At 43.0% G+C, this 57,671-nt stretch carries 51 protein-coding genes and 5 tRNA genes (1 of these 56 running past the window's edge); 36 read left to right on the forward strand and 20 right to left on the reverse strand.

Going from position 1 to position 57,671, the window contains the following annotated elements:
* The 7 genes from N483_RS22560 to purF form a co-directional block, all read left to right on the forward strand.
* Positions 1 to 1,533: FimV/HubP family polar landmark protein (locus N483_RS22560; protein ID WP_331245867.1), on the forward strand; the 1,533-nt coding region annotated here is incomplete at its 5' end.
* A 105-nt stretch (positions 1,534 to 1,638) separates the two neighbouring features.
* A complete protein-coding gene (gene truA, locus N483_RS22565) occupies positions 1,639 to 2,439 on the forward strand; it encodes a tRNA pseudouridine(38-40) synthase TruA (protein WP_023397193.1) in 801 nt (266 codons plus the stop codon).
* 219 nt (positions 2,440 to 2,658) lie between these two features.
* Entirely contained in the window at positions 2,659 to 3,534 is an 876-nt protein-coding gene (accD, locus tag N483_RS22570) for an acetyl-CoA carboxylase, carboxyltransferase subunit beta (RefSeq protein WP_023397192.1), read from the forward strand.
* 22 nt (positions 3,535 to 3,556) lie between these two features.
* A complete protein-coding gene (gene folC, locus N483_RS22575; protein WP_023397191.1) occupies positions 3,557 to 4,825 on the forward strand; it encodes a bifunctional tetrahydrofolate synthase/dihydrofolate synthase in 1,269 nt (422 codons plus the stop codon).
* A 3-nt stretch (positions 4,826 to 4,828) separates the two neighbouring features.
* The gene (locus N483_RS22580) at positions 4,829 to 5,557 is read left to right on the forward strand and encodes an SPOR domain-containing protein (RefSeq protein ID WP_023397190.1); all 729 of its coding nucleotides are present in this window, start codon (positions 4,829 to 4,831) and stop codon (positions 5,555 to 5,557) included.
* A 61-nt stretch (positions 5,558 to 5,618) separates the two neighbouring features.
* Positions 5,619 to 6,113 (forward strand): CvpA family protein, encoded by a 495-nt coding sequence (locus N483_RS22585; RefSeq protein WP_023397189.1) that lies wholly within the window; start codon positions 5,619 to 5,621, stop codon positions 6,111 to 6,113.
* An 18-nt stretch (positions 6,114 to 6,131) separates the two neighbouring features.
* Entirely contained in the window at positions 6,132 to 7,658 is a 1,527-nt protein-coding gene (gene purF / locus N483_RS22590) for an amidophosphoribosyltransferase (protein ID WP_023397188.1), read from the forward strand.
* 112 nt (positions 7,659 to 7,770) lie between these two features.
* Here the strand turns inward: purF and N483_RS22595 are convergent, their stop codons facing one another.
* Complete coding sequence (locus N483_RS22595) at positions 7,771 to 8,370, reverse strand: Yip1 family protein (protein ID WP_023397187.1); 600 nt, start codon at positions 8,368 to 8,370, stop codon at positions 7,771 to 7,773.
* Between the two features lie 208 nt (positions 8,371 to 8,578).
* Between N483_RS22595 and miaE the strand changes: the two genes are divergently transcribed.
* Entirely contained in the window at positions 8,579 to 9,379 is an 801-nt protein-coding gene (gene miaE, locus N483_RS22600) for a tRNA isopentenyl-2-thiomethyl-A-37 hydroxylase MiaE (protein ID WP_036974862.1), read from the forward strand.
* A 6-nt stretch (positions 9,380 to 9,385) separates the two neighbouring features.
* On the opposite strand, the gene N483_RS22605 is transcribed toward miaE, so the two are convergent.
* From N483_RS22605 to N483_RS22640, 8 genes are all read right to left on the reverse strand, one after another.
* Complete coding sequence (locus N483_RS22605; RefSeq protein ID WP_023397185.1) at positions 9,386 to 10,723, reverse strand: O-antigen ligase family protein; 1,338 nt, start codon at positions 10,721 to 10,723, stop codon at positions 9,386 to 9,388.
* Between the two features lie 3 nt (positions 10,724 to 10,726).
* Complete coding sequence (locus tag N483_RS22610) at positions 10,727 to 12,127, reverse strand: GumC family protein (RefSeq protein ID WP_023397184.1); 1,401 nt, start codon at positions 12,125 to 12,127, stop codon at positions 10,727 to 10,729.
* A gap of 10 nt (positions 12,128 to 12,137) precedes the next feature.
* The gene (locus N483_RS22615; RefSeq protein WP_023397183.1) at positions 12,138 to 13,409 is read right to left on the reverse strand and encodes a polysaccharide biosynthesis/export family protein; all 1,272 of its coding nucleotides are present in this window, start codon (positions 13,407 to 13,409) and stop codon (positions 12,138 to 12,140) included.
* A gap of 208 nt (positions 13,410 to 13,617) precedes the next feature.
* Positions 13,618 to 14,625, reverse strand: coding sequence for a glycosyltransferase family 2 protein (locus N483_RS22620; RefSeq protein ID WP_023397182.1), 1,008 nt, complete (start codon positions 14,623 to 14,625; stop codon positions 13,618 to 13,620).
* 10 nt (positions 14,626 to 14,635) lie between these two features.
* Entirely contained in the window at positions 14,636 to 15,877 is a 1,242-nt protein-coding gene (locus N483_RS22625; RefSeq protein WP_023397181.1) for an oligosaccharide flippase family protein, read from the reverse strand.
* A gap of 168 nt (positions 15,878 to 16,045) precedes the next feature.
* Positions 16,046 to 17,506, reverse strand: coding sequence for a sigma-54-dependent transcriptional regulator (locus N483_RS22630; protein ID WP_023397180.1), 1,461 nt, complete (start codon positions 17,504 to 17,506; stop codon positions 16,046 to 16,048).
* 270 nt (positions 17,507 to 17,776) lie between these two features.
* Positions 17,777 to 18,391, reverse strand: a complete 615-nt coding sequence (locus N483_RS22635) for a hypothetical protein (protein WP_023397179.1) — start codon at positions 18,389 to 18,391, stop codon at positions 17,777 to 17,779.
* Between the two features lie 13 nt (positions 18,392 to 18,404).
* Positions 18,405 to 20,033 carry an LruC domain-containing protein gene (locus tag N483_RS22640; protein WP_023397178.1) on the reverse strand — a complete coding sequence of 543 codons (1,629 nt, stop codon included), beginning with the start codon at positions 20,031 to 20,033 and terminating at the stop codon, positions 18,405 to 18,407.
* Between the two features lie 239 nt (positions 20,034 to 20,272).
* On the opposite strand from N483_RS22640, the gene N483_RS22645 reads away from it, so the two are divergent.
* The 5 genes from N483_RS22645 (at position 20,273) to N483_RS22665 (ending at position 25,412) form a co-directional block, all read left to right on the forward strand.
* A complete protein-coding gene (locus N483_RS22645; protein WP_023397177.1) occupies positions 20,273 to 21,016 on the forward strand; it encodes a putative nucleotide-diphospho-sugar transferase in 744 nt (247 codons plus the stop codon).
* A 202-nt stretch (positions 21,017 to 21,218) separates the two neighbouring features.
* Positions 21,219 to 22,475 carry a WecB/TagA/CpsF family glycosyltransferase gene (locus N483_RS26710; RefSeq protein WP_023397176.1) on the forward strand — a complete coding sequence of 419 codons (1,257 nt, stop codon included), beginning with the start codon at positions 21,219 to 21,221 and terminating at the stop codon, positions 22,473 to 22,475.
* Between the two features lie 2 nt (positions 22,476 to 22,477).
* Entirely contained in the window at positions 22,478 to 23,167 is a 690-nt protein-coding gene (locus tag N483_RS22655; RefSeq protein ID WP_023397175.1) for a sugar transferase, read from the forward strand.
* Positions 23,168 to 23,392: 225 nt separating this feature from the next.
* The gene (locus N483_RS22660) at positions 23,393 to 24,532 is read left to right on the forward strand and encodes a polysaccharide pyruvyl transferase family protein (protein WP_023397174.1); all 1,140 of its coding nucleotides are present in this window, start codon (positions 23,393 to 23,395) and stop codon (positions 24,530 to 24,532) included.
* Positions 24,489 to 25,412 (forward strand): glycosyltransferase family 2 protein, encoded by a 924-nt coding sequence (locus N483_RS22665; RefSeq protein WP_023397173.1) that lies wholly within the window; start codon positions 24,489 to 24,491, stop codon positions 25,410 to 25,412. The genes N483_RS22660 and N483_RS22665 overlap by 44 nt, the downstream gene beginning before the upstream one ends.
* 35 nt (positions 25,413 to 25,447) lie before the next feature.
* On the opposite strand, the gene N483_RS22670 is transcribed toward N483_RS22665, so the two are convergent.
* Positions 25,448 to 26,170, reverse strand: a complete 723-nt coding sequence (locus tag N483_RS22670) for a UDP-2,3-diacylglucosamine diphosphatase (RefSeq protein ID WP_023397172.1) — start codon at positions 26,168 to 26,170, stop codon at positions 25,448 to 25,450.
* Between the two features lie 53 nt (positions 26,171 to 26,223).
* Entirely contained in the window at positions 26,224 to 26,718 is a 495-nt protein-coding gene (locus tag N483_RS22675; RefSeq protein ID WP_023397171.1) for a peptidylprolyl isomerase, read from the reverse strand.
* A gap of 207 nt (positions 26,719 to 26,925) precedes the next feature.
* Here N483_RS22675 and cysS point away from each other — a divergent pair, with 207 nt between their 5' ends.
* A complete protein-coding gene (cysS, locus tag N483_RS22680) occupies positions 26,926 to 28,305 on the forward strand; it encodes a cysteine--tRNA ligase (RefSeq protein WP_023397170.1) in 1,380 nt (459 codons plus the stop codon).
* A gap of 46 nt (positions 28,306 to 28,351) precedes the next feature.
* Here cysS and N483_RS27155 read toward each other — a convergent pair whose 3' ends face one another.
* A complete protein-coding gene (locus tag N483_RS27155) occupies positions 28,352 to 28,522 on the reverse strand; it encodes a hypothetical protein (RefSeq protein ID WP_023397169.1) in 171 nt (56 codons plus the stop codon).
* A 229-nt stretch (positions 28,523 to 28,751) separates the two neighbouring features.
* Here N483_RS27155 and N483_RS22685 point away from each other — a divergent pair, with 229 nt between their 5' ends.
* Positions 28,752 to 29,216 carry a RidA family protein gene (locus N483_RS22685; protein ID WP_023397168.1) on the forward strand — a complete coding sequence of 155 codons (465 nt, stop codon included), beginning with the start codon at positions 28,752 to 28,754 and terminating at the stop codon, positions 29,214 to 29,216.
* A 111-nt stretch (positions 29,217 to 29,327) separates the two neighbouring features.
* Positions 29,328 to 29,750 carry a hypothetical protein gene (locus N483_RS22690; RefSeq protein WP_023397167.1) on the forward strand — a complete coding sequence of 141 codons (423 nt, stop codon included), beginning with the start codon at positions 29,328 to 29,330 and terminating at the stop codon, positions 29,748 to 29,750.
* 28 nt (positions 29,751 to 29,778) lie between these two features.
* Here N483_RS22690 and folD read toward each other — a convergent pair whose 3' ends face one another.
* Positions 29,779 to 30,633 carry a bifunctional methylenetetrahydrofolate dehydrogenase/methenyltetrahydrofolate cyclohydrolase FolD gene (gene folD / locus N483_RS22695; protein WP_023397166.1) on the reverse strand — a complete coding sequence of 285 codons (855 nt, stop codon included), beginning with the start codon at positions 30,631 to 30,633 and terminating at the stop codon, positions 29,779 to 29,781.
* 390 nt (positions 30,634 to 31,023) lie between these two features.
* Between folD and N483_RS22700 the strand changes: the two genes are divergently transcribed.
* From N483_RS22700 to ppiD, 11 genes are all read left to right on the forward strand, one after another.
* Positions 31,024 to 31,100: transfer RNA gene (locus N483_RS22700), tRNA-Pro, on the forward strand.
* Between the two features lie 49 nt (positions 31,101 to 31,149).
* A tRNA-Arg gene (locus N483_RS22705) sits at positions 31,150 to 31,226 on the forward strand.
* Between the two features lie 28 nt (positions 31,227 to 31,254).
* Positions 31,255 to 31,330, forward strand: a tRNA-His gene (locus N483_RS22710).
* Between the two features lie 21 nt (positions 31,331 to 31,351).
* A tRNA-Pro gene (locus tag N483_RS22715) sits at positions 31,352 to 31,428 on the forward strand.
* Between the two features lie 23 nt (positions 31,429 to 31,451).
* Positions 31,452 to 31,528 (forward strand) — tRNA-Pro (locus tag N483_RS22720).
* Between the two features lie 275 nt (positions 31,529 to 31,803).
* The gene (tig, locus tag N483_RS22725) at positions 31,804 to 33,111 is read left to right on the forward strand and encodes a trigger factor (protein ID WP_023397165.1); all 1,308 of its coding nucleotides are present in this window, start codon (positions 31,804 to 31,806) and stop codon (positions 33,109 to 33,111) included.
* A gap of 188 nt (positions 33,112 to 33,299) precedes the next feature.
* On the forward strand, positions 33,300 to 33,908 hold the full coding sequence (gene clpP, locus N483_RS22730; protein ID WP_023397164.1) for an ATP-dependent Clp endopeptidase proteolytic subunit ClpP: 609 nt from the start codon (positions 33,300 to 33,302) through the stop codon (positions 33,906 to 33,908).
* A 233-nt stretch (positions 33,909 to 34,141) separates the two neighbouring features.
* On the forward strand, positions 34,142 to 35,425 hold the full coding sequence (gene clpX, locus N483_RS22735; protein ID WP_023397163.1) for an ATP-dependent protease ATP-binding subunit ClpX: 1,284 nt from the start codon (positions 34,142 to 34,144) through the stop codon (positions 35,423 to 35,425).
* 123 nt (positions 35,426 to 35,548) lie between these two features.
* On the forward strand, positions 35,549 to 37,918 hold the full coding sequence (gene lon / locus N483_RS22740; RefSeq protein ID WP_023397162.1) for an endopeptidase La: 2,370 nt from the start codon (positions 35,549 to 35,551) through the stop codon (positions 37,916 to 37,918).
* 209 nt (positions 37,919 to 38,127) lie between these two features.
* Positions 38,128 to 38,400: a nucleoid-associated protein HU-beta gene (gene hupB, locus N483_RS22745; RefSeq protein WP_023397161.1), complete on the forward strand. Its 273-nt coding sequence runs from the start codon at positions 38,128 to 38,130 to the stop codon at positions 38,398 to 38,400.
* A 159-nt stretch (positions 38,401 to 38,559) separates the two neighbouring features.
* Positions 38,560 to 40,473 carry a peptidylprolyl isomerase gene (ppiD, locus tag N483_RS22750; protein ID WP_023397160.1) on the forward strand — a complete coding sequence of 638 codons (1,914 nt, stop codon included), beginning with the start codon at positions 38,560 to 38,562 and terminating at the stop codon, positions 40,471 to 40,473.
* A gap of 76 nt (positions 40,474 to 40,549) precedes the next feature.
* Here ppiD and N483_RS22755 read toward each other — a convergent pair whose 3' ends face one another.
* From N483_RS22755 to pspF, 6 genes are read right to left on the reverse strand one after another with little or no spacing between them, the layout of a single operon-like run.
* Positions 40,550 to 41,311 carry an ATP-binding cassette domain-containing protein gene (locus N483_RS22755; RefSeq protein ID WP_023397159.1) on the reverse strand — a complete coding sequence of 254 codons (762 nt, stop codon included), beginning with the start codon at positions 41,309 to 41,311 and terminating at the stop codon, positions 40,550 to 40,552.
* A complete protein-coding gene (locus N483_RS22760; RefSeq protein ID WP_023397158.1) occupies positions 41,296 to 42,303 on the reverse strand; it encodes an oligopeptide/dipeptide ABC transporter ATP-binding protein in 1,008 nt (335 codons plus the stop codon). The genes N483_RS22755 and N483_RS22760 overlap by 16 nt, the downstream gene beginning before the upstream one ends.
* On the reverse strand, positions 42,303 to 43,196 hold the full coding sequence (locus N483_RS22765; protein ID WP_023397157.1) for an ABC transporter permease subunit: 894 nt from the start codon (positions 43,194 to 43,196) through the stop codon (positions 42,303 to 42,305). The genes N483_RS22760 and N483_RS22765 overlap by 1 nt, the downstream gene beginning before the upstream one ends.
* Complete coding sequence (locus N483_RS22770) at positions 43,183 to 44,217, reverse strand: ABC transporter permease (RefSeq protein WP_036974792.1); 1,035 nt, start codon at positions 44,215 to 44,217, stop codon at positions 43,183 to 43,185. The genes N483_RS22765 and N483_RS22770 overlap by 14 nt, the downstream gene beginning before the upstream one ends.
* The gene (locus N483_RS22775) at positions 44,214 to 45,857 is read right to left on the reverse strand and encodes an ABC transporter substrate-binding protein (protein ID WP_080672529.1); all 1,644 of its coding nucleotides are present in this window, start codon (positions 45,855 to 45,857) and stop codon (positions 44,214 to 44,216) included. The genes N483_RS22770 and N483_RS22775 overlap by 4 nt, the downstream gene beginning before the upstream one ends.
* 14 nt (positions 45,858 to 45,871) lie before the next feature.
* The gene (pspF, locus tag N483_RS22780; RefSeq protein ID WP_023397154.1) at positions 45,872 to 46,957 is read right to left on the reverse strand and encodes a phage shock protein operon transcriptional activator; all 1,086 of its coding nucleotides are present in this window, start codon (positions 46,955 to 46,957) and stop codon (positions 45,872 to 45,874) included.
* A gap of 183 nt (positions 46,958 to 47,140) precedes the next feature.
* Here pspF and pspA point away from each other — a divergent pair, with 183 nt between their 5' ends.
* The 8 genes from pspA (at position 47,141) to N483_RS22820 (ending at position 53,714) form a co-directional block, all read left to right on the forward strand.
* Entirely contained in the window at positions 47,141 to 47,800 is a 660-nt protein-coding gene (pspA, locus tag N483_RS22785) for a phage shock protein PspA (protein ID WP_023397153.1), read from the forward strand.
* Between the two features lie 78 nt (positions 47,801 to 47,878).
* Positions 47,879 to 48,112: an envelope stress response membrane protein PspB gene (gene pspB, locus N483_RS22790; protein ID WP_023397152.1), complete on the forward strand. Its 234-nt coding sequence runs from the start codon at positions 47,879 to 47,881 to the stop codon at positions 48,110 to 48,112.
* Complete coding sequence (pspC, locus tag N483_RS22795) at positions 48,109 to 48,510, forward strand: envelope stress response membrane protein PspC (RefSeq protein WP_023397151.1); 402 nt, start codon at positions 48,109 to 48,111, stop codon at positions 48,508 to 48,510. Before pspB ends, pspC begins: the two co-directional genes overlap by 4 nt.
* A gap of 55 nt (positions 48,511 to 48,565) precedes the next feature.
* Complete coding sequence (locus N483_RS22800) at positions 48,566 to 49,972, forward strand: YcjX family protein (protein WP_023397150.1); 1,407 nt, start codon at positions 48,566 to 48,568, stop codon at positions 49,970 to 49,972.
* Positions 49,969 to 50,994 (forward strand): TIGR01620 family protein, encoded by a 1,026-nt coding sequence (locus N483_RS22805; protein ID WP_023397149.1) that lies wholly within the window; start codon positions 49,969 to 49,971, stop codon positions 50,992 to 50,994. The genes N483_RS22800 and N483_RS22805 overlap by 4 nt, the downstream gene beginning before the upstream one ends.
* Positions 50,995 to 51,170: 176 nt before the next feature.
* Positions 51,171 to 52,349, forward strand: a complete 1,179-nt coding sequence (locus tag N483_RS22810) for a trans-sulfuration enzyme family protein (RefSeq protein WP_023397148.1) — start codon at positions 51,171 to 51,173, stop codon at positions 52,347 to 52,349.
* 212 nt (positions 52,350 to 52,561) lie between these two features.
* Complete coding sequence (gene phhA / locus N483_RS22815) at positions 52,562 to 53,359, forward strand: phenylalanine 4-monooxygenase (protein WP_023397147.1); 798 nt, start codon at positions 52,562 to 52,564, stop codon at positions 53,357 to 53,359.
* A 10-nt stretch (positions 53,360 to 53,369) separates the two neighbouring features.
* Positions 53,370 to 53,714, forward strand: a complete 345-nt coding sequence (locus N483_RS22820) for a 4a-hydroxytetrahydrobiopterin dehydratase (protein ID WP_023397146.1) — start codon at positions 53,370 to 53,372, stop codon at positions 53,712 to 53,714.
* 98 nt (positions 53,715 to 53,812) lie between these two features.
* On the opposite strand, the gene barA is transcribed toward N483_RS22820, so the two are convergent.
* Positions 53,813 to 56,581 (reverse strand): two-component sensor histidine kinase BarA, encoded by a 2,769-nt coding sequence (barA, locus tag N483_RS22825; protein WP_023397145.1) that lies wholly within the window; start codon positions 56,579 to 56,581, stop codon positions 53,813 to 53,815.
* Positions 56,582 to 56,663: 82 nt separating this feature from the next.
* Here barA and rlmD point away from each other — a divergent pair, with 82 nt between their 5' ends.
* Positions 56,664 to 57,671 carry the 5' portion of a 23S rRNA (uracil(1939)-C(5))-methyltransferase RlmD gene (rlmD, locus tag N483_RS22830; RefSeq protein ID WP_023397144.1) on the forward strand. The gene runs 306 nt beyond the window's last position, so only the first 1,008 of its 1,314 coding nucleotides appear in the window; its start codon is at positions 56,664 to 56,666; its stop codon lies beyond the right edge, outside the window.

Below are 57,671 nucleotides of genomic sequence, written 5' to 3' on the forward strand. Positions count from 1 at the left end.
GAACTAGAAGCAGAGCCAGAGCTAGAAGCAGAACCAGAGCTAGAAGCTGAACCAGAACTAGAAGCTGAACCAGAACTCGAAGCAGAGCCAGAACTAGAAGCAGAGCCAGAACTAGAAGCAGAGCCAGAGCTGGAAATCGAGCCGCACGAGCTTTTACAAGACATCGAAAGCACTGAACCACAAAATGTCGATGATATGTTGGATGCATTGGAGGCTGAAGAGGAGCTTGCTTCTCTCGATGACGAGCTGATGGCTGAAGATGTTGAGATCGACTTAGGTGATGATCCTCTTGGTGATGAGGTAGATTTGCTTGCGGAGGAGTCTCTTCCAGAAGAAGACTTTGTTACACCAAGTGCGCAGCTAGAAAGTTACCCCGAGCTTGAATTAGAAGAGGTTGATGAGCCTGAAATTTCATTGGATGATGAGCCTCAATCAGAGGGCATGAGTGAAACTGAGCGCCAATTAGCTCAGAGCTTAGATAGCCAACGCGATTTAAATGCAGACATTGAAGGCGATTTAGAAGAGTCATTTGGTGATGAATTAGATGATTTATTCGATGATTTTGATGAAGCACCAAATGCTATCTCTGAGAGTAATATTAGTGATGATGTGACACAGCCTCCTTTTATGGAGACTGAAGAGAGTGAGCTACCTTCAGAAGTTGAAGATGAGCTGGGCGACTTGGGCATTGATTTAGATACGCCATTTGATGAAGATGCTGCGCTGGCTGCTATGGATGAGGAATTACCGAGTAGCGAAGCCCCTCAAAATACAGAGCTTCCGATATCTGAACAAGAGTTGGAAATCGATCTCGATACGCCTTTTGATGAGTCTGCTGCATTGGCCTCTTTAGAGGCTGAAAGCTCAGAAACGTATTCGTCGAATGAAAATGATGAAATAGCAACCTCAGAATTGGCAGTCGATCAAGAAACCAGTATTGACCCAGAAGCATTTTTAGCGGAGTTAGAAGAGGTTGCAGAGGCGGGCAGCGATGAGCAAGAAAGTTCAATAGATATCGATGAAAGTGCCATCGAAGATGAATTTATGGCAGATTTAGAAGGTACGGATTTTGATGCTTTATTGGATGAATATGCTGAGCCAGAAGAGCTGACAGGAAACGTACAAGAACCTGAATTGGAAGTCGACTTCGATGCATTGTTAAGTGAAGACCTAGATGAACAGTTCGAGATTGAAGATGATTTAGAGCAGAGTCATGAAGAATCAATGCCGGAAGACTTTGTGGAAATTGAAGACTTGATTGCACAAAGCGATGATGTTCTTACCACAGAGGAGCCTTACCAAGAGCCAAATATGGATGTCGGTCTTGATGACTTCGAAGATTTGCTAGCAGGAGATAACCCTAAGGATGTTGATTTAGAAGAAGATGGTTTCTCAGCAAAACTAGATTTGGCACGGGCGTATCTGGAAATAGAAGACTTTGACTCGGCAGTTTCAGCCTTGGAGGAAGTCATGGAAAATGGCCCTGAATCGGTACAAGCTGAAGCCCGGTTGCTAAAAGAGCAAATAAAATAGTGTGGGATAATTAACAAAGGGGGCGATATCGCCCCCTTTGCTTTTCTTCCCTTTGCCAATAGCATAAAATGCCCGACTATAATTTAGTGAAGAGTTTGCAAGTGTATGCGTGTAGTACTAGGTATCGAGTATAACGGTGGCAACTACTCAGGTTGGCAACGTCAAAGTCATGTAAGTAGTGTCCAAGAAGAAATTGAAACAGCGCTTTCGCGGATCTGTAACCACCCCGTCGAAATTGTGTGCGCAGGTCGAACTGATGCCGGTGTGCATGCGACTGGGCAATTAGTACATTTTGATACCGATGCCGAGCGCGAAATGAGTGCATTTACACTTGGTATGAACTCGCAATTACCGGACGACATTGCGGTACGATTTGCCCAACAGGTTGATGATGAATTTCATGCTCGCTTTAGTGCCACAGCAAGGCGCTATCGTTATGTGATATATAACCATACTTATCGCCCTGGCATTTTAAGAAATGGAGTAACGCACTTTCACTACCCTTTAGATGTTGAAAGAATGCAGGCTGCATGTCCACATATGCTCGGTGAACAAGACTTTACTTCTTTCAGAGCCGTGCATTGCCAGTCTAATACACCGTTTCGAAATATTCACCACCTTCAGGTCAACAGGTTTGGTGACTATGTCGTAATAGACATCAAAGCGAATGCATTTTTGCACCATATGGTTAGAAATATCACAGGGTGCTTACTAGATATTGGAATTGGTGATCAGTCTCCAGAGTGGATGGCTGAATTGTTGGCGGTAAAGGATAGAACACAGGCTAGTGCAACAGCAAAACCTAATGGCCTATACCTAGTAGATGTTGATTACCCAGAAAAGTGGGGGATCCCGAAAATGTCTGTGGGTCCGCTATTTTTGCCGGAAGTCGAGATTAAACAATAAAAATTACAGAGAAGCTGGTAGCCATGCATAAGCTATTTAATTTTAGCAAGTAGCTGTCTATGTTGTGTGCATTAAAATATCAGTTCCTCATACGTCTATTACTTGTTAAGACTACTAAGACCAGTTTTTTATACCGCTGTTGCCTTAAACATGTTTTAATTGGGAAAATCTGTCTGTGTGCACAGACTAATATACAGAATAAAGACAAGAGAGTTGCCAATGAGTTGGTTAGAAAAAATCTTGCCTAAAGCTGCTAAATCGGCAGGTAAGAAAGAGGTACCGGAAGGTGTCTGGGCAAAGTGTACGGCCTGTGATTCAATCTTATATAAAGCTGAACTAGAAAAGTCGCTATATGTATGTCCTAAGTGTGATCATCATATGCGAATTTCAGCTCGTGAGCGCCTAACACGTTTCCTGGATGATGGTGAACTAGTTGAATTAGGCACACAATTTGAGCCTCAAGATGTTCTCAAGTTTAAAGACTCTAAAAAGTACTCAGATCGTATCACCGCAGCACAAAAGGTCAGTGGTGAAAAAGATGCTCTGATCGCGATGAAAGGTCGCTTGAAAGGCATGCCAGTTGCTGCTGTTGCATTTGAATTCTCATTCATGGGCGGTTCTATGGCGTCTGTTGTAGGTGCGCGTTTTGTAGCAGCCGTCAATGAGTGTCTTGAGCATAATATGCCATTAATTTGTTTCTCTGCATCAGGCGGTGCACGAATGCAAGAAGCGTTATTCTCACTAATGCAAATGGCTAAAACCAGTGCTGCACTTGCAAAAATGAGCGAGCAGGGCCTACCGTTTATCTCTGTGTTAACTAACCCAACGATGGGTGGTGTATCAGCTTCATTAGCAATGCTTGGTGACATCAACGTGGGTGAACCAAAAGCATTGATCGGTTTTGCTGGCCCTCGTGTTATCGAGCAAACAGTACGTGAAACCTTACCTGAAGGGTTCCAGCGCAGTGAGTTTTTACTAGAGCACGGTGCTATTGATGTGATTATTGACCGTCGTGAAATGCGTGACTCTCTAGCACGTATGATTTCTAAGTTTATGGACTTGCCTTCTACAGAACAAGAGCATAGAGTAGCGTAAATTTTTCGAAATTGAGCTAGCTATGTCACACATCAAACCTAGCCAATCATCGAGTTTAGATGATTGGCTTTGTTATTTAGAGCAACTACACCCTGCCAACATTGAGATGGGGTTAGAACGTGTTGCTCAAGTCGCCAATAATATTCACTTACTCGACACACCCAGTAAAATCATCTTGATAGGTGGAACCAACGGCAAAGGCACAACCGCGCGCTGTATGGAAGCGATGCTGTTAGCTCAAGGCTACTCGGTTGGTACATATGCATCTCCTCATCTTATTCGTTATAACGAGCGAGTTCGTATCAATGGCCAAGAATTAGAGGACCAAGATCACGTTGACGCTTTCTATCAGCTAGAGCAGGGTAGAGGCGAGACGCAGTTGACGTACTTTGAATATGGTACATTAGGCGCGCTTGCACTTTTTAAGCGCTACGAAGTGGACTATGTGTTACTTGAAGTCGGTCTGGGCGGTCGATACGACGCAACCAATATTGTCACTCCGTATGCTAGTATTATCACGACGATAGATCTTGATCATAAAGAGTACTTGGGCGATACACGCGAACTGGTTGGCTATGATAAAGCCGGTATTTTCAGAACCAACACACCTGCAATTGTGGGCGATTTGAATATTCCCCATACAGTGACGGATTACGGTTTAGAAATTGAGGCTGAAATGGTTTTATCCAAGCGCGATTTCTATTTTACTCCTCTTGAAAGAGGCCTGCGTTGGCAGTATCTAGATTATGATTTTACGCTTTCTCAACCTGCAATCCCTGCACAAAATGTTGCCACTGCTCTGACTGCCTTAGCACACTTGAATTTATTACCTGCTGAGCAAAAGGTACGTGATGTACTGGACAGTTTGCAAGTGGAAGGCCGTTTTCAGAAATTAAGTACCACGCCTTTGGTATACACCGATGTCGCGCACAACCCTGAATCTGCACGTTATTTACGTTCAAAGCTGCTTAACCTCAAAAATCAGGGCTTTAAAATTAACGCCTTAGTCGCTATGCTTGCTGATAAAGACAAAGCCGCGGTGATCGATGAACTAGGTGATGCCGTCGATAATTGGACATGTGCAGCCCTCAGTGGACCTCGTGCAGAAAGCGCAGAAAATATGCGCCAGGCATTGGTTAATACGCAACAAGAAGAGATCCATGCGTTTGAAAGTGTCTGTGAGGCACTAGATGCAATGCTTCCTGCGCAAGATAACATCTCAGCGCTGATTATTTTTGGCTCGTTCTTTACCGTTGCAGACGCAATACAGTATTGGAAAAATAGAGAGTAAAACGTGAACTCAGGATTTGTAAACCGCCTTGTAGGCACCAGCATCATAGTTATTGCTGCGATCGTTTTTATTCCAAATATTTTGGACGGCGAAAAAGTGCATTATAAAGAAGGGTTTCAACAAATTCCTGAGCGTCCAGAATTCAAATCTATTGATCTGCAAAAGCCTATTGACGCACGAGCTCAGATGGCTCCTGAGCCAAAAGCTGAAGTTGTTGAAGAGATCACCGCAGATGATGTCGACACACAACTGCCTGTCGACAGCACTGCTGACTCAGAATCAGAAGATAGTGCATTAGAAAGTCAGACTGTTGCGCAGTTAAAAGAGACTGATTCAAATGCTGAGGCTAAACCAAGTGGTATTGAGCAATCACCCACACCAAAAGCTGAGCAGCCAATTACTGAACAAGTGAGCAAGCCAAAGCAAGTAGTCACAGCGCAGACAAAAGAGCCAAAACTGGCACGAACTGAAGATTCTAATTTTTCAAAAATGGCCTATGTGATTCAATTAGGTAGTTTTTCACATAAAGCTAATGTGGATGCACTGATCGCTAAACTGAAACTAAATGGTTTTAAAACTTTTACGCGCCCTGTCAAAACGCCTAATGGTACCCTGACCAAGGTGTTTGTCGGACCAGATTTAAATAAGCAAAAACTTGAAGCTAAGTTACCAGAACTAAAGAAGTTAACCAAGCTTAATGGTAGGCTTACCCAGTTCAAGGTTGCAAATTGATCTGGCAATTCTAGGGCGTGTCTTATAAAATGCGCCCAAAATTAACGACTTGTTGGTTATTATGATTTGGGTTGATTACGCCATATTTACAGTTGTCGGTATTTCTACCTTTTTTGGCCTAATACGCGGCTTTGTAAAAGAAGCTATGTCCCTTGTAGTTTGGGTTGGCGCATTCTTTATATCCAGTCTATTTTATCAATATCTATCCACTTTCCTTACCTTTGTTTCAGAACCCCTTTTGAGAAACGCAGCAGCAATAGCCATACTATTTGTCGCAACGCTGGTATTAGGTGGATTGGTTAATTTTATATTGGGCGAGCTGGTACAGCGTACCGGATTGTCTGGCACAGATCGTATTGTTGGCATCTTATTTGGTGCGATGCGTGGCGTGCTAGTGGTCAGCGCCCTGTTGTTTTTTCTCGATGCTTTCACTAAAGCCCCAGATACAGATTGGTGGAAGTCATCGGTAGTAATCCCTGAATTTGGATTTGTTATTGAATGGTTTTTTTCATATTTGGAAAATAATTCGAGCTTTTTAAATTCAGCAAACCGTTAATCGGCGAGGAATTTTTTAATGTGTGGTATCGTTGGGATAGTCGGAACATCACCTGTTAATCAGGCATTGTATGACGGCTTAACTGTTTTGCAACACCGCGGTCAAGATGCAGCTGGCATCATTACCATTGACAACAATACGTTTAGCCTTCGCAAAGCGAACGGCTTGGTTAAGGACGTGTTCCATACGCGTCACATGAAACGACTACAGGGCAATATTGGCATAGGTCATGTGCGCTATCCAACGGCTGGTTCTTCTAGCTCAGCAGAAGCGCAGCCTTTTTACGTAAACTCTCCTTTTGGTATTTCTTTAGCACACAATGGTAACCTAACCAATGCAGCTGAGTTGAAAGAGCGTTTATTTACCAAGGCTAGACGACATGTAAATACGACATCGGATTCAGAGATCCTGTTAAATATCCTTGCCTATGAGCTGGGTCGCAGCGATAAAATGAAGCTTGATGCAGACGATATGTTCACAGCTATTGCAGCTGTAAATGAGCAGAGCTCAGGTGGTTATGCAAGCATCGCGATGATCATTGGTCATGGCATGTTGGCATTTCGTGACCCACACGGTATTCGTCCGTTGGTATTCGGCAAACGTGATACTGATAATGGCACAGAGTATATGTTCGCTTCTGAAAGTGTTGCACTTGCGATAGATGGTTTCGACTTTGTACGTGATGTTGCACCAGGCGAAGCAATTTACGTGACAGAAGATGGGCAGTTCTTCTCAAAGATGTGCGCTGATAAAACAATGTTAGCACCATGTATATTTGAGTTTGTATATTTTGCGCGTCCAGATTCTACCATCGACAATATGTCGGTATACGCGTCACGTGTAAACATGGGTACTAAGTTAGGTGAAAAGATCCAGCGCGAATGGGCGGATAAAGACATCGATGTGGTTATCCCAATTCCTGAAACGTCATGTGATATTGCTCTGGAAATTGCATCCGTACTAGAGCTGCCATATCGCCAAGGTTTCGTGAAAAACCGCTATATCGGCCGTACCTTCATCATGCCAGGGCAGGAGCAGCGCAAAAAGTCTGTACGTCGAAAGTTAAATGCAATCGACCGAGAATTCGTCGGTAAGAATGTACTGCTTGTTGATGATTCGATTGTACGTGGTACAACTTCTGCGCAAATCGTAGAAATGGCCAGAGAAGCTGGGGCAAAGAATGTGTACTTTGCATCTGCGGCGCCAGAGGTGCGTTTCCCGAATGTATATGGTATCGATATGCCATCGGCATCTGAGCTAATTGCACATGGTCGAGAGTTAGAAGACATCAATGCGAGCATTGGCTCTGACGGTTTGATTTACCAATCAATCGAAGATTTGATCGCAGCGGTTCGCATTGAAAACCCAGAGATCAGTCAATTTGAGACTTCAGTATTTGATGGCCAATATATTACTGGTGATGTTGACCAAGAATACTTGAATCGTGTTGATGCGTTGAGAAATGACTCAGCTAAGTCGACGCGAGAAAAGGCAATGTCTGCAAGTCTTGAGCTACATAATCAAGAGACGGGCGAAGGCGAATAGTCTTAGCGTCACACTGAAGATGTAAAAAAGGGCGATGGTTAATACCATCGCCCTTTTAGTTTGATTTCGTTTTTAGGATAAAAGCAAAGGAAGCGTCAATCACAACGCTCCCCTAAGTAAATGTAGGGCTAATTATGCCATTCGTCCATAAAATCGCTGTGGCAGCCAAAATGATAACTAATAAAATAAGCCCACATGTCACCATTGAGCTTGCATAGATAAAACCGCGTTCCTCAGGTATATGCATTAGAATTGGCACGCCTGTATAAAGCAAGTAGACAGAGTAGGCTACAGAGGCAATGCCAATACTGACCACAAACCACAGTTCAGGGTAAACGGCCGCAATAGCAGACATAAAGAGTGGTGTTGAAGTATAGGCTGCTAATTCTAATGTTTGTGTAAAGGTTGGCGCAGCACCAAAAGTCACCGCCATCCAGTGAGCTAAGTAAGCAAGTGCAAATACGCCAATGATCAGGGCAAAATACATGGCTATGGCAATCAACAAGGCACTGTCGTGTGTGAGATAAACTGCGTCACCCGCGCCTATTTTCCAGCCTAAATGGACCGAAGAAATATACCCCATGATACTTGGAATAAGCGCGATCAATATCATATGAGATAGACTAAATGTGGCATTTTCATGATGATTGTCAATCGTTTGCCATTCCTCGATTGGGTGCGCATAGAGCCCCCACAAATGGTTTAAAATCATACAAAGCCTCTCTTTATTTTTGGGTGTTTTTTACACTACTTCAATTAACATATGAAATATTGGTTAAATTTTGTCAAGAAACTCGAGTTAAATGACTTGTTTGTTTGATCCCAATTAATCAAGGTTGAGCAATTGCAGAGCGTCAAGATAGAGTGCTATGCGCGGTGTGTGTTAGAATAGGTCATTAGTTCTATAAACTTTGATGATGATGTTAGACAAATACGCAGAGCTGCTTGCTCCTATATACGATTTTTTGGGCACCTGTACGCCGGATAGCTGGATTGACGAGGCTAAAAAACCAGAAAACTTGCAGCGATTACTTGTTGATCATATGCACTGTGAATTAAAAGCGGCGCAAAGCGCGGCTTTTTTGATCCGTAAATATGCGGTCGATAATGAATCTGCAAAAACCTTGCTTGGGTGGGTGAAGCCCTATGAGGATTTTGTATATCGTAAGGTCGGTGATGGTAAATTTACAGCCAGTAAAAATGAGTTAATTGGCAGTCTGACAGCAAAACCTGAGTTTGCCTATAATCAAGATATCCTTGAAAAAATGGTGCGTTTAATCAAAGAAGAGCTACATCATTTTGAGCAAGTTCTAGAAATTATTCAGCAAAGAGGTCTGCGTGTACAAAGTTTAAATGCATCTCGTTATGCTGCAGGCATGATAAAACATGTGCGCACATTTGAACCCGCGGCGTTAATCGATAAACTGATCATAGGTGCCTTTATTGAAGCGCGTTCGTGCGAACGTTTTGCTAAATTAGCACCATTTTTAGACGATGAGTTGGCCCGGTTTTATGTCTCATTGCTACGTTCAGAAGCACGCCATTACCAAGATTATATTGAATTGGCTGAGCAAGTTGCACAGGCAACTGACCCTAAGCGCTTCGATGTTGCTGCACGCATCGCTGAATTCAAAATCATTGAAAATGCATTGATAGACTCACCGGATGAAGACTTTAAGTTTCACAGTGGCACACCGGTTAATGGCTCAGTAGCCGCATAAATTAGGTTATTTACGGCCCGCGCGTCTATTTGGAAAATACTCTATCTGCCTTTTTTTACGCCTAGATGCGCGATACGCCTTTTCTCCTTTAAAAACTAGGCCAAACCATAGCAGGGCTGGCCAGTATAAAAAAGATAGGATCTCTAGATTCTCAAAAAAACTGTAGCAGATAAATACGGTCATTAAACACAATGCAGTTTGTGCGGTTTTAGAGTCTTGTGACTTCCATAAAAAATATACAAAGGTAATGGCCATAGGGACTGCAAGTGCTATCGCGCCTACGATCCCTTTAACAAATAATAGGCCATACCAGCTGTGATGTGAGCCAATGGGCATTCTCTCAACCAATTTAGGGCCGCGTTCAACAATACCATGCCCCCAAATTGGCGCTTCAGCTTCCCAACGTTGAATTGCAATATTAGCTAATGCTTGACGAACTCGCGTTGAGCCCGGTCGCTGCTGTTTTACCGCTTCATAGGAATCCATGATCCATTGATAAACTGGTTCTCCAAGTAACAAAATCGCGGGGATAAAAAAGCCAAGTAAAAATAAAAACCAAGGTTCTTTAAATTTGTCACTAAACATGACCATGGGAAAAAGCATGATAAATATGGCGATACCTGCACGAGATTGAGAGAGCAGCAGCATGGCCCAGCAGCCTGCGATTGCCCAGCGGCGAATGCGCGCATTTTGCTCTTGAAGGCAGAACACCAGATAGATACAGGCCATAAACCCAGCTGCGGGCGCCCAAGGCGTGAAGAAGCGCCATCTACCGGCTCCGGTTTCTGGGTTTATCCCGTAAAAGCTGACCATAAAAAAGCTTTCCCCAGGGCCCCCAATGACTTTTAATGGCGAGAGAAAAATATCGCCAGGAAGTCGGCCTAAATAAAAAATGAAAGAGACGACAGCGAAGATAAAGGTTTGTATTCCAATAATGCATACAGCGCGAACAATCACTTCTTTTCGAATTTGAATAAGGTTGCCAATCAGTGGAAAGAGCGCCAGCAGGGCCCACCCTTTCATCCATCCAATGGAAGATTTGATGGTTTTTCCTATGCCCAAAGACCAGTTGAAGTGCGCGATAATGAGTGCCACCAGCATCACCAGCATAGCGATTATCCAAAGCCATACCATCGGGTTTATCGTGGCGTGCTTTTTATCAACTTCAACATAGAGGCGGGTGATCACCATAGCGAATAACAGCCAACCGATCACGGAACCAAGCACATACAAAGTGCCAGTTAAAAAAGAAGGGTAGGTCAGTACAAGGCCAGCCCAGACGACAAATTCTTCTGAGCTGACAAACTCTTTTTTTTCACCGGGCAATGCCGATAGTAGCAGCATGCATTATCCTTTTGCCTTTGGTTTCTCAACGACCAGCGCCACGATCTCTCTGCGCTTATTGACCATAAATATAGCAAGAGATGTGAAAATCATTGCAAAAAGGGCTGCTGCAACCGCAAGGCCTTTTTTCGGGCTGACAGCTTTAAATGCCAGCGAAGGCGGCGTCATTAGCTGAACAATTGGATAGGAAGCGAATACGTCGGCTTTACTCGCTTCTAGGCGCGCAGCAGCTGAAGTAAATACCGCTTCGGCTAAATCAAATTCACGTTGAAGGCGCTCAAGCTCAGCTGCTTCTCGCGCATAAATCTTGATTTTTTCGTTCAATAAAATTTGTGCTTGGTTTAGTTCAACTAATTTACCTTCTTTGCCTTTTTTAACTGCATATGCATTGATTAAATCAGCAAAAAGTTGTGCGCGTTTTGGGTTGTTTTTTAAATCCAGCGTCGTAAAAATATGCGCTGCATTTGGGCCGACTAAGCCTTGCGAGCGATTTCTGAGTGACTGTTTTGAATACTCAAAACGTGCAAATTCAGCTTTTACTTTAGGATGTCCATCTCCCCAGCGTGAGCGGTATTCGCTCAATTGAGAGGCACTAGAGGTGAGCTCAGACAAATATCCCCTGAACTCGCTGTCCGATTGCAATAAAAATGCTTGACCAGCCATGGCCGGAGATACGCCAAGATCGACACTTAGTTGGTTGACATAGTCGTCACCTTGGCCGATTTCAGCTTGGATCATTACCATTTTTTCTTTGATTGAAGACAGGGTTGCCGTTTCTCTTTGCAATTGCTCAGCAGAAACAATCAATGAGCGCTGTTGAAAATCAATAATATTATTACGGGTGGCATTGAGTCTTTCACGATATTGGTCTAACACAGCTTTGATACTCTCGTCACGGCGCTTGACTTCATCGGCACGAAGGTGATCAAGCTGTGCTTGGAGCGCATCATAAATAGCCCAAGCTTTGTTTTGGGCAAGCGTCGCGGATTTACCTGTGGTTTCAATATTCAAAATAGATGTTTGCTCGGTCAAGCGCACCTTAGGATTACCAAATTCTCGCGCTGTTAAGTTGAGCGTTTTTGCTGCGTTGTCTAGCAAATTGCGGCTCTTGATCATTTCTTTATAATTGACACGAGGGTTGTAACCTTTGCCAAACGGCGCGCTGGTCGATGATACAACCTGACCAACTTCATCAATGTTTACTTGGCTGTTGGCTCCGGTGCCTGGCAAAACAATATCAAAGTCGCTTTTATAGGTCGGTGCTTTTTGCAAATAAGCAATAACTAACAGCGTAATAACAACATAACTAATCGCACACGCTGCTAAATAAGGTCTATGTAACCAGCGGTATATCGTTGCTCTAAAGCGGCTGTATGGCGTTGTAACTTGAAGTGCTGTACCCATGATACACCTCCTAAAACACCTTGAATGGTGCGACTAAGTCTAAAACTGTTTGTGCTACATCTCTAAGGTTTGTAATGTCAGAGTCGTAACAAGCGATGGCGTCGTTTGGCATCACGTATGGATTTATTCTATCTCTGTAAGGCATACGCATTAATTGCTCAATTGAACGCTCGATAACCTGCGTTTGCTTGGTAATTGGGTGAGTGCTCACTAACACTACCCGGCGCGGTGCATTTGTGTATGATTTACCACCAACACAGTTTGCAGACACAGCCGCTTGTAACAATCTTGTGCCGTAAGGCAAGTTATTTGAAAAGCGTCCTATGGCTGCATTGGAATTGCTCTCTGCTGAGTCGATCAAATTCGACATAAAGACACGAAAGCCTTTTGGAGTAATTTGCGATGGCCTAACTAAGTGAGGTTGAAAGCACCCTGTACTAGGCACAATCACTTGGTCACCGGCAATCAATGCATAATCAGTAACTGGCTCGCCAGTTAAAATACCGGTTAGATCTACCTCAACTTGCCAGCCAGAACGAATTAAAATAACTTGGTCTAGTTTTGCGTCAGGACGAATACCGGATGCCGTTCTGACAGCTTCTGACAACAGACGTTTTTTGCTCTGATCGCCCGATGCTGCAAGACGCTCTTGCTGGACCTGTGATGGGATCGTTGCGTTTATCGTTACACGTCCTGGCTCAAACACCGCGCCTGATACTGGCACTTCTATCGCTGCTAAATTTAATACTTTGATATTGACATCAAGTGTGTGCGCTTTAAAAATATTGGCTCTGATCAGAGCTAGCTCAATACGTTCACTTAAATGCTTAGTAGTCAAACCAGCAGCAAAAATCGGTTCAATTACTGGCATTTCTAATAGACCTGAGCTGTCTAATATATAGCGTCCATTAAAGCCTTCACCATACTCCATGTTAATATCGATAAGATCGCCTGGACTTAGCGGTAAGGAACTTGCATCTTTCCCACCTAAGACCGGGACAGGTGCTTGATTGTTTGGATGCGTAACAATGGCTTTGTCGACACGGTACTGCTTTGAAATCGCGAACTCATTTGCGCCTGAGCAATCTAAACCTGCGGCAAATACCGTGCCCGGCTCCGCTGGATTAATTACCGTGCCTTGTGCATCAGGGTGGCCATAAAAACGGTCGTCGTTATCTTCTAACTCGGTTGTTCCGTCAATATGTGCACAGCCAGCAGTCAGCGCGATATTGCACACAAGTGCCAATATACTGAGCTTTGTTATGGTGCTGATGACTGTCATAGTCTATTCCTTAATGAAACGATACTAACTTAAATAAAGCATTAATTAGGCCAGTTGTCTAAATCCTTTAAAAACAGTGTTTTATGATTTTGTTTTGCATTTCAATAGAGGCGTTTTGCACTTTGCAGAGTGGGATGTTTGCAAAATAGAAAAACCAGCGATTGCTGGTTTTTTAAATAGTAGTGGCGCCGAAGTTGCCTTACGTTGTTTAGTGCGACTTTTGAATATAAGAGACTCCGCGCATTGCTGTATTTTCTATGGCGTTATAAATGCAAGTGGGTAAAGCACTCAAGTAAGCACAGGCCCAAGTTACCAAAGTGCGCTTAGGTTCTTCTTTTAGAATACGCCAATTGGTAGTGAGTGCTTGGTGCATAAGTTTTATAGCTTGCGTGCTATTTCTTGATTGGATTGCACGACGACATAAATAACGGAGCTGGTATGCTTTGGCCAGCGGTGCATATTTATTGAAAAAATCTTCATGGCCGATTCTGTTTTGATCTACCGCATATTGCCAGCTGGTAAATTGTTTGTGTAAGTTTGACGACAGGCCAGATGCGTTAACACGGTAGTAAGTAAGTGGCTGTGAAATACCCTCAAATTCAAAATCAGTATCAAGTGCCATTCTCAGCCACATTTCAATGTCTTCTGATTGGCGTAGCTCTTCATCAAAATATTGGGTCCACGCACGCATGCCATCTTGAAAGGCTACCGCCTCAAATACCGCTTTTCTGATAACGGGAGCAGAGCCATTGCCAACAGGGTTACGACAGAAAATCTGCTTGGTGGTGATCCCTTTTAAAGCAGGAAACTGACCAATCCCCAGTGGTGCACCATCTTCATCGACAAATAAAGATGGGCAGTAGCTTACACCTACTTTGGGGTTGTTATCTAAATGCGCGACGTGTAACTCTAATTTTTTTGCAGACCAAAAGTCATCGGCATCCAATAGTGCGATGTATTCGCCTTTTGCGGCGCGGATCCCTGTATTTCTTGCGCCAGATAAGCCGCGATTAAGCTGCTGAATCACTTGGATACGTGGGTCATCGAATTGTGCAACTTTAGCCAGAGTGTCATCACTACAACCGTCATCAACACACAAAATTTCAAAGTCTTGATAAGTTTGTTTCAGTACCGAGTGGATACTTTGCTCTATGTATTTACCTACGTTGTACATTGGGATAACGACGCTAACTGTTGGGTTGATTAAAGTATTCATAACAAGCTCCTTAGGCGGCTTTGATGGCGCTGAATTTGACAAGAAGCACGTTGATAGCTGGAAATACAAGCCACAAAGTGCTGCTTAAAAGTAAAACAAGTGCAAATGTGTCTGGCTGCTGGGGGGCAATAGCCAGCACACCGATGAGCGATACAGTCAAGCAAAACGCACATTGCTGTGTTTCTAACTTGAATAAGCCTTTGCTACGTAGCATGGCACTGTAGGTATCTGACCATACTGTGGTGATAGCAATCAGGCACAATAAACTGGTAGTGGTAAAACTTGCTTGCCATTCAGTTGAGAATAAAAACGGCACGTAGACTGGCACTAATACCGATTGACACACAAAGATGGCAGAAACCGCCGTAGTGACCAGCATAATTTTTTGGTTCAACTGATTTGTTTGTGTGTTTTTTTGTTGCTGACATACATAGGGATAAAGTGCCGTGATGTATGCTTGGCTAATGGACATTGCCAGTCCAATTCCCGCACTTTTGGCAAAGCTATAAAGGCCAAACAACTCTGGTGATAGTAATCTTGCACCAATAAAGATATCCATGTTCATGCGCAGTGAACGCAGGCCTTCAGCGGCCGCAAGCTGTGTTGATGAACCAAGTAAATAAAAGAAGGTATTGCGTTTGAAGCCAATTTTATGCGGCAATGTATCAACCACTGTAAATGCGCACAGCCACAGTATGGCGAAGGCCCATTTTGCGTAAACTATCGATAATAAGCCTGCGTCAAAGTATAGAGCGACAGCGATAGTGGTATTTTCTAAGATGATGCAACAGCTACTTATCATGCTAAATAGCGCCATACGGTTATCGCGCTGTACTAAGAATGCACGTGTACTGACGATTGGAAACAATAAATAAGTAAATGCCATTAACGCGACCAACGTCGTTATATCATGCTCTGGAAACAGCCACTGGGTAGCGTATGCAACACCTAACTGTACAATGCAAAGCAAGATGCACAGTGCCCACTGGATACATAAGCCATTTGATAAAAAGTCTGGTAATTCGCTTTCTTTAGCGCGGATAATCTGAGCGCCAGTGCCTGAACGCAAAAGTAATCGTATGACTTCGTGAATACTCAGAGCCAGCATTGCAGCGCCATATTCCACCGGGACTAAAAACGCTGCCATCGCCATAATACTGAGTAAGCGAGTTGCTTTCGCAACGACCTCAGCACCTACCAGCCAAGATGTGTTACGTAGCAGTTGTGAAACAGAGTGTTTACTTGATTGCATTGGCGCTTCTCATTAATCGGTCATATCTAAACCAATCAATAATTGCGCCAACTCAACTTAATGGTTTAACCATTTGTAATATAGGGTAATTAAAATTTATCGCCGCAGTTTCCTTTGTTTGTTATTGCAATTTGCGACGCATATATTTTCTAATTTGCAAAGTGGCTTTTATGGTGATGGCTCCCATTTTTGTATTTTGCGATACAAAGTGGAAGGACTGACTTCGAGTAATCCTGCGGCCTTGACGACGTTGTCTTCACAAACCAGCAGTGCTTGTTCAATGGCAATTCGCTCTACTTCAGAAAGAGGGACGATGTTGTTTATCATTGGTGACTCGTTACCATTTAAAGCGGTATCGGTTGTCTTAGTAGGCAAGGTGTTTTTTGCGGAAGCGACGGTTTTTGCTCTAAATAGGTCTTCATTTGGTTTTAAATGCAATTGCTGCATGAGCGTCTCTTCACTCACCATAGGTCCGTCAGACATCACAACGGCGCTGTGGATCAAATTCTCAAGCTGCCTAACGTTGCCCGGCCAAGCATAATTCAATATGAGTTGTTCAGCGCGTTTTGAAAAGCCAACAAATAGCTTATTTTCTATCTCACTAAATTTGTTGAGGTAAAAAAGGGCTATTTGCAAAGGGTCTTGATCGCGGTCGCACAGAGCGGGCATATCTATGGCAATGACATTGAGACGATAAAATAAGTCTTCTCGCAATAGCTGCTGCTCAATGGCTTCGAGGGGGTTACGGTTTGTCGCACAGACAAACCTCACATCAACGGTTTCTACTTTCCCACTGCCCACTCGCTGGAATGTCCCGGTTTGAATAAAGCGTAAAATCTTGGCTTGCAATGCCATATCCATTTCGCCGATCTCATCAAGAAATAGGGTGCCACCATCTGCGAGGGTTGCGGCCCCATCTCGGTTGTTAGTGGCACCTGAGAATGCGCCTTTAACATGACCAAAAATTTCAGACTCCATTAGCTCCGAAGGGATCGCAGCGCAGTTGATACAAATTAGGTCTTTGTTATGGCGTGGGCTTAAATTATGAATGGCTTCAGCCGCGAGTTCTTTACCTGTGCCACTTGGCCCGGTGATAAATACATTTGCGCGACTGGGGGCGGCTTTATCAATACACTTATACACGACTTGCATGGCCAAAGAGCTGCCTATGAAGCGTTGGAACTGCGACCTATGTTCACGTTTATAGCGTTTTAGACTAGCGCGTAACATATTTCGTTCAGCAATGAGCATTTTTGTTTGCAGTGCCTGCTCTATGGTGATCCTTAAATTGTCATTGTCCCAAGGCTTTTGCATATAACCCCAAACTTTACCTTGGTTAATGGCATCAATCAGCGCTGCTTGTTCGGTAAAAGCGGTGAGCATAATGCGAATTGTATCTGGGTATTGCTCGGCGATGATGGCGAGTAGTTCATTGCCAGTCATCTCGGGCATATTCTTATCTGAGACAACCACATCAATGGATTCATTTGCCAATATCTCAAGTGCAGCAGGGCCACCGTCTGCGGTATGAATATGATATTGTTCGGAGCGCAGTGCGCGGCTGAGAGAACGCAAAATATGCGGTTCGTCGTCAACAAGCAAAATATTAAGTCCTGTTATGTTATCCATTTAAGCGCTCCTTTATTAGTTTTTGTTCTCTATTAAGATATAGCAGCCTAACTCTCAGAGTTCCAAAGACTTTTGGTAGAAAGTACTGAACATTTAATAATTATCATGATGCGACAAACACGACTGCGACAAGCATAGACAAAGTTTTTGTTTAAGTATAAAGATCTGACAACTTTTATTATATATCTAGCGAGTGATGCACGAACAAGGTAAGAAAAGAGTGAATAAAGTGCGCTCCACATCAGCAGAGCACACTTTGGCTTGGAGAGCTTACTTAAACGTATGGACTATTGTTTCGTCTGAATTGAGCGGAAACAGCACTTGATTTGTCTCTAACATACTGTCAACGCGCACCAACATGGTTTTTGCTGTCTGTGGTAGCGTGAGCGTATGTTGCAGCTGCCCTGAAGGGTTAAATCTTAAGGTAGCAACAAGCTCTTTGTTACCCATTAACTCATCTTCCACAGAAGGAACTTCTACATCGAACGAGTAAATTTTAATTGTTCTTCCTGCTAGAGATTCACCAAACACATTTTCACCGCTGAACTCCATGGTTACGTCGTCGCTGGTTCTAAATTTAAAATCTGGCATAACGTACAGATCGGTCGAGTCAGTGGCAGCTGATTCTTTAAGCTCTGCCTGTGGCATAAAGTCTTCCATTGTCGCAGCCTGTTCTTGCTCTGGCGTTTGTGCCGGCTCGGTTTGCTGTGGCTCGCTGGTTGCGGTATTGGCATTTGTCGACACAGCTGGTTGCGTGTTTGTTTGTGTTGCCGCAGGTGCTGGCGAGCTTGATTCTGAGCCGCCACCTCCGCCGCCACACCCTGTGATCAGAGTTGCAAGTAGGGTGATACTGAACATCGCAGTTAAATTAGTTAATGTTTTCATGGTACGCTCCTAATTACTCTGATTCTGGCATGTAGTAGTGGGTGTCTCTGTCACTGGTTTTATACCAGTCCTGTGCCTGTGTACCGCTTGACTCAACCCAGGTTTCATAATTAGGGTATGCCCACAGCACATCAATATATTCACGCGGGTAGTTAAACTCTTCGCTCACCGTCAGCGCCCAAGGTAAGTTATCTGCGGTTCTGAAATAACGGTTTAGGCTTGGATCTGATGAGTCATCAACCTTACCAAAGCGCGTTTGGTCGAATAAGTCTGTTGGCGGGTAATCAGCCATATGGACTTCGATTGTGCGATCTGCTGTTCTATATATAAAGAAATCTAAGTCAGCGATATTCAAGCTAGGTTGCGATGTTTCGAAGGTCACATCTAATGTAAACGGTATCGGTTCAAAGTAACTGCATTCTTTCACTGTATTGAAGTGCGTACATTTTCCGGACTCACCAGTTTGGGTAAATAGCTGTGTATTACTCCAAAGTTGTAGAACCGCATTACTTTGGAACTCTTCTACTGACTTTTCAAAAGCTTGACCGTCTATAGTGATGGTTGCACTTTCAATGAGGCTCGGTACGCTATTCATTAGTCTGAGTGCGTAACCATTTTCATATGCTGCGCCACGTGCTGTTATCCAACCATGCAAAATAAACCCACTGACTTCGTTATTAGCATCGAAGGTAGTTTGAATGCGCTGTTTTACAACTAAGTCATTTAAATCGTAGTCGCCACGTTGTGGCCAATTGTCTTCATAAGCAAGTGTTGAGACACCTGTTTGCGAAGGGAAGTATTGGCTGTGTGATCGTCTAAAATTATTGGGGAATTCATCTTGCTCATCTGGAATACCGTCAGCATCACTGTCATTTGCTTCAGGCATAATAACCAGGTTGCTTGATTGGATAGCAGTACCAGGACTACTTTGCACACTGAAAACGGCATCGTTAAAGTCGTTATCACCCCACGTACGTGGTAAGTCCTCGAAACCGATGACGACTTCTTGCTCTTGCTCATCATATAGTAATACGCAGTGTTGTCTTAAGTCTTCAGTTGGTTCTGGGTTGAGGGATGAAATCGAATAATAGTAAGGGATCTGCCAAGGTTTTACACCGGTGTAATACCAAAAGCCATTTGCAGCAACAAAAAAGCCAATGCTGGTTCCTGCTGGGTGGGTACCAATACTGACTCTGTGACCATTGGTTAAGTGTGGATAGCTCAAGTTTGGAAACACGATGGTTTCTTGGATTTGATCCGCAGACGTTGGTGGATTTTCTGGGTCAAATGTAAAGTAGCCAAAAGAGTTTTTGTAACCAGCACCTTCGTGGATAAACGTAATAAATACTTCAGCTTCCTCGACCAAATGAATTGTTGAGCCACTGTCACCTGTAATGAAGGCTTCGTTTACTTTCGCTTCAGGTAGTGCGTTGCTAATTCTCTGAAAAAAGTCACTGCTGTACTGATCTCTTGCATAGATGAGATCACTGGGTTTACCTGTATTTTGATTATATCCACCAGGCCACGCTTGACCTGACTGAAACTGCCATACGTAGTTGCCATCGACTTGTTGTACAGCGACCGCACTGGATGCCAAAGTGCAAAGAGCGGCAGAAAAGCACATCTTTGATAAATAGCTCATAACGTGTAGACCTTGTTTTCGAATAAGTTAAGTACACTTGAGCAGCAACTGTGCCAAAATATTAATTAAATACATTACAAAGACTTATGGTTTTTTGATGTACGTTTTCGAGCCTGCTTTTTGCAAATTAATATGCATATTTTTTAAATTTTTTAAAATGAAAAAAATATTTCTTATGCAAACTGAGGCTGAGTTTGCTTTATTTTAAAAAAGCGCGAAATCATATTAAGGAGCAGTAAGTGATACAGAATAAAAACGAGACTCTGGTATTTAGCGTTGCATTAAATGGCTACCAATGGCGTTATAGCCACTGTATAAAAAGCCAAAAGCAATATGCGAAAAAGATGGGCTATGACTATGTAGTTATCACTCGGCCACTATTTACTTCGTTAGGGGTAGAGTGCTGCTGGCTTAAGCTGCTACTGCTAAAAGCTGCGTTGCAAGCAGGCTATAAAAATGTGCTGTTTGTTGATGCTGACGCATTCATACAAGACATTTGCCCACAAATAGACTCGCTTTTCGTGGCAGATAAGTTCATTTATATGGCCCATGGTTTTAGTGGAGAAATTAATTCAGGCGTGATGTTAGTACGCAATACATCGGCAGCGATAGAATGGTTTGAACAAGTACTTGGCGCGATTGAAACCCCTGTGGCTGAGTCGAAAGGAATTGGGTGGGGAGAAAATGGCCATGTGGCACACTTTGCGAAAAGCTCTTCTGGATTTCAGTTGATTTGTGATAAATGGAATAATACGCACTCGAAAGACATGAATGATTATATTCGTCACTTTAATTATGGCCCTTTGAAAAATAGCTTTTTTGATAAAATGGTCCATAAAGTCATTTTTAAAGTGAGTAAGCTGCTTCTTAAGTGCGATCTCAATGATACCCAGCAACAAGGTAAAAAACTCACTGTTGTTAATCGTAAACTGCCGGAGCTATTTAACAGAGTTCGTCGTATTTATCCGCAATTTAGTAAGTGACTAAGAAGTGCTGCTGTAAGTCACTTCCGTATTTTTTAAATTAAAAATGACTTCTCGTTGTGCTTTGCAAATTAAAAAAAAGCCACTCGAAAAAAACCACAAAGTCACATTAAGTTTATTTAATTCAATTGCTTAAAGTTTTTATTTTATTTGGCACAGTCCTCGCAATTACCTCTTCAACACAGATTATGGAGGTAGTGACATGGCTGCTCAAACCAACAAACATACAATTGCATCGACAGGCAAAACAAGTGCAACACGCAATGTAATTAGATTTACGTTTGCAGTGGTTTTGATGGTCGCTTTAATACCCCTATATTTACTGAATATATTACTCGCAGTGATTGTTCTTAAAGCACCACTCAAAAGTGAAAACTGGTTAGATATCGGTGGTGACGTCGTTGAGTTATATAGCTGGCAAGTTGGCCTTTTCAAATCAAGCGCGAATTTAATTAATGTTGCGTTGGGACAGGTTCATTTTGTGGGCACGCCTATTATTCGCGGCACAACCTCAATACCAAACGTGAAAAGGTTTAAATCGCCGTGCGACAAAGCCGGGTTATACGATTGTTTGCAGCTGCACAACGCCACAGGTCTAGTTTTAAATGGCGAACTACCGCTGCTTGAAGCACAAGCGAAGCAAAATTTTATTGAAGATGCTTTGATGGTTATCAAGCTTGTCACGTGCAAAACGCTGTACAAAAAAGGCGGTAGTAAACAGGTGGAAACTCACATGTTTGGTATACCGTTTGCCAACACCAAGATGCGCGATGCAATTAACTGGATTTGTCAAAGTGAGCAGCCACAGACAAAATGTCGCGTAGGGTATTTCCTTAATGTTAACTCAATTAATTTAGCTGCCAATAACACCGAACTTCACAGCACACTTTGCGGTAGCGACAAGAACTTTGCTGACGGGTCTGGCATGCGGATAGCTGCACAGCATTCAGGCATCGATTTAGCGGACAACATCAACGGCACAGATATGCTGCCACTACTGTGTGAGCACGCTTTGCAAACAAAACAGTCTTTCTTTTTGCTGGGCGCAAAAGATGGCGTTGCGAAAAAAGCGGGTGAGTCATTACAACAACAATATACAGGCTTAGACATTCGCGGTACGCATCACGGTTATTTTAAAAGTGATGACGACATCATCGAGCAAATTAATCAAAGCGGCGCGACTATTTTGCTGGTGGCGCTTGGATCACCTCGCCAAGAACTATGGCTTGCTAAAAACAAACATCGTTTAAATTGCCAGTGTGCATTGGCAGTAGGTGGATTATTTGACTTCTTTTCTGGGGCAATTCCAAGAGCGCCGCTCTGGATGCGTGAATTAGGGTTAGAGTGGGTATGGCGCTTAATGCAAGAACCTAAAACCAAGTTCAATCGCTATGTCATTGGCAACCCAGTGTTCTTATTCCGAGTTTTCATTTTAAAACAATCTATCAGAGGGCTTTAATCATGGATATCACAACTAAAATTGCGACAAACGTGACAACTGCATCAGCTCAAGCTGCGAAAAAAGTAACTAAGCACCATATTGACGGTGTTCACCATGGTATTCCTGTGTGGTTCCAAAGAACGGTTGCTGCACTAGGTTTATTGGCTATTAGCCCTCTGTTATTGCTATTGATGTTAGCAATTAAACTAGAAAGCAAAGGCCCTGTGGTATTTCGTCAAACCAGAGTGGGTAAATTTGGTCGTCGTTTCACTATGTACAAGTTCCGTTCAATGTATATGCAAGACGACCCGCGCTTTAAAGCGCCTGACCAAAAAGACAGCTCTAGAGAGGGGGTATGTCAAAAGTACATTCATGATCCTCGTATTACATGTATCGGCCGCTTCATTCGCAAATATTCGATTGATGAGTTACCACAGTTATTGAATGTAGTTAGAGGTGACATGATGTTAATCGGCCCAAGACCTGCTTTAGAAATGGAAGTAGCGCAATATAAACCAGCTCAATTGTCGCGCCTAAATTCAGAGCAAGGTTTAACTGGCCTTTGGCAAGTAACAGGCCGTGCAGATACGACGTTTGAGCAGCAAGTTCAATTAGACGAACAGTACATTGTTGAGCAGAGTATCATGAGCGACGTTAAGATTTTACTAAAAACTGTCCCCTGTGTAGTAGGTGCAAAAGGTGCATATTAAATTTCAATCCCTTCACTTTATACAGCCAGTAAGATGTTTACTGGCTTTTTTATTTTAAAAACCCCCGCATTTTGCATTTTCGATCTGCAAATTATCGTATTGAAAATCCACGAACGCTACCACCTGTTTGTTTTAACCTATTGATTTTTAAGGTTTGTGCTTTTTATTTTGTTTTGGCATAGCACCTGCAATATCTAGTTATATACACAGAGTTGGGAGTAACACATGCAGAGCAAACACGACACCTATGTTGTTGGTTACTACGGCATGCGCAACAGCGGAGACGATGCGCTGATGTTAGCAAGTATTGAGGGGGCCAAGAGAACATTTGGCAGCGACAATATTGCGGTCAATGCGAGCAATCAATACGGTTTGGTAAGACAGCTTGATGTACAAGGTCAAGCCCCTATGTTATTTCGAGGTCATCAAAGATTGACCCATTATCAAAGAGCGTATGGCGCGAAGAAAATTGTGTTTGGAGGCGGTTCAGTATTGCACTCAAGCCGTGATATCGCACAAAAATGTCATATGATTTCGCTCTGCGGTAAAGAGTCGAGCTATGCCGTGGGCGTTGGGATCGAGGCATTTAAATCGACGTCAGACGAAAAGCAGTGTGCCAAGTTTTTAAACAAATGTCACTTTATTGGAGTCCGTGATGCGCAAAGTCTAGATATTGCTAAGTCGATTGCGCCGACTGCGAACATCGCCCAGACATTTGATTTAGCGCCTTCATTACTTCATTACTTCGGCAGTGCAATTCAATCTATCGAACGTCGGGGGGTTGCATTTAATTTTTGCCAGCAGGCTATCAATGCATTTGGTGAAGCAGATGTTGTCAGCGAGCGGACAAGGATAAGAAAGGCAGTCAAGTTGGTCACTGCCATTTGGGAAATGACACGTGAAGATGTCTACTTGGTCGACTTTAATGATCATGGCACCTTGGGTGATAACAATGTTCACGAGCAAATTTTACGCAAGATGCCTAGCTATGTACCTGTAAAACGCATTCGCTACACGGTCAACCCGCTGCGTCTATTGCAAAGTATGGCCATGTTTAAAGCGGTAATAGGAATGAGGCTTCATGCGGCAGTATATTCCTACATGGTCAATACCCCATTTATTAATTTGCAATACCACAGCAAATGTAAGCAATGGTCAAAGCAGATTGGTATGGCAGATATGTATCAATTTGATGCCAATGACTATGACCCGTTAGAGGTCATCAATATTACAAATCAGGTTGTATCGGGTCACTGTGTAGTACCAACACTACCCGTAGAGCAAGCGGTCGCATTATCAATGAATAATTGGAGCAATGAATATGAACAGCATCAAATTCTCAGTTGTCATCCCTCTGTACAATAAGCGTGATTGCATTGAGCGTGCAATAAACAGTGTCGTTGCTCAAAGCCATCAAGCCGATGAAATAATTATTATTGATGATGGCTCCACTGATGGTAGCGCGGATATTGTCAATGGCTTAAAAATCGCGAATGTAAAACTGGTTACACAAGTCAACCAAGGTGTTTCGGAAGCGAGAAATGCGGGTGCAAACCTTGCGAGCAATGAATTTATCGCATTTTTAGATGCGGATGATACTTGGTCGCCATTTTTCTTGAGTCGCATTGCTGCACTCATAGAGCTGTACCCGGAGATGGGGCTATATGCAACCCGTTATCAAAAGGTTTACGGTGATAGTGATTATCAAGATGCGAAAATAGCCTTAACCAAATGGGATGCAAATGGCTACGAAATGGATAACTATTTTGAGGTAGCAGCGAGTGGAGATCTGCCATTTACGATGTCTAGTATCGTCGTAAGGCAATCAACGTTCAGCGATTTAGGTGGGTTTCCTCGTGGTGAATGGATGGGAGAGGATCAGAGCTTTTATGTTAATTTTGCTCTATACGCACGCATCGCTTATTCACCGTTGATAGAGAGTTTCTATTTTCAAGGTACGCAAAACAGTGCATGTGATAAAGCGCCGCCAAAAGAGCTGTGCCCATTTGCTGAGCGTTTACTGCATGATGTGACAGAAGGGCGAATTACCGCACGTCTAAAGCCTATGGTATTAAAGTATGTCGGTGCGCATATTTGTGACTTGGCTAAACGCCATATCAAACATGGCTCTTACGATTACGCGGCACAATTACTTTCTCATCCGGTATCTCGGACTAAACCAATTCATTGGAGCTTCTATAAATTGATTTCAACGCCAATGGCAATATTCTCAAAAGCGGCATAGGTAATCGAAGTTAGTGAGTAGAGTGCCTCTGTACTTTACTCGCTAAACTCATGTTGCTCCAATGATTGTGACTGTTCAGTTACAAGCAAGTACGAGCTTTGACTATACCAATCCCCAAGTACTGTTCTCGTTTTTGTTGGGGTTTTGTGTACCTTTGGTCGATGTGTATGACCATGGATCATGTGTTGAACATGGTATTTCTCGAACATGTTAGCAACAGCATCATCGGTTACATCCAAAATACTTGGTGCTTTACCTTGCTGATTGAGTTTGCTTTTGGCTCGGGCATTTTTGGCGACTCTGCGACGATACCAAAGGGGCATAGCAAGCATGAGTCTTGGCCACCACCATCCGCGGCTTTTTTTACGAAACTTCTGGTACTCAATGTCTTGGGTGCACATTTCGTCACCGTGAAGAATAAGCGTTGGGGTGCCATACAAATCAATAACAGCTTGTTCTGGCAGCAAAGTCATACCGCATAATTTGGCGTAGTGCTCTCCAACTAAAAAGTCGCGATTGCCGTGGATGAAATAAATATTTACGTTGCTATCACTGATTGCCTTGAGCTTTTTAGCAATGGCTAACGCGAGTGGATCGCCTTCATCATCCCCGATCCATACTTCGAAAAAGTCCCCCAAAATATATAAAGCGTCCACATCACTGTCTATGTGCGTATTCAAGAAGGCATAAAAAGCATTGGTGATATCAGGCCGGTGTTCGGTTAGATGGAGATCAGAAATAAAGTAGGTTTTGCGCATGGTGTCTCTTGTGTGAATAAGAGCGCCGTAGCGCTCAAATTGCAATGTCGGGGTTATTCAGTGATCGACGCACTTTCGATGATTACATCTTCAAGTGGTACGTCTTGGTGAAAACCCGCAGAACCTGTTGCAACACCTTTAATTTTGTTGACAACGTCCATACCTTCAACGACTTCAGCAAAAACGCAATAACCCCAACCTTGCGATGTTTCGCTTGAGAAGTTTAGGAAGTCATTGTCATTTACGTTAATGAAAAACTGCGCTGTCGCTGAGTGTGGATCTGGCGTACGTGCCATAGCCAGTGTACCAACTTTGTTTGCAAGTCCATTGTTTGCTTCATTTTGAATTGGCGCCTCAACTTCTTTTTGGCTCATGCCAGACTCAAAACCACCACCTTGGATCATGAAACCATCGATCACGCGGTGAAAGATAGTGCCGTTGTAGAAACCACTTTCAACGTATTTTTTGAAGTTTGCAACGGTTGCTGGTGCTTCTTTTTCAAATAGTGCGATTTTGATTTCGCCGAAGTTTGTTTGTAAAACAACCATAATGGGTCCTTGAATTACAATAATTAGATTAAAACGCTATTTTATAGTACATCTGCTGAACTACAAAGTGTTGAAATAACTTTGACAGTTTTACTGTTTAATTTTTGTTACCTAGATAGGGTAAAATTCGCCTTTTTACAGTGGTGGCGAGCTTTTTCAAGTGATATGATGCAAAGGTTTCAAACTCGAATTTAGGAAAATCACTACATGTTACAGATATACGACACACTGACACGTCAAAAGTCACAATTTAAGCCCCTTGTAGAAGGCAAAGTCGGCATGTATGTGTGTGGTATTACAATCTATGATTTCTGTCATGTGGGACATGCGCGCACATATGTATCTTTTGATGTTATCAACCGTTATTTTCGTTACCTTGGTTATGACGTCACTTATGTCCGTAACATCACAGATGTAGACGATAAAATTATCAAGCGTGCCGCAGAGAATAAAGAAGAGATCAATGATCTGACAGTGCGTATGACAAAAGCAATGCATGATGATTTTGAAGCACTAAATATCTTACCTGCTGACATTGAGCCAACAGTAACGGGCCATATGGATGAAATCATCGAGATGATTGAGCGTTTGATTGCTAAAAAACATGCTTATGTTGGAAAAAGCGGCGACGTGTTATTTGATGTTTCAACGTTTAAAGATTATGGCCAACTATCTCAACAAGACTTAGATATGTTACAAGCTGGTGCACGTGTTGAAGTTGCCGAAGGCAAAGATGACCCACTTGATTTTGTGCTATGGAAAAAAGCCAAGCCGGGCGAGCCATCTTGGGCATCTCCTTGGGGAGAAGGTAGACCGGGCTGGCACATTGAATGTAGTGCCATGAGCTCTAAGCATTTAGGCGATTTATTTGATATTCATGGTGGTGGTTCAGATCTTCAGTTCCCGCACCACGAAAATGAAATTGCGCAGTCTTGCTGTGCAAATAATGGCTGTTACGTGAATACTTGGATCCACACAGGTATGGTCCAGGTTAACAAAGAAAAAATGTCTAAATCTTTAGGCAACTTCTTTACTGTGCGTGAAGTGTTAAAAGCGTATGACCGAGAGACTGTTCGTTATTTCCTTATTAACGGTCACTATCGTAGCCAGTTAAACTACTCACAAGAAAATCTAGATCAAGCTCGCTCATCTCTAGAGCGAATCTACACGGCTTTGCGCGGTGTAGAGCTGGTGGAAGTTGAATTAAAGGGCAATGCATATGCGGAGCGTTTTGAAGCCGCTATGAATGATGACTTTAATACGCCTGAGGCCTTACCAGTTATTTTTGAGCTGGCCAAAGAAGTGAACTTGTTAAAAGATTCAGATGCAAAAGCCGCAGGAGAGCACGCGTATATTTTGGTGAAATTAGCTGAAGTGTTAGGTATTGCACAGCAGGCCCCTGAGAGTTTCTTGCAAGGCGATCAAGATGACGATGAGGTTGCTAAAATTGAAGCCTTGATTGAACAGCGCAAAACGGCACGTGCTAATAAAGATTGGGCTGCCGCTGATGAAGCGAGAGATGCGTTAACTGCTCTGGGCGTTGTCCTAGAAGACAGTGCGGGCAAAACAACTTGGCGCAAAGCTTAATAGCGATAAGCATTCTAAAAAGGAGCACTTAGTGCTCCTTTTTTTATTAGCAAAAATACGTATGGCAGGGGCCATTCGAGTGACACGCGTAAGTGGTGCCATTACAACCCGTTTTAGTGCGATAACCACCTGCAATATTAGGTGTTTGGGCATATGGTAGAGCACGGTTGTCGTTGCTTAGGGTTTTAACTTTCTTTTTATTTAAATTCAGTTTCATAACTATTCCTTTGTTAATTTTTCCGGCTGATCGCCTATTTATTTGCACTCTAGACTAATTCTCCTGAAAGAGTACTGTAGGTGCATGTTTAGGCTAATATTTGTTCAATTTGATTGCCAATGAAAAATTATCAAGTATGGTTATGTGAGGAGCGAGGCTAGCTCCATTTGGTTTTCTGATGAACAGTGGTATTTTGGATATTTATCACATCAATTTATGGAAAAAGAAGATGAAGGAAAAGATACTTGCTATAACTTTATTGGCATTGTCGGGGCTGTCGTATGCCAAATCTGGAAATGGTAGTCAGGTTGAGTTTTTAAACTCCTATGCCGTGCTGCCTGCGGGGCACAATTTACCTTTTTCAGAAGCTGTGCGGGTGAATGATATTGTGTACTTATCAGGCCAAATAGGTATTCAACCTGGCACAACGCAGCTTGTGAAAGGGGGCATTAAAGGTGAAAGTAAGCAAACCATGGAAAATATTCAAGCTAGCTTAGAAGCGCATGGTTTGTCGATGAAAAACATTGTGAAGTGCACGATTATGCTTGCTGATATTAATGAATGGCCCAAATTCAATCAAATCTACACCAAGTTCTTTTCAAAACCTTACCCCGCTCGCAGTGCCTTTGCGACAAATGGGCTTGCGCTAGGTGCTCGAGTGGAAGTTGAATGTATGGCTGTGGTACCGAAGTAAAACGAAAATGCGCTATGTGTGGTGTTCTTATTTTATGGCGTGACATTTGCTTTAAACAAGGCTAGAAGGCTGCAATAGGCAATTGCTAGCCGACGTTTAAAGGAGATAACGATGTTGCTACACAGAACTTCCCCAATGAACCACACTGAGTCTCTCTCGGATAAGCCGCTTACGGCAAAACAGATCGAAGAGCGAGATACTAAGGCTCAGATGTTTGCAAAAGAGATGAGCAGCCAAGGTGCTGAGTCAGAGCTTTCGTTCGCATTAAAACAAAAAGATCTTTCTACATCGCGATTGAATGACAGCTTTTTAGCTAAGGCTCAGCAAACTATGATGTTTAACCGTCTTGGCGTCAATGAGGAAAAGATCAAAGAGATAGAAACCCAAATGAGAGAGCTGGTTGATAGATTAGAGTCAGGTGCGATAGAACAAAAAGAATTTGAAAAACAAATGTCCATGTTACAGTCAATGCTTGCTAAAGAGTATAGAGGGGGCAGGGATGGTGAAGCCGAGGAACAATTGGAGCATCCATAACAGGTGAATGCTCCTATTTTTTGGTTAGCTAGCTGTGGTATTTATCACAAGCTTCTAATGTGTTTTCTATAAGGCTAGCTACTGTCATTGGGCCGACGCCACCAGGAACCGGTGTGATGAAGCTGGCTTTTTGTTCTGCGATATCATATTGCACATCGCCAACGAGTTTTCCAGATTCGAGTCGGTTAATACCAACATCAATTACAATCGCGCCTTCTTTGATCCACTCACCGGGAATAAACTCAGGCTTTCCAACTGCAACTACAAGTAAGTCAGCACGGCGTACATGAGATTCAAGGTCTTGAGTGAATTTATGACATACGGTTGTTGTACAGCCAGCCAGTAAAAGCTCAAGTGACATTGGGCGTCCTACAATATTTGAAGCGCCAACAACCACAGCATGCATACCTCTGTAACGCACACCCGTCGAATTTAACAAGGTAATAATGCCCTTTGGTGTACATGGTCTCAGTGCAGGCATTCTTTGTGCAAGCCTACCAACATTGTATGGATGAAACCCATCAACATCTTTATGTGGGTGGATACGTTCAAGAATTTTCTCTGCATCTAGCCCTTCAGGTAAAGGCAGCTGTACTAAGATTCCATCTACTTCTGGATCTGTGTTGAGGTTATCGACTAGCTCGAGTAACTGTGCTTCGCTTGTATCGCTTGGTAGGTCGTAGGATTTTGATACAAAGCCAACTTCTTCACATGCTTTACGCTTTGAGCCAACGTATACTTGACTGGCCGGATCTTGTCCGACAAGTACTACTGCTAATCCTGGAGCTCTAAGCCCTTGAGTTACGCGCTGTTCAACACGAGTTGCGACTGTATTGCGAACCTGTTTCGCAATTGCTTTGCCATCTATGATGTTTGCCGTCATGGGTGACCTTTATATATAGGGGTTAGTTACTTGAACGATTATAGAGTCAACATAGAGAGACTCTAGTAATAATTTTTACTACAGCTGATATATTTAGCAATTACAAAGTAACATAAATAGATAAACCAGCGGTGTTGGCTATATTTTCGCAAACTTAAGCTAATTAGCCAAGTTAGATTCCGAGATAAAGCGTATGCATTAGTATAAGTCACCGTAGAAACTGGGTGAATTTTGGCTTTTTCAGCTGCTTTTTAACCCTTTTGTGTCAAAAATAGGCAGTTGAACGAATTTATAAAAAAAATGTTTGACCTCAACTACTCAAATCTCTATTATGCACCCCGTTGCCAACGAGGGGTGTTAAACAAAAACATTCTAAGTAAGTAACGAAATCGGCGATTAGCGCAGCTTGGTAGCGCACTTGGTTTGGGTCCAAGGGGTCGCAGGTTCAAATCCTGCATCGCCGACCACTTTCTTCTAAAGTTAGTGGGTGGATAGCACACAAGTGTTGTTTGTGTTGCGCCCGTAGCTCAGCTGGATAGAGCAACGGCCTTCTAAGCCGTGGGTCGAAGGTTCGAATCCTTCCGGGTGCGCCATTTAAACAAAGTCCACAAGTATGTAGTGGCGGCTGTAGCTCAGTTGGTAGAGCCCTGGATTGTGATTCCGGTTGTCGTGGGTTCGAGCCCCATCAGTCGCCCCATCTACATTCTCAAAAATATATCGGCGATTAGCGCAGCTTGGTAGCGCACTTGGTTTGGGTCCAAGGGGTCGCAGGTTCAAATCCTGCATCGCCGACCACTTTTCTAAAAAATATATATTATCGGCGATTAGCGCAGCTTGGTAGCGCACTTGGTTTGGGTCCAAGGGGTCGCAGGTTCAAATCCTGCATCGCCGACCACTTCTCTCATAAATTTCATCATTTTTTTTATCTCTCTAATTTACTCCTATTTTATCTATCAATTATTTGTTCTGATTGCTCGACTCTCCCGTTTTATAGGTTATAATGCCGCGTCTAATGTTTAACATAGTGCCCTGATGGGGCAGGCAGCAAGCCTGACATGTAATTGGTTTTGAATGAATGCGATTAAATGCGTTGTTTCCGATTACACTCCAATGTCGACTTGTTTGTGAAGGAAGGCGCGTTGCCGCCAAAAATGAAAATTGAGGTATATCATGCAAGTTTCTGTTGAGACGACTCAAGGCCTTGAGCGCCGTCTGACTATCACCGTTCCTGCAGAGAACGTTGAGACTGAAGTAAAAAAACGCTTACAACAACTGTCTAAAACACAGCGTATTGACGGTTTCCGTCCTGGTAAAGTACCAGTTTCTGTGATCAACAAGCGCTACGGTGCAGCAGTTCGTCAAGAAGTTGCTGGCGACCTTATGCAGCGTAACTACATCGAAGCAATCGTTTCTGAGAAAATCAACCCTGCGGGTGCTCCAAGCTTCGCGCCAAAAACTTTAGAAGCTGGTAAAGATCTAGAGTTTGAAGCAACTTTTGAAGTTTACCCAGAAGTTGAGCTAAAAGACCTAGATAAAGTAACTGTTGAAAAGCCAGTTGTTACAGTGACTGAAGATGATCTAGCAAACATGCTAGAAACACTTCGTAAGCAACACGCATCTTGGACTGAAGTAGATGCTGCTGCCGGCGAAAGCGACCGTGTTACAGTTGACTTCCTAGGTACAGTTGACGGTGAAGAGTTTGAAGGCGGTAAAGCTGAAGACTTCCCTCTAGAGCTTGGCCAAGGTCGTATGATCCCAGGTTTTGAAGATGGTATCGTTGGTAAAAAAGCGGGCGAAGAAGTTGTTGCAGACGTAACTTTCCCTGAAGAGTACCACGCTGAAAACCTAAAAGGTAAGCCAGCGCAGTTCACTATCACAGTGAAAAAAGTAGAAGTTCAAGAGCTTCCTGAGCTAAGCGATGAGTTCGCAACTAAATTCGGCGTTGCTGAAGGCGGTGTTGATGCGCTTAAAGAAGAAGTTAAGAAGAACATGACGCGTGAACTTGACCAAGCTGTTAAAGCAAAGGTTAAAGAGCAAGCGATCAAAGGTCTACTAGACACAAATGAAGTTGACGTACCTAAAGCGCTTATCGATCAAGAAATCGATGCACTTCGTCAACAGGCTGCACAACGTTTTGGCGGCGACGCTAAAAACATGCCAGAGCTACCAGCTGAACTTTTCCATGAGCAAGCTGTAACACGTGTTAAGACTGGTCTTCTTCTTGGTGAAGTGATCAAGGCAAACGACATCAAAGTTGATGACGCTAAAGTTGAATCACTAATTGAAACTGTTGCTTCTGCATATGAAGATCCTTCAGAAGTAGTTAACTACTACAAAGAAAATGATCAATTAATGCAGCAAATGCGTAATGTTGCAATGGAAGAGCAAGCTGTGGAAGCAGTACTTTCAAATGCAACGGTTACTGATGTTGAGCAATCTTTCGACGACATCATGAACCCTCAGCAAGCTGCAGAGTAAGTTTCTTACCTCGTCTTAGAGGAAAGCATTGACTTACAGCTAAGCTAACGCTTAAATGGCTCGTAATGCTCTGTTAAACGCAGTGCTGCGAGCCTTTTTCGTTATTAGAGTTAATAATTTAAGGTCTGTTCAAGAGAGAGTCTTGAATGACGCAGCAAACCTGCCTCGCATATAAAGGAACCAATAATATGAATGACGGTATGATAGACCCGCTAAACGCCTTAGTACCTATGGTTGTTGAACAAACAGCAAAAGGTGAGCGTTCTTACGATATTTACTCGCGCCTTCTAAAAGAGAGAATTATCTTTTTAACTGGCCAAGTTGAAGATCATATGGCCAACTTAATTGTTGCGCAGATGCTGTTTTTAGAGTCAGAAAGTCCTGACAAAGATATTTTCTTGTATATCAATTCCCCTGGTGGTTCTGTCACCGCGGGCATGTCGATCTACGATACCATGAACTTTATCAAGCCAGATGTGAGTACGGTATGTGTAGGTCAAGCTGCGAGCATGGGGGCGTTTTTGCTATCGGGCGGCGCCAAAGGCAAACGTTACTGTCTACCAAACTCTCGTGTAATGATTCATCAACCATTAGGTGGTTTCCAAGGTCAGGCATCTGACTTCGAGATTCATGCCAAAGAAATCTTAACAATCAAAGAAAAATTAAATAGGTTGATGGCTGAACACACGGGTCAACCGTATGATGTTGTTGCCAATGACACTGACCGTGACAACTTTATGAATGCTCAAGAAGCGGTTGAGTATGGGTTAGTTGATGCGGTACATACAAGCCGCTAAAGATTAAAAACTAAAGAAAGGTGGTATTTTACACCTTGAAATAATAAAACTTGGATCTATATCTTAAGGATGTCCAAGTTGACTTACTTTCGGTGTAAAAAAAGCTACTTTTGACCGAGTAGCACCACTTTGCTTTAGCTTAGTTATGCCAACTGAAAGTTTATTTGGTATAGTTAAAGCATGTATTGTGTTATCGAATTAGAGATAACTCACCAAATTTAAGAGGTAGTTGAATGTCAGACACTCCTACAGACGGCGACAAGAATAGCAAGCTCTTGTACTGCTCATTTTGTGGTAAGAGTCAGCACGAAGTACGCAAATTGATTGCTGGTCCATCAGTATATATTTGTGATGAATGCGTCGAACTGTGTAACGACATCATTAGAGAAGAGATCAAGGATATCGCGCCGCAGCATGATGCGTCTGATAAACTTCCGGTGCCTAAAGAGATCCGCAATCACTTAGATGACTATGTTATCGGTCAAGAACATGCCAAGAAAGTGTTGTCAGTAGCGGTTTATAACCATTACAAGCGACTCAAGAATCAGGGTATCAAAACAGACGTAGAGCTAGGTAAAAGTAACATCCTGTTAATTGGCCCAACAGGTAGTGGTAAAACACTCTTGGCAGAAACATTGGCCAGATTATTGGACGTGCCATTTACCATGGCTGATGCGACTACCTTGACCGAAGCTGGTTACGTTGGCGAAGACGTTGAAAACATCATTCAAAAGCTTTTACAAAAGTGTGATTATGACGTTGAAAAAGCGCAGCGTGGTATCGTTTATATCGATGAAATTGATAAAATTTCACGCAAGTCTGATAATCCATCAATTACGCGAGATGTATCTGGTGAAGGTGTTCAGCAGGCGCTATTGAAATTGATTGAAGGTACAGTGGCATCTGTTCCTCCGCAAGGTGGACGTAAACACCCTCAGCAAGAGTTTTTACAAGTAGACACGTCAAAAATTCTGTTCATTTGTGGTGGCGCATTTGCGGGTCTTGATAAGGTTATTGAACAGCGCAGTCATACCAATACCGGTATTGGTTTCGGTGCAGAAGTAAAAGCATCGGACAGCGAACGTTCATTAAGCGAAACGTTTAAAGACGTTGAGCCAGAAGATTTAGTAAAATATGGCTTAATTCCCGAGTTTATCGGTCGTCTACCTGTTGTTGCTACGCTAACCGAGCTAGATGAAGACGCACTAATACAAATTCTGAACGAGCCAAAAAATGCGCTTACCAAACAATATGGCGCGCTATTTAAGATGGAAGGCGTTGAGCTTGAATTCCGTGAAGATGCTTTAAAAGCAATTGCGCATAAAGCGATGGAACGTAAAACAGGTGCTCGAGGACTTCGCTCTATCGTTGAAGCTGTGCTCCTTGAAACTATGTATGAGCTTCCTTCAATTGAAGATGTTAGCAAAGTAGTGATTGATGAGACTGTAATTAAAGGGGAGTCAGATCCCATTTTAATTTACGAAAATAGTGGTCAAGATAAAGCTGCATCTGAATGATTTATCAGATAAGTTAGAAAAGGAGCCTAGTGCTCCTTTTTTTGTCCAAGAGTTGAACTTTATAGAGGTCATCCCCATATACCTCTGTAATCTTAAAAATAAATGAAGTGCAAAGAGAACATAATGACGCTTGAGAGAACGGATCGAGTTGAAATTCCAGTGTTAGCACTGCGCGATGTCGTGGTTTACCCTCATATGGTGATCCCGCTATTCGTTGGTAGAGAGAAATCTATTAGATGTCTCGAAGCTGCAATGGAAAATGACAAGCAAATTTTTTTAGTGGCTCAGAAAGAAGCCTCCATCGATGATCCTAGCACTGACGATATCTATGAAGTCGGTACAGTTGCTACGGTTTTGCAGTTATTGAAGTTGCCTGATGGTACCGTTAAGGTACTGGTGGAAGGGACACAAAGAGCAAGAATTGATGAGTTTTTAGTAACTGATGAGTATTTCTTAGCGCAAGCTCAATTTATTGCCTCTGAAAATATTGCCGAGCAAGAGCAAGATATTTTTATCCGTAGCGCAGTAAGTCAGTTTGAAGGGTATGTAAAACTCAATAAAAAAATCCCACCTGAAGTACTGACTTCCGTGTCTGGCATTGACGAAACTGCGCGTTTAGCAGACACGATGGCAGCGCACATGCCAATCAAGGTACCTGAAAAGCAAAAAGTGCTTGAATTGTATAATGTGACGGAGCGCCTTGAGTATTTAATGGCTTTGATGGAAGGTGAAATAGACTTACTTCAAGTTGAGAAAAAAATCCGTTCTCGCGTGAAAAAGCAGATGGAAAAGTCACAGCGAGAGTACTATCTCAATGAGCAAATGAAGGCCATTCAGAAAGAACTCGGTGAGTTAGACGACGTACCTGACGAATTTGAAACCCTGAAAAAGCGCATCAGTGAAGCTCAAATGCCAAAAGAGGCTGAAGAAAAAGCAGCGTCTGAATTGAATAAGCTGAAAATGATGTCGCCGATGTCAGCGGAAGCAACTGTTGTTCGTTCCTATATTGATACGTTGATTAATGTACCTTGGAAAAAGCGCTCTAAGGTGAAAAAAGATTTAGCGAATGCGCAAAAGATTTTAGATGCTGACCATTATGGGTTGGATAAAGTCAAAGAGCGTATTATTGAGTATCTAGCGGTTCAACAGCGCATTAACAAGCTTAAAGGTCCCATTTTATGTCTTGTTGGCCCTCCGGGTGTAGGTAAAACGAGTTTGGGTCAATCCATTGCGCGGTCTACTGGCCGTAAATATGTTCGCATGGCGCTGGGTGGAGTACGTGATGAAGCAGAGATCCGTGGACACCGCCGTACGTATATTGGCTCAATGCCTGGTAAGCTGATCCAAAGTATGAGTAAGGTTGGGGTTAAAAACCCGCTGTTCTTACTCGATGAAATCGACAAAATGTCATCAGACATGCGCGGCGATCCTGCATCTGCGTTGCTTGAGGTATTAGATCCTGAGCAAAATAGCAGTTTTGCGGACCATTATTTAGAAGTTGAATATGACCTATCTGATGTGATGTTTGTTGCGACATCAAATAGTTTCAATATCCCAGGTCCGCTACTTGATCGTATGGAAGTTATTCGTCTTTCAGGATATACAGAAGACGAAAAGTTAAATATTTCAAAGCAGCATTTGATCCCTAAGCAAATTAAGCGCAACGGTTTAAAGGCTGGAGAAATCGAGATTGAAGACAGCGCGATTATCAACACTATCAGGTACTATACGCGTGAAGCGGGTGTGCGTAATCTTGAGCGTGAGATGTCCAAGCTGTGCCGCAAAGCTGTGAAAGCAATTTTATTGGATAAAGACCAAAAGAAAGTCGTGATTAACGCAGATAACCTAGAGAGTTTCTTAGGTGTGCAGCGTTTTGATTATGGCAAAGCAGAAGACGGTGACCGCGTTGGTCAAGTGACTGGTTTGGCTTGGACTGAAGTTGGTGGTGATTTACTAACGATAGAAAGCGCAGCAGTACCTGGTAAGGGTAAACTTTCCTATACAGGTTCGTTGGGCGATGTTATGCAAGAGTCGATTCAGGCTGCAATGACTGTGGTCAGAAATCGTGCTGAAAAGTTACGAATTAATGCAGATTTTTACGAAAAGCGTGACATTCATGTTCATGTGCCAGAGGGTGCTACACCTAAAGATGGGCCAAGTGCAGGTATTGCGATGGTTACAGGTTTGGTATCTAGCTTGACAGGGAACCCTGTGAAAAGCGATGTGGCTATGACTGGCGAGATCACTCTTCGAGGTGAAGTACTGCCTATTGGCGGCTTAAAAGAAAAGCTGCTGGCTGCACACAGAGGCGGGATCAAGACTGTGGTCATTCCTAAAAAGAATGAAAGGGACTTAAAAGAAATCCCTGAAAATGTCTTAGAGGGCTTAGAGATCCACCCAGTTACTTGGATTGAAGACGTTTTATCAATCGCTCTTGCTCAACCTGTGGACAGTTTTACTGTTGAAACGCAAAAAACTGCTGTGAAAGCTTAAAAAAGTCGATAAAAAGGGTTTTCAAATCCTAATGGTGTGCTAAGTTAAGCACTGGATTTAGGCCTAGGGCACGGGAAGCCCCGTAGTTTCTAGGCTGTAATACATTTAAGCAATAGAGAATCGAAAGATTTCTCGTAGTTAACAACAAAAGTGATGTTAGTTTTAAACCACCATCGCTCTTGATAATAACAATGTAAGAGGATGATATTGTGAATAAATCTCAATTAATCGATCAAATCGCAGCTGATGCTGATATTTCTAAGGCCGCTGCTGGTCGTGCACTGGATTCATTCATTGAGTCAGTAACCGCTGCGCTAAAAGATGGCGACTCAGTTGCCCTTGTAGGCTTTGGTACTTTTTCTGTTCGTGAGCGCGCTGCACGCACAGGTCGTAACCCTCAAACGGGTGCTGCAATTGATATTGCTGCTGCTAACATCCCTGCTTTTAAAGCTGGTAAAGCTCTAAAAGACGCGGTTAACTAAGAAAAGCTTATATTTTTACAATCACACTATTGTTAAATAGATGTAATTGGACGCATAAGCTTCAAGATAAAAAGCGTATCTGGTAAGATACGCTTTTTTTACATGAGCTAACTGATGCAAAGTACCTTGGTGCTTTGACTTAGATAAGAGATAGAACAAATGCTTGAAAAGATTAGAGAGGGCTCTCAGGGCCTTGCTGCCAAGATCGTTCTTGGTGCAGTTATCTTGTCTTTTGCGCTGGCAGGGATCGGTGGTTACCTAGGTCAAACCACAGAGCAACCAGTTGCAGAAGTCAATGGTGTTAAAATTACCCAGTTGGAATTTGCAAGGGCGTTCGAAAATGAACGTGGTAGATTAGAACAGCAATTTGGCGAGTACTTCGAGCAAATCGCATCTGATCCAGCTTATATGGCACAAATTCGTCAAGGGGTTGTAGATCGCTTGGTACAACAAGAGCTACAAAACCAGCTTGCTATTGAGCTTGGACTGCGCGTGAGCGATGGGCAGATCAAGCAAGCTATTTTTGAAATGCCGTATTTTCAGATTGGTGGTCAATTCAGCAATGAGCGTTATTTACAGCTGATCAGACAAATGAACTTCCAACCTGATGACTTCCGTGAGTATCTACGTGAAGAGATGACGCGTAACCAATTGGTTTCGGCGATTGCAGGTTCTGATTTTGCGCTGGAGAGTGAAGTAAAGCAGACGCTAGTTTTACAGCAGCAGACACGTGATGTGGACTATCTAGTACTGGACAAAGAAACTTTAAAAGATCAGGTTTCTGTAACAGACTCTGAAATCCAAGATCATTACGATTTGAATCAAGACCAGTTTATGTCGTCAGAGCAAGTTGCACTGAACTACATTGAACTAAAAGCTGCTGATATGGAACTGCTAGAGCCAGTCACCGATGAGCAGGTAAGAGCTTATTACGATGAAAATCAAGCTCAGTACTCTGAAGACGAAAGACGTCGTGTTTCACATATCCTAGTTGAAAACTTGGAAGATGCTGAAGCTGCTAAGACAAAAGCGCAAGACTTATATGCTCAGTTGCAAGCTGGTGCTGATTTTGCGAAGCTTGCTCAAGAGCACTCTGACGACGTTGCCAGCGGTGAACTAGGCGGTGACCTTGATTGGATTGAGCGTGAAATGATGGATCCTGCATTTGAAGAGGCCGCGTTTGCTTTGGCAAATGTAGGTGAATTTTCAGATGTTGTGGAATCAGAATTTGGTTTTCATATCATCCAATTAACAGATCTTCAGGCGCAGGAAGTTAAACCGTTTGCGGAGCTAGAAGCAGAATTACGTGCTGAGTTAGAGCAAAACGCGAAAATTGACGCCTTTTATGGCAAGCAAGAAGAAGTACGTGAGTTAGCGTTTGAAGTTGCAGATACACTAGAAGATGCGGCGGCAGCTGCTGAAGTAGAAGTGAAAAGCACTGAACTTGTTGCGCGCAACTTATTACCTGCACCGCTAAATCAGCCTACGGTAACTCGCGCTATTTTCACACCAGAATTACTGGAAGACGGCGTAAACTCTGAAGTAATTGAAGTTGCACCTGAGCATGTAGTTGTAGTGAGAGTCGTTGAGCATAAACCAGCTGCGGTTAAACCACTTGAAGAGGTGTCTGCGCAAATTAAGTCACGCTTAGTAAATGATAAAGCATCTGAGCTGGCAAAAGAAAAAGCAGAGACGTTATTTGCACAACTTGAAGAAGGTAAAGCACTTGCAGATATCGCTACTGCTGAATCTCTTGAAATGAAGACTGAAGCTTCGTTAGCGCGTCAGAGCTTTGCAGTTTCACCTGCTTTGGTGACCAAAGCGTTCAAATTGCCTCACCCTGCTGAAGGAAACACATCTAAAGCAATGGTTGAATTAAATAACGGCGATTCAGCATTACTAGTTGTTAAAGCCGTGAAACTTGCTGATGTTGATGGTGAGATCGAGCCTCAACAGAAACAGAGCATTACAAGAACTCAAGTGAACAAGAACTACCTTGCACTTTTAAGCGCATTAGAAGGCACGGCGGATATCGTGAAGCCGAGCACGTTTGAAGTAGCAGAAGAAAACTAAGACACTTCTAATGATGAATAAAAAAACCACCGTAAGGTGGTTTTTTTATTTTAACAGATGTTCTTTATTGTGAGACTTACACTGCCAATAGCTTTTTCATCACTTTGGATTGAGGGTGATTGAATATAGTGTCACAACAGCCATATTCGACAGCTTCACCATTGTTCAATACCAACAGTTTATCACTCATATGTTTTACTAGGCTGAGGTGGTGAGTGATAAGCACATAAGTTAAATCAGTCTCTTGCTGCAGCTTAAGTAATAGGTTGACTATTTGCGCCCGCACTGATGGATCTAGTGAAGATAGCGCTTCATCCAAAACCACCACTTTGGGATCTAAAATCAGCGCTCTGGCAAGTGCTACACGTTGCAATTGTCCGCCACTAAACATATGAGGGTAATATTCATAGTGTTCATACAATAAGCCAACGCGAGATAGAGTCAGTTCAATCTTTTTATTACGTTGTACTTCCGTTAACTTAGTATTGAAGCGCAGACAATCATCTAGCATCTCACCTATAGTAAGACCTGGATTGAGAGATCGTGTCGGATCTTGGAATATAAGGCGAATATGATGGCACTCTCGTCTAGTTGTACCATCGTCGACAATCATGTCACCATTTAACAATATCTGCCCTGAATCGGCATCTTCGGCACCGGCAAGTACTTTAGCGAGTGTACTTTTTCCTGAGCCTGTTTCACCGATCACGGCCAGTGTTTGCCCGGGCGCTACCGCAAAGGAAATATCATTCAATACTTTGACTTTATTGCGCCTAAATAGCCCAGAGCGTGTTTTAAACGTTTTACTTAAAGCCTGAACTTTTAGCACGGGTTGCATTTTTTCTTCTCTCTATTGAGTGGAAAATGACATGCATAAGAATGACCATGTGACTTGACCAACATAGGGGTTGCAACACATTCTTTTTGCGCTTGTGGGCAGCGAGGCCCTAAACGGCAGCCAATGGGCAAGTGCTGCAAAGGCGGTATTGTGCCTTTAAGCGCGTAGAATGGCGCTTTGTGACCTAGGCCGTGGGCATAGTCTGGTAATGACTTGACCAATGCTTGCGTGTAGGGATGATATGGATCGGTGAATACCTTTTTGGTCGGGCCGGCTTCAACCATCTGTCCGCAATATAAAACATGGATTGCATGAGACCATTGAGTTATTTCTTCTAACTCGTGGGAAATCATTAATATCGACATGTTTTTTAACTGGTTTAAACTCTTGAGCAGCCTAAAAACTTGAGCACGTGTTGTACTCTCTAACGCGGTAGTTGGCTCATCTGCAATCAGCAATTGCGGGTTTCTCGCAATTGCCATAGCAATCATTACTTTTTGGCATACACCTTCGGACAGTTCATGTGGATAACTGCTCGACACTTTTTCATCCTCACGTATTCCCACTTTGTGAAGAAGTGCTTTTACTTTTGTTTTCCGCTCTTTTTTTCGGCCAAAGAAGCCTGCTTTAAAGCAATCATCAGGCAGCGACTCAGCTACTTGCTCGAATATCTTGGCTGTTGGATCCAAGCTCCTACGGGGTTCTTGATATATCATCGCCATATCCCGCCCTACCACTTTTCGCCGTTTTTCCGGGCTTAGGCGCATTAAGTCGACACCACGCCAATGCATGCGGTCAGCTGTAATTCGCCAGCGGGCATTGAGTACACCAACAATGGCTTTTGCAATTAAACTTTTCCCTGAACCTGACTCACCTACAAGTGCATGTACTTCGCCTTCCTTAAGGCTTAAGTTTACTTTATCAACTGCGCGGATCACGCCATCTTCGGTCGGCAGTTCAATGGTGAGGTTTTTAATGTCTAGTAGTTGCATTAGGTTGCCTTTCTAGCTTGGAGTGCTTTTCTCAGCCCATCTCCAACAAGGTTAGTGGCTAACACAGACAAAAACAATAGGGCACCGGGTAGGCCGACAGTCCAAGGTGCAAGGTATATAAGCCCCAAGTTCTCAGCCAGCATGGCCCCCCATTCTGTAGTAGGAGGCTGAGCACCCAATTTTAGGAAGCCAAGTGCTGCGATATCAAGAATAGCCGTAGAAAGCGCGAGGGTAAATATGACCACAACGTGTTCATAAATATTTGGAAATACGCCACGAAATAAGATGTGAGTTCGACTTGCGCCGTCCAATCTATAGGCGCCAATATAATCTTTATTTAGCTCGTCGACGACTAGGTTGCGAATTGAGTGAATATGCTGCGGTAACAAAGCTAGAATAATTGCCCATACTGTGTTCAGTAATCCGGGGCCTAATATAGCGATAATGATGATTGCCAAAAGCAGCGATGGTATTGCCAGCGTAATATCAAGTAAGTGGTTTAGAATGCTAGATTTAAACCCTCGGTTGATCCCTGCAAGAGTGCCAAGAACGACCCCTAGAACAGTTGTTACAAGGGCTGCAACGATAGACAAACCAAAGGTATAGGTTGCACCATTCATCAAGCGAGAAAGCACATCCCTGCCAAGATCATCCGTGCCGAGAATAAAGTGTACATCACCATCATCATGCCAAGAGGGGGGGATTAGCAGTGCGTCACTGTGCTGTTGGTCAATGCCATACGGGGCCAATAGTGGTGCAGTCATTGCCAACAGGGTTAGCCCGATGAACATCCACAGTCCAACAAGAGCGAGGTGATTCGCTTTGAAGTTACGCCACAGGCGAGATAGTGGTGAGCGGTTCGACTCTTCGCTATATAAACTAAACTTTGCCATGAGACTGGTTCCTAGACACGGGATCAAGTAAAGAGTGAGTCAAATCCGCCAGCATATTTGCAAAGATGACGAACATTGACACAGCGAGCAGCCCGCCCTGAATGGCTGGGTAGTCCCGTTGATAAATACTATCTATCAACCATCGACCTATGCCTGGCCAAGAGAAAATGACTTCGGTGACCATAGCAAGTGTGATCAGTGTGCTAAATTGTAGGCCGATTTGTTTTATGACAGGTAAAAGCGCATTGCGCAGAGCGTGGTCCAAAATAATTTGTCTGCGGTTTAGACCTTTTGCTCTTGCCGTCTTAATGTAATTTTGCTCCAGCACATTGAGCATAGAGTCTCTAGTAAACCTGGTAAGTACGGTTGTTGGATACATTGCCAGTACAATTGTCGGCAGTGCTAAATGATGCAGTGCGTCAAGAAATGCCTGTCCACCATAAGGGAAATCAAGTAGCCAAATGTCTAGCAGAATAAAATTAGTCACGGCGGGAATTTCGTATAACAGGCCAATTCGACCTGACATGGGGAACCAACCAAAGCCGAGACAAAAAACCATGATAAGCAACAAGGCGAGCCAAAAGACCGGAATGGAAAAGCCAAGTAAGGTTAGCGTACTGATGACTTTATCAGGCCACTTTTTATGGTAGGCGCTGGTAATGATCCCAGCAGGGATCCCTAATAGAATCGCTACGACCAAAGCGTAAAAACAAAGCTCAAGTGTTGCAGGGAGCAACAGAGCGACATGTGAAGATACGGTTTGACCTGACGACAAAGATACGCCCCAGTCACCCTCAATTAATCGACCGATAAAGGCGCTGTATTGCACTAGGATATTATCTTCGATGCGATACTTTTCTTCGAGTAATTGAGACTGACTAAAGCTGGTATTGACCTGCCCGCTAAAGTTAGTCAGCAAATCTCCTGGGAACAGGTAATTTAAGCTAAAAGTGAACGCTGTTAGTGCAAATAGCATGAACAGCAGCAAGCTTAGACGTCGCAAAAGATAGTCCAGCATTATTGCGTTCCCTTCCTTACATTTGCCAGTGATACACCACCAAATGGTCTAAGCTCTGCGCCAGAAATTTCTGCGCTGCGAGCTTGAAATCGAACACCGTGGGCAATAGGCACGAGTGGCAATTCGCGGATCAGCATCTCTTGCGCTTGTTGATAGTAAAATTTGCGCATTTTCAGGTCATTTGTGTCGAGAGCTTGAGTCAACAGAAGGTCAAATTCGGGATTACACCAATTGGCGGGGTTTTTACCTGTAAATGTCGCCGTGCAACTCAAAAGAGGACTAAAAAAGTTGTCTGGGTCCGGAGTATCAGCAGCCCACCCCAACAGAACGCTATCGTGTTCATGGCGGCCAATTCGCTCGATAAAAGTATTCCATTCATACTCAACTATTCTGGTACGGATCCCAATCTGACGTAAATCACTTTGGATAAGCTCGGCCATTTTTCGCGCGTTAGGGTTGTAGATCCGAGAAACAGGCATGGCCCATAAAGTCATTTCAAAACCATTAGGAAATCCAGCTTCCGTTAGATATTGTTTTGCTTTGACTGGGTCATAATAAGGCATGGCCTGTGGCGTATATGCCCAAGAAGATGGAGGAAGAATAGATTGTGCAGCGATGCCATTGCCATAAAATACAGCCTGCATAATTTTATCAAAATCGATACTATGAGCGAGGGCCTTTCTTACTAACGCATTATCAAAAGGGGGCTTTTCAGTATTAAATGCCCAATATCCGACATTTAAGTTTACAGCTTTGTCGACCACAATATCTTTGCGCTGTGACAGTGCCTCTAACTGCGTTGCACTTGGGTGAGAGGTAATATCGCATTCTTTTGTCAGCATTTTAGCAATGCGCGTTGTATTGTTGGTGGTAATGTCATAAACCAATTGGTCAACAGCGTGGTTGTGTTTCCAGTATGCGTGATGTTTGTGAAAGCGAACTAAGTTGTCTCTTAAAAAGTGTTTGTATTTATATGGACCTGTGCCAATGGGCAAAGTATCGAAGAGATGCTTTTTGTCTTGGCTTGCTCTGAACATGGCATATTCTTCAGAGAGTATGACTGCAAAGTCTGTGGCGATATTAGACAACAGGCTACTTTCGGCGCTAAACAGCTCAAAGCGAACTGTATATTCATCGACTTTGATTATTTTACGGATCAGCTGGTCCATACCGACACTTTGAAAGTACGGATAGTTGGCGTCGTGTACAAAATGATAGGGGTTGTAGACATCAAATAAGCGACTAAAAGAGAAGATGACATCGTCCGCATTCATTGTACGACTAGGGGTAAAGTAATCGGTTGTATGAAAAGCGACGTCTTTTCTCAGCTTAAACGTAATTTTTTTACCGTCGTCACTGATCTGCCAGCTTGTTGCCAGCTCAGGTTTAAATTCAGCCGTAACTGGGTCAATACTTATCAAAGAGTTATATAACTGGTTCGCAATTATATCTATGGTGGAACCTGTGGTTGTGACCTGAGGGTTAAAAGATACAGGGTTCGCCTCAGCACAGTAAACGATACCTTGTGTTTTACTGGTGGGTTTTGTTTGTGGCACTTCCCCACATGCAGATAGAATCAAGGTCGCAACAGCGCCTATTGTGATTGCTTTGTATCTTTGGCTGATGTTTAACCGGCGAGTCATTCTGGTGACCACAGCTAAGCCTCTTGTTGTGAGTCTAACAAATTGTATTTTTTCAAATATCCCCTTAGCTGATGATACGTCAATCCGAGGTTTTGTGCAGTTTTCTTTTGATTAAATTGGCTAAATTCAAGTGCTTTTTTCAGCAATTCTATTTCGTAGTCACTGGAGAGTGTTTTTAAATCACAAGGAAAAGATTGTTGTGCAGTTACAACCGAGCTCACGATGGGAGTCTCCATGGTTTCTTTTACAGCGTCCTGTACTGGAGAGGCATGAATCGCTAGGTCGGTAACCGGCGCTTTTATTCGTTGTTTTGGTCGAAATGGGCTTTCAAATGGGTCAAACGTAATTTGGTGAACTGCAAGGTGTTCATTGCCATGGCGGTATAGACTACGTTCTATTACATTTTTCAGTTCTCGAATATTCCCTGGCCAATCATAGTCGAGTAAGGTCTCTGTTGCTTTACGAGTAAAACCGCTAAACAGAGACCAGCCCAGATCTCGAGCCATATTGATGGCAAACTGCTCTGCTAGCAATAAAATATCTTCTTGACGCGCTCTCAGTGGCGGCAGTGTAATAACGTCAAAAGCGAGCCTATCGAGCAAGTCATGCCGAAATTCTCCTTGATCGGCTAGGCTGGGTAAATCTTCATTGGTCGCACAGACTAGTCGGGTGTCCACTTTAACTGTTTGCTTACCACCTACACGCTCGAATTCACCGTATTCGATAACACGCAGCAGTTTTTCTTGCACCATGGCAGACGTATTCGCCAATTCATCTAAAAATAAAGTACCGCTATTCGCTCGTTCGAAGCGGCCCTCATGACGCTTACTGGCTCCAGTAAAAGCGCCCGATTCATGACCAAACAATTCACTTTCCAGTAGATTTTCGTTAAGCGCGGCGCAATTGAGTTTAACGTAATTCTGGTCCCAACGCTCTGATAAGAAGTGCAGACGGGCAGCTATGAGTTCTTTACCTGTGCCACGTTCACCGATAATAAGCACGGGTTTGTCTAGCGGAGCAAGTTGAGATACCTGATCGAGAACAGCTAAGAAACTGTCGGATTGGCCGAGCAAATTATCCTGTTGGCGGAACTGACTCATAATTGACTAACTCTTGGTTTTTTTGACTAATATATAGTTTATTTGAAAAAGGTATGGATAGAAAGCTTTTTATTTTAATTGTAACTTGTTGAAAAATGGTGTTTATTTTTATTTTTAAAGTTGGCAAGCTTATTGATACATATTTATCAGCAATATAATTCACAACCAATGAGGTACAAGATTATGGGAATTTTTTCACGTTTTGCTGACATCGTTAATTCTAATATTAATGCAATATTGGATAAAGCGGAAGATCCTGAAAAAATGGTCAAATTGATCATCCAAGAAATGGAAGACACATTAGTAGAAGTACGTTCCACTTCGGCAAAAACACTTGCTGAGAAAAAAGAGTTAGAAAGACGTGTTGAGCAACTAAACGGCCAGGCAAATGATTGGCAAGAAAAAGCTGAGTTGGCACTGACAAAAGAGCGCGAAGATTTGGCGAGAGCGGCTTTGCTTGAAAAGCAAAAGGCGTCTGATGCAGCGCAAAGTGTTGCCGAAGAACTTAGCCATGTTGAATCGCACATCGAAAAATTGCAACAGGAAGTGACAACATTACAAGAAAAACTGGCAGATGCCAAAGCACGTCAACAGGCTATTGTGTTGCGTCAACGCTCTGCTGAGTCACGCCTAGATGTTAAAAAGGCACTCGATAGCACTAAAGTTGAAGATGCATTGAATCGCTTTGAACGTTATGAAAATAAAATTGACGGCTTGGAAGCGCAAGTCGAGTCTTATGACTTAGGTAAAAAGTCACTGGCTGACGAGATTGCTGATCTGCAAAAAAATGAAAAAGTAGATGATGAACTTGAAGCTTTAAAGAAAAAGCTCGCAAATAAATGAACCTAAGCGCACCTACTGTTAAAGTAGGTGCAATAAAATAAAAATACGCTGCCAAGACCAAATAAACAGGAGAAGGTTATGTTTGACGCAGAGATACTGGTTGCCCCAATTATTATTTTTATGATCGTGGTAGCCCCGCTGTGGCTCATTCTTCATTACAAGAGTAAAAAACAGGTGAGTCAGGGTTTAAGCGAGCATGAGCACCGCCAGCTAATTGAGTTGGCAAATAAAGCAGAGAAAATGGCCGAGCGTGTCGAAACATTGGAGGCACTGTTAGATCAAGAGTCACCAGATTGGAGGCGTAAAGTATGAGTCATCGACGCAGAGAATTATATCGTGACCCAAAGCGAGGAAAATTAGCTGGGGTTTGTGCAGGGCTGAGTGATTACTTCAACATGGAACTATGGCTTGTGCGCATATTATTTGTGACAGCTGTATTATTGTCTGGAGGACCATTATTTGTAGTTATTTATATTGCCTGTTGGTTTATCTTAGACCGTAAAGTCAGTGAACCAGAGCATACTGCTCATAGCCAAGATACAGATCCTGTTTCTGTTAAGTTTAAAGTATGGCAAAAAGGCGAGCCACCGCGCCAGGCGCTGTTTGACTTAAAAGATAGATTGGGCAAATTAGATGATCGCATTCAATCAATGGAGCGTCATGTGACATCGCCGGAGTTCACGGTGAAAAGGGAAATTAACAAGTTATAATGGCTCGTGGCGATTATTCGCCACGCCTCTTTATTTATAGGGACTAGCGATAAGAATGAGCGTGAAACGTGTTACCCACAAAGCCCTTGAAAAGCTGCAAAATAAAGCACAAAAAACATTGCAACGTTCATTGGACCAGCATGTTAAGTTAGCCGTTACTGGGTTTAGTGGAAGTGGAAAAACAGCGTTTATTACGGCCTTGGTTAAGCATTTAACGACTCAAGCAAATAGCCAAAACTTGCCGTTTTTTGATGTGGTAAGGGAACAGCGTTTAATAGCCTGCAAACAGGTACCGCAAACAGCACTCGATATTCCTACTTTTGATTATACTCATGCATCATCACATTTATTGGGCGAACCAGCTAATTGGCCGCCATCTACCGAGCGCATCAATACCCTGACATTGGCCTTAAAATTTCGCAGCGCCAGTGGGCTGCGTCAACATGTAGCAAATGACCATACGCTGTATCTGGAATTAATCGATTACCCCGGTGAATGGCTAATGGATTTGCCACTCTTAAACATGACTTATGAACAGTGGAGCAAGGCACAGCTCGATGTCTTGTCAAATCCCGCATTTTGTACGCTTAGCGAATCTTTCTTGGCTGCATTGAAAGCATTTGATGCAGCACAACCTGTAGATATGTCTGTGCTCAATGAGTTAGCCGATATTTACTCAGATACCTTAATTAAACTGAAAAAAAATACCAAGCTGTCCCAGTTGCAGCCAGGGCGAATGTTGATCCCCGGAGATTTGGCTGGTGCGCCTATTGTGCAATTTTTCCCTATTGCCATACACGGAGAGCATGGTGAAGATAGCCAATATGCGCAATTAGAAAGTCGCTTTGAAGCATATAAAAAACAGGTTATTTCTCCGTTTTACAAGGATTATTTTTGCGCTTTTGATAGGCAGCTTGTCTTAGTGGATGTACTTGGTGCGCTGAATGATGGGCCTGCAACACTGGCCCAAACTAAACAGGCATTGAAAGACACTGTGAGCATGTTTCAACATGGTAAAAGTGGTCTTTTTCAGCGTTTATTTAAGCCTCAAATAGATAAAGTGCTGTTTGCTGCAAACAAGTGTGACGCGGTGGCAATCACTGAGCAAGATAGCCTCACCCGTTTATTGCATGAGCTTTTATGTGAACAAGAGAATGAACTAAAATTCTCAGGAGTTGAAGTAGATACAATGACCATATCCTCTGTGAAGAGCTGTCAACCCAAACAAGTCAAAGAGGGAGGCGATATACTGCATTGTGTATACGGTCGACCTCTGACAGAGTCACAGTATATTACGTATTTGCCTCCTGAGCCGCCAGAGCATGTTTTATCTGCGTCTCAGTGGCCTCAAGAAGGTTTTAACTTTTTGTCTTTTTACCCATTCCCCGCTTATCAAGGACAACTAGACCATATTCGGTTAGATCATACGTTACAGTTTTTGATTGGAGATAAGCTAACGTGACAAACTCTAAACACAGATACTCAGGTCGGCGCATAGAGACTGAAGAACCAAATCATAGTGCTCATGAAGCCACTCGATCTACTCCTCGATTTGGAGAGCGTATCGATGATGAGGTATCACAGATCGACTCTGAACAAGAGTTTAAGCCTTTCTCAGTTGATGGATCTGTTGATAGCAGCTTGCAACCTCAAAAATCAAAACTGGGGTGGCGACATGGGCTGTTGGCGAGTTTAGTGATACTGATCCCCGTTGAACTCGTTTTTACGATTTACAATGCCTTTCAACAAAGTATTATCCTAGCAAGTTTGTACTTACTTCTTTTTGTGTCTGCGCTAGGCTGGGGCACTAAATTTTTATTTCGTGAAGTTAAAGCGCTGCGAACATTAAAAAATTTAGAAGCGCGCCGAGATCAGGCAGAGCGCTTGCTTAACAGCAACCAGATTGGAGAAGCACAACATTGGCTCAGTCCTCTATTGGCAAACTTACCTGCAGATACCGTGTCTAGTTTTCAAAAAAGCTTAAAAAGCCACTATACAGATCAGGAAGTTCTGCAGTTGTATGAAGTCACCTTGTTGCGGGATCAAGATATGCAAGCCAAGAAAATTATTGCAGAGTATGCGACGACTTCTGCATTGATGGTGGCGTTGAGTCCGATGGCGGTCACTGACATGCTTGCAGTGTTATGGCGAGGTGTGAGTTTAGTAGAAAAGCTTAGTGCGCATTACGGTATTACTTTAGGCTATCGCAGCCGAATAAAGTTGTACAAGCTATTGGCGACACAAATCGTCTTTGTGGGTGCATCAGAATTACTGAGTGACCTTGCTGCGACGAGTTTGGGTGCGGAACTACTGGGTAAGCTATCAGCTAGGTCCGCTCAAGGTCTGAGCGCAGGTGTATTTACTGCTAGACTGGGCTACAAAGCCATGGCGTTGTGTCGACCAATTCCACGTATGGAAAATAAAGCCAACTTTCTTGCTGACTTTGCAAAAAAGCTCACCAATCAATTGATTAAGCAAAACTAATCACAGGGCTTCAGATAAGTTGTTACTTCTTAGGTGACAACTTATGTGTACAGAGTCACTATATTAATTCTTCTCACATAGCCTTCTGAACTTCCAGCATGCTTGTACATTTATCCATCATGGAATATCTAATTACATAAGATATAAACAGTTTGAATAATAACAACAGGCAAGCAATGAAGAAGTTACACGATCACACTAATTGTATTCACGGTCCAAACCACTTTGATGACCCACATGGCGCATTAACGGCACCGTTATACCAAAGTTCCACTTTTAAATTTGAGAATGCAGCACAGGGGGCTGCTCGATTCGCAGGTGAAGAAGCTGGCTTTATATATACGCGGCTTGGTAATCCGACGACCCGAGAATTAGAAGAAAAGCTGGCGCAGTTAGAGGAGATGGAGGACGCGGCAGCAACAGCAACAGGCATGGGGGCGGTTTCTGCTTCAGTATTGAGCTTTCTTCAACAGGGCGATCACTTGATTGCTTCAAGTGCATTATATGGGTGTAGCTTCGCTTTATTTGCACACATGCTGCCGAAATTTGGCATCGAAGTGAGCTTTGTTGATATGACAGATAGAGATGCCCTAGAGCGAGCAATACAGCCAAACAGTAAAATGTTATTTGCGGAAACACCTATTAACCCGAATATGACGGTATTGGATCTGACAATGCTCGGGGAGTTTGCCAAGAAGCACAACCTATTGAGTGTGATTGACAATACCTTCATGACCCCATTGCTACAAAAACCCAAGCGCTTTGGTATTGATATTGTTATTCACAGCGCGACCAAGTATCTCAATGGTCATGGCGATGTTGTCGCTGGCATTGTGTGTGGCAGCAAAGAGCATATTGAGACTGTAAAATTAACGGTTTTGAAAGACATTGGGGCGACAATCAGTCCGCATGATGCTTGGTTGATAAACCGTGGCCTAAAAACGCTACATATTCGCATGGCGCGACATTGTGAGAGTGCGCAAAAAGTCGCCGAATTTTTAGAGCGCCACCCTAAAGTTGAAAAGGTTTATTACCCAGGGTTGGCATCGCACCCTGGCCATCACTATCTTGGTGAACAAATGCAAGGTGCGGGCGGCGTGATTGCATTTGAGATAAAAGGCACGCTTGCTGATGGTGAAGCATTTATCAATGCTACGGCTCTGTGCACTTTAGCTGTGAGCCTAGGTGATCCTGAGACGTTAATTCAACACCCAGCTTCGATGACACACTCACCTTATACACAGGAAGAGCGTTTGGCTGCGGGGATTTCTGATGGGCTGATCCGCATTTCGGTAGGCCTAGAATCTGCAGATGATATCATCGCGGATCTCGATAGTGCATTTTTGTGTATATAAATATTTACAGCATTATGCTCTGCATGCCTTGTAGCTAAAGGGTGTATTATTTTGTGTTCAATTTTGTAATTTATAGTTTACGAAATTGAGGTTCTTGAGGTGGGCCATTTCAGGCCTGCCTATTAATATTTTGCTCACTTTTACATAGTATCGAAATAACAGGTTTGAACGCTCCATCAAGAGAAATGGAGATCAAAATAAAGAAGGTTACTATGGCTAAATCTAGTAAATACACTTCCAAGCAGCCTAATGAGCAAGGCGTAATTGAGTGGAGTGACGAAGAAAATAAAATCTGGTCTGAATTAGTTGCAAGACAGCTAAAGTGTATTGAAGGCAAAGCGTGTGATGAATATATGGAAGGATTGAAGAAAATCAATCTACCCCATGACCGAATTCCTCAGTTACACGAAATCAATGCTGTGCTCGAAAGGGAGACAGGTTGGCAAGTAGCACCTGTTCCTGCGCTGATCGATTTTGATGAGTTCTTCAGATTGCTTGCCAACAAACAATTTCCTGTAGCCACGTTTATTCGTTCACGTGAGGAGTTTGACTACCTTCAAGAGCCTGATATTTTCCACGAAATATTCGGCCACTGCGCGATGTTAACGAACCCTGCGTTTGCAGAGTTTACGCACAAATACGGTCAGTTAGGTTATGCTGCAGAGAAGAAAGATCGCGTTTACCTAGCTCGTTTATACTGGTTTACCGTTGAGTTTGGTCTAATGCAAACTGACAATGGTTTGCGTATCTACGGCGGCGGGATCCTATCTAGTCCTGGTGAAACCCAGTACGTGTATTCAGATAAGCCTGAAATTAACAAACTTGAAGTGCTAGATGTACTTCGAACGCCATATCGTATTGATATCATGCAGCCCTTGTACTACACAATTAGTTCGATAGATGATCTATTTGATATTTCTCAAATGGACATTATGTCTTTAGTACAAAGAGCAAAAGAGCTCGGACTGTTTGAGCCAAAATTTCCACCTAAAAATAAATTAGCAAGTTAAGGAACCACCCATGTCTGATTTAAGTGCACAAAAATGTGAAGCGTGTCGTGCGGATGCGCCTAAAGTGTCAGATGAAGAGTTAGCAGTATTGATCAAGCAGATCCCTGATTGGGTACCTGAAGTACGTGACGGGATCATGCAGTTAGAAAGAGTGTATAAGTTTAAAAACTTTAAACTAGCACTTGAGTTTACAAATAAAGTGGGTGATATGGCTGAAGAAGAAGGTCACCACCCTGGTTTGTTAACTGAGTGGGGTAAAGTTACAGTGACTTGGTGGAGCCATTCTATTAAAGGCCTTCACAAAAATGACTTTATCTGTGCTGCAAAAACCGACGAAGTATTTGCTGCACTGTAATTGTTTTATTTCGGAATGTTAAGGGCGCCTAGGGCGCCTTTTTTATTGCCTTTTTTGAGTGGGACCAGAGTCCCGTCTCGGTAAAAATGTATCTCATTTTACAAACTGGAAGATGCTGTGATTTCTGCATCATCATTCAAATTGGTCAGTTCATCGATCAGATCCAACACCTCGGGCTCGACATAGTCAAAGCCTTTATCTTGTTTAAGTGCCGTTTCGATGGTTTCAGCCAATGCTTTTAGTTTGGGTACTCCGGTATAGCAGCATGCACCGTGGAACTTGTGGATGACCTTTAAGAGCAATTCTGGATCCGCTTGTTCACTGGCTTCGTTGAGGTGTTCAATGGTCTCAGGAACGCTTTGCAGTAGCATATTTAACATTTCCAGTGCGAGATGTGGCTTGTTACCTGAGCGTTGCAATGCAAGGTTCCAATCCAGCAAGTGGCTTTCAAAAGGTGCAACGCTACTTACCAGTTGCTCCTCTTTTTGTTCACGTTCGACAGGAGAAGCGGCACTGTGGTCACATATGATCTGCTTCAGCATGTCTTCATCAATGGGTTTAGTCATGTAGCCACTAAATCCATCTTTTACCAACTGCTCTTTTTCGCCTGCAAGGGCATGCGCAGTGACGGCGATGATGGGGGTGTCATCATTCATGGAAGACTCTTTAATGCTTATACACGCAGTGATCCCATCCATGATTGGCATTTGAATATCCATAAATATTAAATCGTATTTATGGGTTTTACACAGCCCGACTGCTTGCGCACCATTATGAGCAGTTTCAATGGTTTCAACTTGCTCTTCTAGCAGCGTATAGAGCAGTTTTAAGTTGGCGTCGTTGTCATCCGCAATAAGCACTTTGAGTGGTAAGTGTGTCGCGTTGTTGGTTTCAATCGATAAATCTGGATGATCTAAGCGGTAAGGCGCGGCCAACATTTCGCAGAGTTTTCGATGGTGAAGTGGCTTACTGATACACGCATCAGCACCGCTACCAATAAGCGACTCTCGCATATTATGAGAGATGGTATTGACCATGAGGTATAAATAGTCGGCTTTTTCTCTAGCGTGATTTATGTAGCTTTTTACCGTCTGCATATCGTCGACGGTTGCCATATTGCCAACCAGACAAATGTCGTAACTGAACTCTTGTGACAGTGCATTGAAAAAGGCTTCGTCACTGTCACACACGGTGACTTGCATATGCCAACTTTCAATTTGGGCGATCACAGCATTGCGCGTGTGTTCTTGTGGTTCAAAGTATAAGACGCGTTTATTCTCAAGCGGCTTGCAGGGGAGATCGTCATTGAATAAGCGGCTCGGTAAGTTAAATATGGCATTAAAAGTAAAGCAGGAACCGCTACCAAGTGCTGAGTTTAATGTGATCCTACCTTGCATGACCTCCACGATATGTTTGGTGATAATTAAGCCAAGTCCGGTACCACCAAATTTTCGAGTAATGCTTGTGTCAGCTTGAGCAAATGGCGTAAATAGCGTGTCTTGTTTTTCTTGTGCAATGCCGAGGCCGGTATCGCTGACGGAAACCAATAGAGATGTCTGTGAGTCACCTTTTAGACGATGGCTAATGTCTACTTTGACCGACCCCTTCTCTGTGAATTTAATCGCATTGCTGATCAAATTTATAAGCACTTGTTTAAAGCGTGTCGGATCGCCAACCAAGTTGTCAGGTACTTGTCGATTAATGGCAATTGACAGCTCTAATTGCTTTTCATAAGCACTGGGCGCAAGTAGTGTCATCACTTCGTTGACCGCATCTCTAAGTTGGAACTGGATATTTTCAAGCTCCATAGCGCCCGCTTCGAGTTTTGAGAAGTCTAATATGTCGCTAATGATGGTAAGCAGGCTGTTTGCGGATAGCTCAATGGTGTCTAAATAATCTTTTTGGTGTTTATTTAGTGGTGTTTTATACAATTGGCGAGTAAAGCCAATTACACCGTTTAGCGGGGTTCGCAACTCGTGACTCATTTTGGCTAAGAAGTCTGACTTTACGCGGTTCGCGACCTGCGCTTCTTTTTTCGCAATATTTAATTGGATATTTTGTGTTTCATATTGCTCAAGGGTTTCTCTGTAGTCACTGGTGGCCTGATCTATGTGTTTTTGCATTTCATCTCTTTGGCCGACCATCTTTTCACTGATGGTGATAAGACCTTGACGCATCATGTCAAATTCCCCTTGCATTTGCTGATTGACGCCAATATCCGTTTTTCCTTCAATTAGTTTGTCTGTTGCTAACTGCAGCTGGGAAAGTGGAGTAGAGAACATGCGACTTAAGCGAGTGGATAAAAAGACACTCAATAAAAGTGCGGCAAGAATAATGGTGCCGCTTAAAAGCAATGCTTTTTGCTGGCCAATAATGGCTTGGTCTTGGCTTATTTCAACCATTAAAACGGCGATAGTTTGGGCATGGGCATCTTGCCATGTAGCACCAGTGCCATAATCCTTTACAGGCGAAAAGATAACAAAATTATTGCGTAGCTTTTGTGCTTCAGTTGCGTGCAGGGCAGCGACATTACCGCGATAGTGCAAATCGTTAAATTCACTATGGTAATTGCTGGTCATAATGAGCTGGTTGTGTAAATCAAATACCGCAATACTGTTGACTAAAGACGCATGTTGATTATGCGCTTTAGTAATGATGCTGTGCAATTTGGCTTTATCTTTGGTGTTGAGCGGGTGCTCTACTGTCATTGCCAGCGAGTTCGCGATGCTGGTGCCTTGCTGTTTCAAGATTTGTTCAAGCTCTACGTAGCGATTTATAGTAAAATATCCGCCAAGTATTAAACCGATTAACACCGTCGGGATCAGGGTAAGCAATAAAACGCTATCGCGTAAGCTTAATTTAGACATATTGAGCGATATAAAACTTTGATAATTATGAACTCTAGATTAGCGAGTTCATTGGTGTTTAGCAATGTATAAGGGGCGGTACATGGCACAAATTTTTCGTGCTAAAAAAGCATCAGTGAAAGGTCAGGTCATTGAAGTGTCAATTGAATCACTTGATCATCAAGGGCGAGGCGTAGCAAAGCATAATGGCAAAGTTGGGTTTATTGAAGGTGCTTTACCCAGCGAGCAAGTTAAAGTGCGTATTAACCAGCAAAAAGCCAAACTATTTGAGGGCAGTGTTGCAAAAGTTGTTAAACCAAGTGAGCAGCGTGCAATCCCATTTTGTCCCCACTATCAAGAATGTGGCGGCTGTTCGCTACAACATTTGGAGAAGTCTGCACAGCTAGCACACAAACAGCTTGCGGTTGGCAAACTGTTTGCCAAGTTTTCAGGCACGAGTGAGTTACCATGGAGCTTACCTATATCCAGTGATGGCTCGCACTATCGACGTGCAGCTCGAATAGCAACGTACTTTGACAAAAATGAGAAAGTGCTCAAGCTTGGGTTTCGCGCTGCAAAATCAAAAAAACTCGTCAATGTCGCTGAATGCGGTGTATTGACAAAAGTGTATCAATCTATCTTTGTTGACTTAAGAGCCATACTAAATCGTCACCCTCAACTTCGTAGCATTAGTCATATTCAATTATGCGAGGCTGATAACGCGCCTTTTGTTTTGTTCCGTCATACAAAAGCAATTGATTGTGCAGCCAAGCAAATCGTTACTGACGAGTTTGATAAAAAAGGCTGGCAAGTATTATGGGATGACGGCAACGCTGAAGTATCTTATGCATTGTTACCTCAATATGCAGTGGATGAAACTCAATTTGAATTTAAGTTGGACAACTTTATCCAAGTTAATGCAGCGGTGAACGAAGCAATGTTACATCAGGCAGTGACTTGGCTCGCGTTATCGGGAAAAGAGCAGGTGCTTGACCTGTTTTGTGGCATAGGTAATTTTTCCTTACTGTTTGCAAAACAAGCAAAGAAAGTCATAGGAGTCGAAGGGGTTGCTTCTTCTGTTGCAATGGCTACGCAAAATGCGCACACTAAC

Origin of the sequence: Pseudoalteromonas luteoviolacea NCIMB 1944, assembly GCF_001625565.1 — a bacterium.
Lineage (GTDB): Bacteria > Pseudomonadota > Gammaproteobacteria > Enterobacterales > Alteromonadaceae > Pseudoalteromonas > Pseudoalteromonas luteoviolacea_F.

Excerpts from the sequence above, each read along its gene's own strand:
- N483_RS22635 (WP_023397179.1), bottom strand. The coding sequence starts at position 18,391 with ATGAAAACATTAACTAATTTAACTGCGATGTTCAGTATCACCCTACTT.
- N483_RS22585 (WP_023397189.1), top strand. The coding sequence starts at position 5,619 with ATGATTTGGGTTGATTACGCCATATTTACAGTTGTCGGTATTTCTACC.
- miaE (WP_036974862.1), top strand. The coding sequence starts at position 8,579 with ATGTTAGACAAATACGCAGAGCTGCTTGCTCCTATATACGATTTTTTG.
- folD (WP_023397166.1), bottom strand. The coding sequence starts at position 30,633 with ATGACGGCAAACATCATAGATGGCAAAGCAATTGCGAAACAGGTTCGC.
- N483_RS22615 (WP_023397183.1), bottom strand. The coding sequence starts at position 13,409 with ATGACAGTCATCAGCACCATAACAAAGCTCAGTATATTGGCACTTGTG.
- N483_RS26710 (WP_023397176.1), top strand. The coding sequence starts at position 21,219 with ATGGCTGCTCAAACCAACAAACATACAATTGCATCGACAGGCAAAACA.
- accD (WP_023397192.1), top strand. The coding sequence starts at position 2,659 with ATGAGTTGGTTAGAAAAAATCTTGCCTAAAGCTGCTAAATCGGCAGGT.
- ppiD (WP_023397160.1), top strand. The coding sequence starts at position 38,560 with ATGCTTGAAAAGATTAGAGAGGGCTCTCAGGGCCTTGCTGCCAAGATC.
- N483_RS22760 (WP_023397158.1), bottom strand. The coding sequence starts at position 42,303 with ATGCAACTACTAGACATTAAAAACCTCACCATTGAACTGCCGACCGAA.
- N483_RS22605 (WP_023397185.1), bottom strand. The coding sequence starts at position 10,723 with ATGCTGCTACTATCGGCATTGCCCGGTGAAAAAAAAGAGTTTGTCAGC.
- barA (WP_023397145.1), bottom strand. The coding sequence starts at position 56,581 with ATGTCTAAATTAAGCTTACGCGATAGCGTTTTATTGCTTACCCTGATC.
- lon (WP_023397162.1), top strand. The coding sequence starts at position 35,549 with ATGACGCTTGAGAGAACGGATCGAGTTGAAATTCCAGTGTTAGCACTG.
- N483_RS22630 (WP_023397180.1), bottom strand. The coding sequence starts at position 17,506 with ATGGATAACATAACAGGACTTAATATTTTGCTTGTTGACGACGAACCG.
- N483_RS27155 (WP_023397169.1), bottom strand. The coding sequence starts at position 28,522 with ATGAAACTGAATTTAAATAAAAAGAAAGTTAAAACCCTAAGCAACGAC.
- N483_RS22610 (WP_023397184.1), bottom strand. The coding sequence starts at position 12,127 with ATGGGTACAGCACTTCAAGTTACAACGCCATACAGCCGCTTTAGAGCA.
- N483_RS22675 (WP_023397171.1), bottom strand. The coding sequence starts at position 26,718 with ATGGTTGTTTTACAAACAAACTTCGGCGAAATCAAAATCGCACTATTT.
- N483_RS22820 (WP_023397146.1), top strand. The coding sequence starts at position 53,370 with ATGTCTGATTTAAGTGCACAAAAATGTGAAGCGTGTCGTGCGGATGCG.
- N483_RS22625 (WP_023397181.1), bottom strand. The coding sequence starts at position 15,877 with ATGCAATCAAGTAAACACTCTGTTTCACAACTGCTACGTAACACATCT.
- phhA (WP_023397147.1), top strand. The coding sequence starts at position 52,562 with ATGGCTAAATCTAGTAAATACACTTCCAAGCAGCCTAATGAGCAAGGC.
- clpX (WP_023397163.1), top strand. The coding sequence starts at position 34,142 with ATGTCAGACACTCCTACAGACGGCGACAAGAATAGCAAGCTCTTGTAC.
- cysS (WP_023397170.1), top strand. The coding sequence starts at position 26,926 with ATGTTACAGATATACGACACACTGACACGTCAAAAGTCACAATTTAAG.
- N483_RS22775 (WP_080672529.1), bottom strand. The coding sequence starts at position 45,857 with ATGACTCGCCGGTTAAACATCAGCCAAAGATACAAAGCAATCACAATA.
- pspB (WP_023397152.1), top strand. The coding sequence starts at position 47,879 with ATGTTTGACGCAGAGATACTGGTTGCCCCAATTATTATTTTTATGATC.
- N483_RS22620 (WP_023397182.1), bottom strand. The coding sequence starts at position 14,625 with ATGAATACTTTAATCAACCCAACAGTTAGCGTCGTTATCCCAATGTAC.
- pspC (WP_023397151.1), top strand. The coding sequence starts at position 48,109 with ATGAGTCATCGACGCAGAGAATTATATCGTGACCCAAAGCGAGGAAAA.
- N483_RS22640 (WP_023397178.1), bottom strand. The coding sequence starts at position 20,033 with ATGAGCTATTTATCAAAGATGTGCTTTTCTGCCGCTCTTTGCACTTTG.
- N483_RS22665 (WP_023397173.1), top strand. The coding sequence starts at position 24,489 with ATGAACAGCATCAAATTCTCAGTTGTCATCCCTCTGTACAATAAGCGT.
- folC (WP_023397191.1), top strand. The coding sequence starts at position 3,557 with ATGTCACACATCAAACCTAGCCAATCATCGAGTTTAGATGATTGGCTT.
- N483_RS22655 (WP_023397175.1), top strand. The coding sequence starts at position 22,478 with ATGGATATCACAACTAAAATTGCGACAAACGTGACAACTGCATCAGCT.
- truA (WP_023397193.1), top strand. The coding sequence starts at position 1,639 with ATGCGTGTAGTACTAGGTATCGAGTATAACGGTGGCAACTACTCAGGT.
- N483_RS22800 (WP_023397150.1), top strand. The coding sequence starts at position 48,566 with ATGAGCGTGAAACGTGTTACCCACAAAGCCCTTGAAAAGCTGCAAAAT.
- N483_RS22660 (WP_023397174.1), top strand. The coding sequence starts at position 23,393 with ATGCAGAGCAAACACGACACCTATGTTGTTGGTTACTACGGCATGCGC.
- N483_RS22670 (WP_023397172.1), bottom strand. The coding sequence starts at position 26,170 with ATGCGCAAAACCTACTTTATTTCTGATCTCCATCTAACCGAACACCGG.
- pspA (WP_023397153.1), top strand. The coding sequence starts at position 47,141 with ATGGGAATTTTTTCACGTTTTGCTGACATCGTTAATTCTAATATTAAT.
- N483_RS22810 (WP_023397148.1), top strand. The coding sequence starts at position 51,171 with ATGAAGAAGTTACACGATCACACTAATTGTATTCACGGTCCAAACCAC.
- tig (WP_023397165.1), top strand. The coding sequence starts at position 31,804 with ATGCAAGTTTCTGTTGAGACGACTCAAGGCCTTGAGCGCCGTCTGACT.
- clpP (WP_023397164.1), top strand. The coding sequence starts at position 33,300 with ATGAATGACGGTATGATAGACCCGCTAAACGCCTTAGTACCTATGGTT.
- N483_RS22765 (WP_023397157.1), bottom strand. The coding sequence starts at position 43,196 with ATGGCAAAGTTTAGTTTATATAGCGAAGAGTCGAACCGCTCACCACTA.
- N483_RS22685 (WP_023397168.1), top strand. The coding sequence starts at position 28,752 with ATGAAGGAAAAGATACTTGCTATAACTTTATTGGCATTGTCGGGGCTG.
- N483_RS22755 (WP_023397159.1), bottom strand. The coding sequence starts at position 41,311 with ATGCAACCCGTGCTAAAAGTTCAGGCTTTAAGTAAAACGTTTAAAACA.
- pspF (WP_023397154.1), bottom strand. The coding sequence starts at position 46,957 with ATGAGTCAGTTCCGCCAACAGGATAATTTGCTCGGCCAATCCGACAGT.
- N483_RS22595 (WP_023397187.1), bottom strand. The coding sequence starts at position 8,370 with ATGATTTTAAACCATTTGTGGGGGCTCTATGCGCACCCAATCGAGGAA.
- purF (WP_023397188.1), top strand. The coding sequence starts at position 6,132 with ATGTGTGGTATCGTTGGGATAGTCGGAACATCACCTGTTAATCAGGCA.
- N483_RS22690 (WP_023397167.1), top strand. The coding sequence starts at position 29,328 with ATGTTGCTACACAGAACTTCCCCAATGAACCACACTGAGTCTCTCTCG.